At 71.0% G+C, this 43,064-nt stretch carries 23 protein-coding genes; 15 read left to right on the top strand and 8 right to left on the bottom strand.

The features are described from left to right. The 3 genes from ABT352_RS39545 to rfbC (ABT352_RS39535) all read left to right on the top strand — a co-directional run. The coding region (locus ABT352_RS39545; protein WP_350950196.1) for an SDR family NAD(P)-dependent oxidoreductase at nucleotides 1-10,376 on the top strand (10,376 nt) is incomplete at its 5' end. Nucleotides 10,377-10,577: 201 nt separating this feature from the next. Then, nucleotides 10,578-11,375 carry a 4'-phosphopantetheinyl transferase family protein gene (locus ABT352_RS39540; protein WP_350950195.1) on the top strand — a complete coding sequence of 266 codons (798 nt, stop codon included), beginning with the start codon at nucleotides 10,578-10,580 and terminating at the stop codon, nucleotides 11,373-11,375. A gap of 272 nt (nucleotides 11,376-11,647) precedes the next feature. Beyond that, a complete protein-coding gene (rfbC, locus tag ABT352_RS39535; RefSeq protein WP_350950194.1) occupies nucleotides 11,648-12,247 on the top strand; it encodes a dTDP-4-dehydrorhamnose 3,5-epimerase in 600 nt (199 codons plus the stop codon). A gap of 181 nt (nucleotides 12,248-12,428) precedes the next feature. Here rfbC (ABT352_RS39535) and rfbB read toward each other — a convergent pair whose 3' ends face one another. Then, nucleotides 12,429-13,403 (bottom strand): dTDP-glucose 4,6-dehydratase, encoded by a 975-nt coding sequence (gene rfbB / locus ABT352_RS39530; RefSeq protein ID WP_350950193.1) that lies wholly within the window; start codon nucleotides 13,401-13,403, stop codon nucleotides 12,429-12,431. Between the two features lie 353 nt (nucleotides 13,404-13,756). Between rfbB and rfbA the strand changes: the two genes are divergently transcribed. Beyond that, nucleotides 13,757-14,629, top strand: a complete 873-nt coding sequence (rfbA, locus tag ABT352_RS39525) for a glucose-1-phosphate thymidylyltransferase RfbA (RefSeq protein ID WP_350950192.1) — start codon at nucleotides 13,757-13,759, stop codon at nucleotides 14,627-14,629. An 87-nt stretch (nucleotides 14,630-14,716) separates the two neighbouring features. After that, complete coding sequence (locus ABT352_RS39520) at nucleotides 14,717-15,007, top strand: DUF5988 family protein (RefSeq protein ID WP_350950191.1); 291 nt, start codon at nucleotides 14,717-14,719, stop codon at nucleotides 15,005-15,007. Between the two features lie 128 nt (nucleotides 15,008-15,135). On the opposite strand, the gene ABT352_RS39515 is transcribed toward ABT352_RS39520, so the two are convergent. Further along, entirely contained in the window at nucleotides 15,136-15,825 is a 690-nt protein-coding gene (locus ABT352_RS39515) for a TetR/AcrR family transcriptional regulator (RefSeq protein ID WP_350950190.1), read from the bottom strand. Nucleotides 15,826-16,341: 516 nt separating this feature from the next. On the opposite strand from ABT352_RS39515, the gene ABT352_RS39510 reads away from it, so the two are divergent. After that, complete coding sequence (locus ABT352_RS39510) at nucleotides 16,342-17,880, top strand: MFS transporter (protein WP_350950189.1); 1,539 nt, start codon at nucleotides 16,342-16,344, stop codon at nucleotides 17,878-17,880. A 61-nt stretch (nucleotides 17,881-17,941) separates the two neighbouring features. Here ABT352_RS39510 and ABT352_RS39505 read toward each other — a convergent pair whose 3' ends face one another. Beyond that, nucleotides 17,942-20,707: a helix-turn-helix transcriptional regulator gene (locus ABT352_RS39505; protein WP_350950188.1), complete on the bottom strand. Its 2,766-nt coding sequence runs from the start codon at nucleotides 20,705-20,707 to the stop codon at nucleotides 17,942-17,944. 623 nt (nucleotides 20,708-21,330) lie between these two features. Between ABT352_RS39505 and ABT352_RS39500 the strand changes: the two genes are divergently transcribed. After that, a complete protein-coding gene (locus ABT352_RS39500) occupies nucleotides 21,331-22,128 on the top strand; it encodes a thioesterase II family protein (RefSeq protein ID WP_350950187.1) in 798 nt (265 codons plus the stop codon). Between the two features lie 361 nt (nucleotides 22,129-22,489). Here ABT352_RS39500 and ABT352_RS39495 read toward each other — a convergent pair whose 3' ends face one another. From ABT352_RS39495 to ABT352_RS39480, 4 genes are all read right to left on the bottom strand, one after another. After that, the gene (locus ABT352_RS39495) at nucleotides 22,490-23,350 is read right to left on the bottom strand and encodes a 3-hydroxybutyryl-CoA dehydrogenase (RefSeq protein WP_350950186.1); all 861 of its coding nucleotides are present in this window, start codon (nucleotides 23,348-23,350) and stop codon (nucleotides 22,490-22,492) included. Next, complete coding sequence (locus tag ABT352_RS39490) at nucleotides 23,347-24,360, bottom strand: 3-oxoacyl-ACP synthase III family protein (protein ID WP_350950185.1); 1,014 nt, start codon at nucleotides 24,358-24,360, stop codon at nucleotides 23,347-23,349. The genes ABT352_RS39495 and ABT352_RS39490 overlap by 4 nt, the downstream gene beginning before the upstream one ends. Nucleotides 24,361-24,366: 6 nt before the next feature. Then, nucleotides 24,367-25,728: a crotonyl-CoA carboxylase/reductase gene (gene ccrA / locus ABT352_RS39485; RefSeq protein ID WP_350950198.1), complete on the bottom strand. Its 1,362-nt coding sequence runs from the start codon at nucleotides 25,726-25,728 to the stop codon at nucleotides 24,367-24,369. A 203-nt stretch (nucleotides 25,729-25,931) separates the two neighbouring features. Further along, nucleotides 25,932-27,401, bottom strand: a complete 1,470-nt coding sequence (locus ABT352_RS39480; protein ID WP_350950184.1) for an acyl-CoA carboxylase subunit beta — start codon at nucleotides 27,399-27,401, stop codon at nucleotides 25,932-25,934. A gap of 811 nt (nucleotides 27,402-28,212) precedes the next feature. Here ABT352_RS39480 and rfbC (ABT352_RS39475) point away from each other — a divergent pair. The 4 genes from rfbC (ABT352_RS39475) (at nucleotide 28,213) to ABT352_RS39460 (ending at nucleotide 32,003) form a co-directional block, all read left to right on the top strand. Next, entirely contained in the window at nucleotides 28,213-28,842 is a 630-nt protein-coding gene (rfbC, locus tag ABT352_RS39475; protein WP_350950183.1) for a dTDP-4-dehydrorhamnose 3,5-epimerase, read from the top strand. Between the two features lie 25 nt (nucleotides 28,843-28,867). Next, a complete protein-coding gene (locus ABT352_RS39470; protein ID WP_350950182.1) occupies nucleotides 28,868-29,992 on the top strand; it encodes a DegT/DnrJ/EryC1/StrS family aminotransferase in 1,125 nt (374 codons plus the stop codon). 156 nt (nucleotides 29,993-30,148) lie between these two features. Then, on the top strand, nucleotides 30,149-31,048 hold the full coding sequence (locus ABT352_RS39465; protein WP_350950181.1) for a proline iminopeptidase-family hydrolase: 900 nt from the start codon (nucleotides 30,149-30,151) through the stop codon (nucleotides 31,046-31,048). Nucleotides 31,049-31,052: 4 nt separating this feature from the next. Beyond that, nucleotides 31,053-32,003, top strand: coding sequence for an ACP S-malonyltransferase (locus tag ABT352_RS39460; protein WP_350950180.1), 951 nt, complete (start codon nucleotides 31,053-31,055; stop codon nucleotides 32,001-32,003). A gap of 48 nt (nucleotides 32,004-32,051) precedes the next feature. Here the strand turns inward: ABT352_RS39460 and ABT352_RS39455 are convergent, their stop codons facing one another. Continuing rightward, the gene (locus ABT352_RS39455) at nucleotides 32,052-32,300 is read right to left on the bottom strand and encodes an acyl carrier protein (protein WP_350950179.1); all 249 of its coding nucleotides are present in this window, start codon (nucleotides 32,298-32,300) and stop codon (nucleotides 32,052-32,054) included. Between the two features lie 263 nt (nucleotides 32,301-32,563). On the opposite strand from ABT352_RS39455, the gene ABT352_RS39450 reads away from it, so the two are divergent. The 4 genes from ABT352_RS39450 to ABT352_RS39435 all read left to right on the top strand — a co-directional run. Further along, nucleotides 32,564-34,102, top strand: coding sequence for an AMP-binding protein (locus tag ABT352_RS39450; RefSeq protein WP_350950178.1), 1,539 nt, complete (start codon nucleotides 32,564-32,566; stop codon nucleotides 34,100-34,102). Nucleotides 34,103-34,393: 291 nt separating this feature from the next. Next, nucleotides 34,394-35,926, top strand: a complete 1,533-nt coding sequence (locus ABT352_RS39445) for an AMP-binding protein (protein ID WP_350950177.1) — start codon at nucleotides 34,394-34,396, stop codon at nucleotides 35,924-35,926. Next, a complete protein-coding gene (locus tag ABT352_RS39440) occupies nucleotides 35,923-37,146 on the top strand; it encodes a type III PLP-dependent enzyme domain-containing protein (RefSeq protein WP_350950176.1) in 1,224 nt (407 codons plus the stop codon). The genes ABT352_RS39445 and ABT352_RS39440 overlap by 4 nt, the downstream gene beginning before the upstream one ends. Before the next feature lie 210 nt (nucleotides 37,147-37,356). Beyond that, a partial coding sequence (locus ABT352_RS39435; RefSeq protein WP_350950175.1) for a beta-ketoacyl synthase N-terminal-like domain-containing protein occupies nucleotides 37,357-43,064 on the top strand: 5,708 nt, incomplete at its 3' end.

The following is a 43,064-nucleotide window of genomic DNA, read 5'->3' as shown; positions in this document are numbered from 1 at the left end:
GGTTCGCTCGGCAGCGGGGTTTGTCGGTGGATGGGCGGTGTCGGTCGTTCGCGGAGTCGGCCGATGGGGTGGGCTGGGCCGAGGGCGTGGGCATCTTGGTGTTGGAGCGGTTGTCGGATGCTCGGCGCAACGGCCACCAGGTGCTCGCGGTCGTTCGCGGATCTGCGGTGAATCAGGATGGTGCGTCGAACGGGTTGACGGCGCCGAACGGTCCGTCTCAGCAGCGGGTGATTCGTCAGGCGCTGGCGAGTGCGGGGTTGTCGGCGTCCGAGGTGGATGCGGTGGAGGCGCACGGCACCGGGACGACGCTGGGTGACCCGATCGAGGCGCAGGCGTTGCTGGCGACGTACGGCCAGGATCGGCCGGAGGACCGGCCGCTGCTGCTGGGGTCGATCAAGTCGAACATCGGTCACACCCAGGCGGCTGCCGGTGTGGCGGGTGTGATCAAGATGGTCATGGCGATGCGGCACGGGACACTGCCCAGGACGCTGCACGTGGACGCGCCCTCGTCGCATGTGGACTGGAGCGAGGGCGCGGTCGAGCTGCTGACCGAGCCGACGGAGTGGCCGGAGACCGACCGTCCGCGTCGGGCTGCGGTGTCGTCGTTCGGGATCAGCGGCACCAACGCGCACGTGCTCCTCGAACAGGAGCCGGCGGACGAGCGGGGCACGGCCGAAGAGCCCGTACGGGACCGGACGCCGGATGCCGAGACGGCGGATGTCGCGGTGGGATCGCCGGTGGTTCCGATGGTGGTGTCGGGTCGTACGGCGGAGGCGTTGCGGGCACAGGCCGGGCGGTTGGCGTCGTATGTGGGTGCCGATCCGGGGTTGGTGCTGGGTGATGCGGCGTTCTCGCTGGTGGCGACGCGGTCGGCGTTCGAGCATCGGGCGGTGGTGGTCGGTGATCGTGAGGGTGTGCTGGCCGGGCTGGGTGCGCTGGCCGGGGACCTGCCGGGCGCGGGTGTGGTGCGCGGGGTGGCCGTGGGTGAGCCGCAGCTGGCGTTCCTGTTCACCGGTCAGGGGTCGCAGCGGGCCGGGATGGGCCGGGAGTTGTACGACCGTTTCCCGGTGTTCGCGACCGCGTTGGACGAGGTGATCGCGGAGCTGGATCCGTTGCTTGAGGGGGTGGAGCGGGGATCGGCCGGAGGGTTGGGTGGCCGGTCGTTGCGTGAGGTGTTGTTCGCCGAGCCGGGGTCGGTGGAGGCGGGGTTGCTGGATCGGACCGGCTGGGCGCAGCCTGCGTTGTTCGCGGTGGAGACCGCGCTGTTCCGGCTGGTGTCCTCGTGGGGGGTGCGGCCGAACGTGCTGGCCGGTCATTCGATCGGGGAGATCACAGCGGCGCATGTGGCCGGTGTGCTGTCGTTGCAGGACGCGTGTGCGCTGGTGGCGGCGCGGGCGCGGTTGATGCAGGCGCTACCTGCGGGTGGGGCGATGGTGGCGGTCCAGGTCGCCGAGGAGCAGGTCGCCGAGCTGCTCGCCGGGCGCGAGGAGCAGGTGTCGGTCGCGGCGGTGAACGGCCCGTCCTCGGTGGTGATCTCCGGCGTCGAGGAGGCGGTGCTTGAGGTGGCCGCCGCCCTGGAGGAGCGGGGAGCGCGGACGAAGCGGTTGCGGGTGTCGCACGCCTTCCACTCCCCGCTGATGGACCCGATGCTGGAGGACTTCCGGGCGGTGGCCGGGTCGCTCTCCTTCAGCCCGCCGGAGATCCCGATCGTGTCCACGCTCACCGGGGAGCAGGCGACGGCCGAGCGACTGTGCTCGCTGGACTACTGGGTGGAGCAGGTCCGCGGCGCGGTCCGCTTCTCCGACGCCGTCCGCACCCTGCAGGCACAGGGCGTACGCGCCTACCTGGAACTCGGCCCCGACGGGGTGCTCACCGCGATGGCCGACGAGACCGTCACCGTGGCGGCCGAGACCGGTGCCGACGTGCCCGCGGATCCGGCGCGCGACGCCGAGGCGAGGTCGGCGGCCGATCCGGATGTGCTGGTACCGGCCCTGCGCAGGGGCCAGGACGAGCAAAAATCGATCATGATGGCGCTCGCCGCCCTGCACGTACGCGGGGTGCCGGTGGACTGGCGGGCGGCGTTCCCCGGCGCCCGTCGGGTGGAGTTGCCCACCTACGCCTTCCAGCGCCGACGTTTCTGGCCGGGACCCTCGCGCGGCCGCGTCGGCGATGTGACCGAGGCCGGGCTCGGAACGCCGGATCACCCCCTGCTGGGAGCCGCCGTCGAGCTGGCGGGTGGCGACGAGGTGCTCCTCACCGGCCGGTTGTCGGTGCGCTCCCAGCCGTGGCTGGCCGATCACGTGGTGTCGGGCCGGGTGGTGGTGCCTGCGACGGCGTTCCTGGAACTGGCGATCCGGGCGGGTGACGAGGTCGGCTGCGCCCGGGTGGACGAGCTGACCCTGGCCGCGCCGTTGCCCCTGCCCGAACAGGGCGGCGTCCGGGTACAGGTACGGCTGGGCGGACCCGACGAGAGGGGACAGCGGCCGTTGAGCGTGTACGCGCGGCCGGAAGGCGAGGAGGAGCGTCCCTGGACACGGCACGCGAACGGGCTTCTCGCGGTCGACGAGTCTCTCACCGTCCCCGACACCGCACCGGCGTTCGACACGACCGTGTGGCCGCCGGCCGGTACGACGCCGGTCTCGTTGGAGGGCTTCTACGAGGGACGGGCCGCGGACGGCTTCGACTACGGACCGGCTTTCCGCGGCCTCACCGCGGCCTGGCGCGGCGACTCGGACATGTACGCCGAAGTCAGCCTGCCCGAGCAGGACGTGGCCGAGGCGGGGGCGTTCGGCGTGCATCCGGCGCTGCTGGACGCGGTGCTGCACATGTGCCTGCTCCTCGACCTGAGCGAGGAGGCCCGGCGTAAGGTGCCCTTCGCGTGGGAGGGCGTGTCCCTGCACGCGGCGGGGGCGTCGACGGTCCGGGTGCGGATGTCCTGGGCCGGACCCGACGCGATGTCGATCGCGATCGCCGGCGTGGACGGTCCGGTGGCCTCGATCAGATCGCTGTCCCTGCGTCTCCTTTCCGAAGGACAGGCCGCCGGTCCGCGAGCGATCGGAAGGGACTCCCTGTTCAGGCTGGACTGGGTTCCGCAGGCAGCCCCGGCGTCGCCGGTGTCCGCGGTCTCGCCGGGCACCCTGGCGGTGGTGGGCACGGACGGCTGGGGGCTCACCGAGGCACTCGCCGCCTCGGTGGGTGGTCCCGTCGGGGTCGGTGCCGATCTGCGGTCGCTGGTAGAGGCGTACGACGGTGACGCTTCCGTGCCGCGTACGGTGCTGGTCCCGGTGGAGGCGGGCCAGGGTGACGAGGTGCCGACGGCCGCTCACGACCTGGCGTCGTCCGTGCTGGAGCTGGTGCGTTCCTGGCTCGCGGACGAGCGGTTCGCCGATTCGCGGTTGGTGTTCCTCACCCGGGGCGCGGTGGACGGCGACGACGTGGCGGCGGCGACGGTGTGGGGGCTCGTGCGTGCCGCCGAGGCCGAGCATCCGGGCCGGTTCGCGCTGATCGACCTCGACCTCCGGCTCGGCGACGCCCACGACCCGAGGGGAGTGCCGGCGACGTCGATCGCGGCACTGCCGTCGGCCCTGGCCGCCGCCGAGCCGCAACTGGTGATCAGGGACGGTGCCGTGCTGGCCGGTCGGCTTGCCCGCGTCTTCCCGCCCGCCGACCCGGCCGGTATGACCTGGGATCCGGAGGGCACGGTGCTGATCACCGGCGGCACCGGCGGCCTGGGTGGCATGCTGGCCCGCCACCTGGTGACCGAGCACGGCGTCGGCCACCTGACGCTGGCGAGCCGTCGCGGTGACCGGGCGGAGGGCGTCGAGGAACTGGTGGCGGAGCTCGCCGGACTCGGCGCCCGGACGAACGTCGTGGCATGCGACCTGGCGGACCGTGACGCCGTCGCCGCCCTGCTGGCCGGGATACCCGCCGAACACCCGCTGACCGCGGTGGTGCACGCCGCGGGCGTGCTGGACGACGGCGTGATCGGCACGCTGACGTCGCGGAGCCTGGAGAAGGTGTTCCGCCCCAAGGTGGACGCGGCCTGGCATCTCCACGAGCTGACCAGGGACGAGAATCTGGCGGGCTTCGTCCTGTTCTCGTCGGTGGCCGGGACGTTCGGGACGGCGGGGCAGGCCAACTACGCGGCGGCGAACGCCTTCCTGGACGCGCTCGCCCGGCACCGCCGGGCCGAAGGGCTACCGGCGGTCTCGCTGGGCTGGGGGCCGTGGGACCAGGTGAGTGGCATGACCGGCGCCCTGAGCGAGGCCGAGATGGGCAGGCTCGCCAGGCGCGGGACGCTCCCGCTCTCCCCTGAGCAGGGGCTGGCGCTGTTCGACGTGACAGTCACGGGCGAAGAGCCGGCCCTGTTGCCCGTACGTCTGGATCTGTCGGCGTTCCGCACCGGCGGGGACGTCCCGTTCCCGCTGCGAGGGCTGGTCAGGGCGCAGGCCCGCAGGCAGGCCACGACCGAGGTGGCGGCCACGCTCGTGGAACGCCTCGCGCCGCTCGGGGAGGGCGAGCGGATGGCTGTCCTGCTGGAGCTGGTGCGGGGCCAGGTGGCGCGGGCGCTGGGCCACGCGGACGGCGACTCGATCGAGCCGCTGGGCAGTTTCCAGAGCATGGGCTTCGACTCGCTGACGGCCGTCGAGGTGCGCAACAGGCTGGCCGCCGACACCGGGCTGAGGCTGCCGGCGACGCTCGTGTTCGACTACCCGAACGTCACGGCGCTGACGGAGTACCTCCTGGCGGAACTGCCGGGTGACCTCGGCGCCCCGGTGAGCGGGCGCGTGGTCGCGCGACCGGTCACACCGGTCGGCGACGACCCCGTGGTGATCGTGTCGATGGCGTGCCGCTACCCGGGTGGGGTGACCTCTCCCGAGGAACTGTGGCGGCTGGTCGAGGAGGGTGGGGACGCGATCTCGGCGTTCCCGACCTCTCGTGGCTGGGATCTGGAGTCGCTGTACGACCCCGGCCGCGAACGCCGGGGCACCAGCTACGTCCGCGAGGGCGGCTTCCTGCACGACGCGGGGGAGTTCGACCCCGGTTTCTTCGGGATCTCGCCCCGTGAGGCGCTCGCGATGGACCCGCAGCAGCGGCTCCTTCTTGAGGTGGCCTGGGAGGCGGTCGAGCGGGCCGGGATCGACCCGCTCTCGCTGCGCGGCAGTCACACGGGTGTGTTCGCCGGGGTGATGTACCACGACTACGCGACGAGCGCGGAGTTCCCGCCGGACGTGGTGAGCTTCATGGGCACCGGTACGGCCGGCAGCGTGCTGTCCGGGCGGCTGTCCTACATCCTCGGTCTGGAGGGGCCGGCGATGACGGTGGACACCGCGTGCTCCTCCTCGCTGGTGGCGTTGCACCTGGCGGCGCAGGCGCTGCGCGGCGGTGAGTGCTCGCTCGCACTGGTCGGTGGTGTGACGGTGATGGCGACTCCTGGGGCGTTCATCGACTTCAGCGCCCAGGACGGGCTCGCCGCCGACGGGCGGTGCAAGTCCTTCTCCGAGGCCGCCGACGGTGTCGGCTGGTCCGAGGGCGTCGGGACGCTGGTGCTGGAGCGCCTGTCCGACGCGCGGCGCAACGGCCACCAGGTGCTGGCCGTCGTCCGCGGTTCCGCGGTGAACCAGGACGGCGCCTCCAACGGGCTGACCGCGCCGAACGGCCCCTCACAGCAGCGGGTGATCCGCCAGGCACTGGCCGGCGCCGGACTGGCCACGGTGGACGTGGACGTGGTGGAGGGCCACGGAACGGGGACGAGCCTGGGCGACCCGATCGAGGCGCAGGCGTTGCTCGCCACCTACGGGCAGGACCGGCCGGCGGACCGGCCGCTGCTGCTGGGCTCGATCAAGTCGAACATCGGGCACACCCAGGCGGCGGCGGGCGTCGCCGGTGTGATCAAGATGGTGATGGCGATGCGCCACGAAGTGCTGCCGGGCACGCTGCACGTGGACGCGCCCTCGTCGCACGTGGACTGGGAGCAGGGGGCGGTGGAACTGCTGACCGAGCACCGCCCGTGGCCGGGGGGCGGATGGCCGCGCCGGGCCGGGGTGTCGTCGTTCGGCATCAGCGGGACCAACGCGCACGTCATCCTGGAGGAGGCGCCGCCGTCCGCGGACGCGACGGCCGGACGTCGCTCGCCGAACGGCTCACCGGGCAGGTCGCAGAACGGACCGCAGAACGGGGCGTCGGACGTATCACTGAACGGATCGTCGTCAGGCGTCCCGACCGGCCAGGCGCCGGACGTCGTGCCGGTGCCGGTGCCGGTGCCGGTGCCGGTGTCGGGGAAGACGGATGACGCGCTGCGGGCGCAGGCGGCACGCCTGCTGTCGCGGGTCCAGGACGATCCGGACGTCTCCTGTGCGGACATCGGCTTCTCGCTGGCGACGGGCCGTTCCGCGTTCGAGCACCGGGCGGTGGTGCTGGCCGGCGACCGGGACGGGTTGCTCGCGGGCCTGGCGGCGGTGGCCGACGGGCGCCCGGCACCGGGAACGGTGAGGGGACGTGGCGTGCGGCCGGGCAGGCTCGCGCTGCTGTTCACCGGACAGGGCGCCCAGCGGGCCGGAATGGGCAGGGAGCTGTACGAGCGGTTCCCGGTGTTCGCCGACGCCCTCGACGCCTTGCTCGCACACCTGGACCCCGAGCTGGACCGCCCGCTGCGCGAGGTGATGTTCGGCGGCGACACCGAGTCGCTGAACCGGACCGGATACACCCAGCCCGCGCTGTTCGCCCTGGAGGTGGCGCTGTTCCGGCTGGTGGAGTCCTGGGGCGTCAAGCCGGACTTCCTGGTGGGGCACTCGATCGGGGAGATCGCGGCCGCGCACGTGGCGGGCGTGCTCTCGCCTGCGGACGCGTGCCGGCTGGTGGCGGCACGTGCCCGGCTGATGCAGGCGCTGCCTGAGGGCGGCGCGATGATCGCCGTACAGGCTTCTGAGCGTGAGGTGCTGCCGCTTCTCGCCGGATGCGAGGACGAGGTCTCCGTCGCCGCGGTGAACGGTCCCGCCTCGGTGGTGATCGCCGGTGCCGAGGACGCGGTCGTCCGGATCTCCGACCTGCTGGAGGCGAGGGGACGCAGGACGAGGCGGCTGAGGGTGAGCCACGCGTTCCACTCGCCGCTGATGGAGCCGATGCTGGCGGAGTTCCGCGGGGTGGCCGAGGGCCTGGACTTCGCGGCACCGCGGATCCCGGTGGTCTCGACCGTGACGGGCGAGCTCGCGTCGGCGGAGGAGCTGTGCTCACCGGACCACTGGGTGGAGCAGGTGCGGCGCGAGGTCAGGTTCGCCGACGGCGTGGAGACGCTGCGGCGGCGCGGGGTCGGCGCGTACCTCGAACTGGGACCCGACGGGGTGCTGACCGCGATGGCCGAGGACACCGTCCAGGACGAGGCCGCGGTGCTGGTACCGGCGCTGCGCGGTGACCGCGGCGAGCAGGACGCGATCATGACCGCGGTGGCGACGTTGCACACGCATGGGCTCGCGGTGGACTGGCCGGCCGTGTTCGGGGCCGCGTTCGGCGACGCCCGCCGGGTCGACCTGCCGACGTACGCCTTCAGGCATCAGTGGTTCTGGCCGAGTGGGCGGCGGGTCGGGGACGTCAGGGATCTCGGGCTCGCGGCGGCGGCGCACCCGCTGCTGGGGGCCGCGGTGCGGCTCGCCGGGTCGGAGGGGGTCGTGCTCACCGGCCGCCTCTCACCGCGATCACACCCGTGGCTCGCCGACCACGCCGTCGGCGGGATGGTGATCCTGCCCGGCGCGGCACTGCTGGAACTCGCCGTCCGGGCCGGGGACCAGGTCGGCTGCGACCGGGTGGAGGAACTCACCATGGCCGCCCCGCTCGTGTTCGGCGAGGGGGAGGCGATGGACCTGCAGGTGTCTGTGGGCGCGCCCGACGCGTCGGACCACCGTGAGCTCGGCGTCTACGCGCGGCCCGCGGGCGCCGCCGACGACGAGACGTGGACACGGTACGCGACCGGTGTGCTCTCCGGCGGCGGACGCGAGGGCGCGGCCCTGGCCGAGGTCTTCGACACCGAGGTGTGGCCACCGAGGGGAGCGTCCGCCGTCGAACTGGACGGCCTCTACGAGCGGTTCGCCGAGGGCGGGTTCGTCTACGGCCCGCTCTTCCGGGGGTTGCGCGCGGCCTGGCGGCGTGACGACGAGGTGTTCGCGGAGATCGCCCTGCCCGAGCAGGCCGGCGACGCCGGCTCGTACGGCGTGCACCCGGCGCTGCTGGACGCCGCCCTGCACGCGGTGCCGTTCCTGGAGTCCGCCGAGCCGGAGGCGGGGCGCCTGCCGTTCGCGTGGGGCGGCGTGCACCTGCACGCGGCCGGCGCGACGACGCTGCGCGTGCGCGTGACCAGAACCGGCGAGGACACGGTGTCGGTGAGCGCGGTGGACACGGCGGGAGCGCCCGTGCTCACCGCCGAGTCGCTGGTGTCGCGTCCGGCGTCGCCCGGCGGCCTGGTCGCCGGCGGACGCCGGACATCGGGGGACGGGCTGTTCCGGCTGGAGTGGACGCCTCTGCCCCAGACGCCGGCCGACGCTCGGGAAGCGGAGGCGGAGGTGGTGTCGCTGGACGTGACGGCGGATCCCGGGGATCTCGTCACGCCGGGTGCCCCGCCGCGTGCCGCGGCCGTGTTCCTCGCCGCCGAGCCCACCGACCCCGCCGACCCCGCCGACCCCACTGACGTCATCACCGCGACCCGCGGGTCCACCGCTCGCGTACTCGGCCTTCTGCAGCGCTGGCTCGCGGAGGAGCGGCTCGGTGACAGCACCCTCGTCGTGATGACGTGTGGCGCGGTCGCCGTCCACGAGGACGACCGGGTGACCGACCTGCCGGGTGCCGCCGTGTGGGGACTGGTCCGCGCCGCGCAGGCGGAGAATCCGGGCCGGTTCGTGCTCGTCGATCTCGACGAACCGCGGGCGCCTTCGACGGCGCTGCTGCGGGCCGTCCTGGCCTGTGGCGAGCCGCAGGTCGCGGTGCGTGACGGGGGGCTGAGAGCGGCGCGCCTGGTGCCGGCCGCCATGGACGGGGACGGCGTACGGCGGTGGGATCCCGAGGGCACGGTTTTGATCACCGGTGGCACGGGTGGCCTCGGCGCCGAGGTGGCGCGGCACCTGGTGGGCGAGCACGGAGTGCGGCGGCTGCTGCTGGCCGGCCGCCGAGGTCTGGAGGCGCCCGGCGCCCCCGAGTTGCGGGCCGAGCTGGCCGCCCGCGGCGCCGAGGTCGTCGTCGCCGCGTGTGACGTCTCCGACCGGGGCGCGCTCGCGGACCTGCTGGCAGGCGTACCCGCCGATCATCCGCTGACGGCGGTCGTCCACGCGGCGGGGGTGCTGGACGACGCGACGATTCCCTCCCTGCGCCCCGAGCGGATGGACACCGCGCTGTGGCCCAAGGCGGGTGCCGCCTGGCATCTGCACGAGCTCACCCAGGGGGTGGAACTCGCCGCGTTCGTGCTCTTCTCGTCGATGGCCGGCGTGGCCGGCGGTGCGGGGCAGGGCAACTACGCCGCGGCCAACGCCTTCCTCGACGGACTGGCCCACCACCGCCGGGCCGCCGGGCTCGCCGCGTTGTCGCTGGCCTGGGGTCCCTGGGTGCGGGACGCCGGGGCGACCGGCGGAATGACCGGCGCCCTCGCCGACACCGACCGGCGGCGGATGGCGCGGGTGGGCATCCGTCCGCTGTCGGTGGAGCAGGGACTGCGACTGTTCGACGCCGCCGGAGGTGTGGACCGCCCGGTGCTGGTGCCGGTCAGGTTCGACCTGCCGGCGTTGCGGGCGCGTGAGGAGGTTCCGCCGCTGCTGAGAGGGCTGGTGCCCGCCGGAAGACGCCGGACGGCCGCGAGCGGGCGCCAGGAGCCGGACACCCTGGTGCACGGGCTGACCGCCCTCGGCGCCGCCGAGCGCGCCGAGGTGCTCCTGGATCTCGTACGGGGCCAGGTGGCGGCCGTACTCGGGCACAGCGGAACCGGCTCCGTCGAGCCGGACCGGGCGTTCAAGGAGCTGGGCTTCGACTCGCTCACCGCCGTCGAGCTGCGAAACAGGTTGACCGACGCCACCGGGCTGCGCCTGCCGGTCAGCCTGGTGTTCGACCACCCCACCTCGCTCGCCCTCGTCGACCACCTGCTCGACCGGCTCGGCCTGACCGAGCAGACGGGGTCCGCGGCGCTCCTCGCCGAACTCGCGAAGCTGGAGAGGGCGTTCAGCGGGATGGCCGTCGACCCCGAGGCGCACCGGCAGGTCGCGGCGCGCCTGGACGTTCTGAAGACGAAATGGGCGGCGCTCTCGCGTGATTCCGGTGATCCCGGCGATACGGAGCTCGACCTCGACTCGGTCTCGGACAGTGAGATGTTCGACATGCTCGACAACGAGCTCGGCCTGTCGTGACCCTGTCGTCGCTGTCGTCGCTGTCGTCGCCGTTTCGGTTCGTGCGTGAGCCGGCCACCTCATGAGGACACGAGGTCGGCTCGCGGCGGGCAGCCCGCACGCCGTCCCCGCGAGGGGTGGAAAACCCGCCGAGGGGGTCCGGCCGAGTGCCGGACGCTCTCGCCGGACCGGGCAGGTCCCGCCGACCTCCGAACGTGCCTCATGATCGAGGATCTACTGCCGGGAGAGGTCAGGTCATCGGAGGTGTTCGACGACTCGCGGCCCTGCGCCCTGTTCTTCGAGGAGGAGGCCGTGATCAGCAGGGCGGTGGAGAAGCGCCGCCGCGAGTTCACCACGGGACGCTGGTGCGCTCGCGATGCCCTGGGGCGTCTGGGCTACCCTCCGGTGCCGGTACCGCCCGGGGTGAAGGGCGCGCCGGTCTGGCCCTCGGGTGTCGTCGGCAGCATCACCCACTGTGCCGGATACCGGGCCGCCGCCGTCGCGCGGTCCGGTGACATCACGACCCTGGGCATCGACGCCGAGCCGAACAAGCCGCTGCCCTCCGGAGTGCTGGAGGTGATCACGGTCGGCGAGGAGCTGCGCCGTGTGACGTATCTCCTGCGGCGCGATCCGTCGGTGAGGTGGGACCGGCTGCTGTTCAGCGCGAAGGAGTCCGTCTACAAGGCGTGGTTCCCCCTCGCGCCGCTGCGGGAACCGCGCCTCGACTTCACGGAGGCGTCGATCACCTTCGATCCGGCCTGGGGCGGCTTCCACGCCCGGTTGCTGGCCGAGGGGCCGAGGCTGAGCGACGGTGTCGAGCTGAAGGAGTTCTTCGGCCGATGGCTGGTGGGCCGAGGGCTCATGATCACGGCCGTCGCGGTCGTGGCGGCACCTTCGGCCGCCAGGAACGCCGACGGGCACCGGCGGAGGCGGGGGAGCGCGCGGCCGGGCGGTGACGGCGCTGTCCGCCGCTCGGGCGAGGGGAACGAAGGGGACGTTCACGATTCTCCGGGTGCGTGAGTCCGGAGTAGGGGGAGGGGGAGTCCCGCCGAACGCCGGTGTCCTCCTGTCGCCGGACCCGGCGACGGGTCCTTTGACCTCATCCGACAGGGTGCCACCCCTGTCGATCTCCGTGAGGGAACCGGGCACGACCCGGTCGGCCTCGGCGAACGAACCGGGTGCCACCCCTGTCGGCCTCCGTGAATGAGGGGTTTCCAGGGTGAAGGGGCTCCTGAAGACTCCGCGGGAAAGGGGCTCACGCAGCCCGGGTCCTCCACGCTCAAGGAGATCTGATGAGCATGCGTCCGCTCGGTGTCGACGGTGCGTGGGTCTTCGAACCGAAGGTGTTCCCCGACAGCAGGGGCAGCTTTCACGAATGGTTCCACGACGCGCCCTTCCGTGAGGCCACCGGCCAGAGCCTGGCCCTGGCCCAGGCGAACTACTCGGTCTCGCGCCGGGGGACGCTGCGCGGTGTGCACTTCGCCGACGTCCCGCCCAGCCAGGCCAAGTACGTCAAGTGCGTCAGGGGAGCGGTCTTCGACGTACTCGTCGACATCCGCGTCGGATCGCCAACCTTCGGGAGGTGGGAGGCGGTGGTCCTCGACGACCGGGATCACCGCGCCGTCTACATCTCCGAGGGACTCGGCCACGCCTTCATGGCGCTGACCGACGACGCGACGGTGGTCTACCTCTGTTCCGAGGGGTACGCGCCCGGCCGTGAGCACGGCATCAACCCGCTCGACGCGGAGCTGGGGATCGAGTGGCCCGCCGGACTTGATCCCCTGCTGTCGGAGAAGGACGAGGCGGCCCCGACCCTCGCCGAGGCCCGGCGAAGGGGCATGCTCCCCACGTACGAGGAGTGCCGTGGCCTGTACGCCAAGCTTCGCGCGTGAGCGGCGCCGCCCTTCGTGTCCCGGCGTCGGCGCGTTCCCCCGCGCTCCGCGCCTCCGCCCCGGGCCGTCTCCGGGGCCCCGCACCATCCCCGGGCCGGTCTCCGGTGGCCCGAGGGCGGTGCGGGGCCCCGGTACGACCGTTGTGCGGGGACCCGCGCCGTACGGGGGCGGGAAGGACGGGTCAGCCGGTCCGCAGCCCCGCCTTGAGCGGCTCCCACCAGGCCCGGTTGTCGCGGTACCAGGCCACGGTCTCGGCCAGGCCCGTCGCGAAGTCCTTGCGCGGGCGGTAGCCCAGCTCCCGCTCGATCTTGGTCCAGTCGACGGAGTAGCGGCGGTCGTGGCCCTTACGGTCCTCCACGTAGGCGATGCTGCTCTCGTCCGCGCCCAGGGCCTCCAGGAGGAGGCCGGTGAGTTCCCTGTTGCTCAGCTCGGTGCCGCCGCCGATGTTGTAGACCTCACCGGGGCGGCCCGCCGTGCGGACCAGCTCGATGCCCCTGACGTGGTCGTCGACGTGCAGCCAGTCGCGGACGTTGAGGCCGTCGCCGTACAGCGGGACCTTCAGTCCGTCGAGCAGGTTGGTGATGAACAGCGGGATGACCTTCTCGGGGAAGTGGTGGGGCCCGTAGTTGTTGGAGCAGCGGGTCACCCGCACGTCCAGGCCGTGGGTGCGGTGGTAGGAGAGTGACAGCAGGTCGCCGGCCGCCTTGGAGGCCGCGTAGGGGGAGTTGGGGCTCAGCGGGTCGGTCTCCGGCCAGGACCCCTCTTCGATCGAGCCGTAGACCTCGTCGGTGGAGACGTACACGAAGGTCGCCGGCCCGCCGCGGAGTGCCGCGTCCAGGAGGGTCTGGGTGCCCACCACGTTGGTCCGCACGAACTCGCCGGCGCCGAGGATCGACCGGTCGACGTGGGACTCGGCGGCGAAGTGCACCACCTGGTCGTGCCGGGAGACGAGTTCGCCGACGAGTTCGGTGTCGCAGATGTCGCCCTGGACGAACGCGAAGCGGTCACTGTCGCGGACCGGGTCGAGGTTGGCCGGGTTGCCCGCGTAGGTGAGTTTGTCCAGCACGGTGACAGTCGCCGGGCCGTCCGTGCCGAGAAGGGTGCGTACGTAGTGGGAACCGATGAATCCGGCACCCCCGGTGACGAGAATTCTCAACGGAGATCCACCTCGCTGTGATCGCTGGACGGGAGACCCGCCCTCATGGCTGTGGGCGTCGCGGGGGCGGTGCCCTTCCGTGAATGCGCGGATGTTCGGAATTTCGGCACGCATGGTTTTTGGAGATGATTCGTCGGCGCGGAATTCCGGGGCCGCGGCTCCGACTGTAGGCGGTGAGATCCGGTGTGAGAAGCCCTGCCCACGGGCGATGAATTCGACCGGAGGAAATAGGGGGATTAAGGGAGACGGTAGGGGGTTGATGCCCCCTATGCGCCATGTGAGTCTTTTTGGTACCGGTCGGCTTCCTATCCGATTGACCACCGTTGGCCGACTTCGTCATGAAGGGCTTTTCCATGAAAGGCATCATTCTCGCGGGCGGCCACGGCACGAGGTTGTATCCGCTCACGCTCGCGGTCTCCAAGCAGCTTCTCCCCGTGAACGACAAGCCGATGATCTACTATCCGCTGTCGACGCTCATGCTCGCGGGCATCAGGGAGATCATGATCATCTCCACCCCCGCCGACCTGCCGCAGCTGACCCGCCTGTTGCGGGACGGGTCACACCTGGGGCTCGACATCAGCTACGCGCAGCAGGACGAGCCGAAGGGCCTGGCCGACGCCTTCGTCATCGGCGCAGACCACATCGGCGGCGATCCGGTCGCCCTCGTGCTCGGCGACAACATCTTCCACGGCAACTCCTTCTACGACATCCTCCAGGAGAACGTCGCGGACGTGGACGGCTGCGTGCTGTTCGGCTACCCGGTCAGCGACCCCCAGCGTTACGGCATCGGGGAGACCGATGCCGAAGGCCGGCTCGTCTCGATCGAGGAGAAGCCGGCGAATCCCCGGTCCAACAGGGCGATCGTCGGCCTCTACCTCTACGACAACGACGTGATCGACATCGCCAAGAACCTGCGGCCCTCCCCCCGGGGGGAGCTGGAGATCACCGATGTCAACCGCACCTACCTGCGAAGGGGCAAGGCGCGCCTGCGTGACCTGGGCAGGGGGTTCGCCTGGATCGACGCCGGCACGCCGGAGTCGATCCTGCAGGCCACCCAGTACGTGCAGGCGCTGGAGAACCGGCAGGGCGTACGCATCGCCTGCATCGAGGAGGTCGCGCTGCGCATGGGCTTCATCGACGCCGAGGCCTGCGACCGGCTGGGAGCCGAACTCTCCGCCTCCAGCTACGGCCGGTACGTACGCGGCGTCGCGGCCGAGTTCCGCTGAGCGTTCCAGGGGTCGGAGGCGCGGAAACGATCCGCGGCCACGGCGGCGGACCACATCCACCGAACACACAGACCGGAGGTATTCCAGATGAGCGTCTCCATCGACCAGGGCGGGCAGGAGAGCGGGGCGGAAGGGCAGGGCCATTCCGGATTCGCCGCATCGCAGCTCGAACGGACATATGTCGACGTCGTACTCGAAGGGGGTCCCGCTGATATCTCACGGACCTTTCGTGTCGACGACGCGACGGCGGCCTACGGAAAGATAAAGATTCCCCGGCACAATGGCTACGAGCACTTCGAGCGGCAGACGGAATCGGTTTCCGATGATTCCGGAGCGGCTGTCTTTCGTTGGACGACCCGGACCAGAATCGCCGAGTAGCGCAGTCCTCCGATGTTTTTCTTTCATACATGAACGACTTGCCGAAAAAAGGCTTTCCGGTGACGGTGAGTGATTCGCGTCCCGCGGGAGCCGTCGGGCTGGTCGCGGGGCGAATCCGGGTGCGTGCCCTACGCCCCCTTGTTCCGGCCCTCCACCAGGACGGCGACACCGTCGAGAAGGTGCCGCAGGCTGAACTCGAACCACTCGTCGATGTCGATCGGCTCGTCCTGTTGCGCGTACAGCCTGGACAGCATCGGGAACTGCCCGGACTCCAGGATCTCCAGGAGCATCGGCGTCTTCGACGCGCGCCACTGTCTCGTCGTGACGCCGGTGCGGCGCTCGGCCTCCAGCTCGTTCACCAGCAGCAGGGCCGCGCCCTGCACCTGGGCGCTCACCATCATGGCCACCCAGTGCATCGTCATCGGGTCGAGGCCGAGGCCGTCCATGGCGCGCATCGCCCACTCGACATCGGCGAGCACGTTCGGCCCGAGCGGCGGCTGGGGGGTGGCGATGACCCGCAGCGCCCAGGGGTGCCTGGAGTACATCCCCCACTCCCTTCGTGCCGCGATCTCCAGCCTGGTGCGCCAGCCTCCCGGTACGGAGACCGGATAGGAGGTCTCCCCGAAGACGACCTCGACCATCAACTCGACGAGCGCGTCCTTGCCCGACACGTAGCGGTACAGCGACATCGTGCCGGCGCCCAGCTCGGTCGCGACGCGGCGCATCGACAACGCGTCCAGTCCCTCGGTGTCGGCGATCCGGACCGCGGTGCGTACGATCCGCTCCGTGCTCAGGCCGCTCGGGGGTTCGTGGTGCATGGCCAGATCGTCGGCGCTCTGCCGGAGCGGGGCATGGTCCGCGGCGGGGGCGCATCCCGGCGCCACGGAGAGGGGGGCGTTGGGGGGAGCGACTCGCAGCGCGGAGGCCGGGGTCCGTCCGGCGGACTGCGCGGACCGCTCGGCGGTTCGGGCACGGTAGGCCCGCGCCTGACAGGCGCGGGAGCAGTACCGGGGGCGTCGTCCCCGAGGTGCGGCGTTCAAAGGCTTTCCACATTGTGTGCACGTCAACATGTGGTCCCCGTCCGATTCCAGATGCACAGCCGTGTGACGAAACTCTAGCACATGCTTTTTGTGACGTAATTGGCGATCCAAGCGTGATGAAATAACCAGTGGGAGCGAGGCGTCGTTAGGTGCTAACCCGCTGTTCTCTAGGGTTTATCTGGAACTTTTCAGAAGTCAAGGTCGATCTGAAGATGAGCCGTTGTGCTCTCCGAAGAGTTGTGCGTACGATGTATGCATCTATTTGATGTACGAAGTACCCAAGGAGTTGTAGTCATGACACAGGGCGTAGCCACAGCCGGGCGGAGGGAATGGCTCGGCCTCGCGGTGCTGGTCCTGCCCGTCCTGCTCATCTCCGTGACCGTGACGGTGCTGTACTTCGCGCTCCCCTTCCTGAGCGCGGACCTCGCGCCGACCGGTTCCCAGCTGCTGTGGATCGTCGACATCTACGCCTTCCTGCTGGCCGGTCTGCTGATTCCGATGGGCACCCTGGGTGACAGGATCGGCCGCAGGAAACTGCTGCTGATCGGTGCCACCGCGTTCTGTGTCACGTCGGCCGTCGCCGCCTACGCCCCCAGCGCCGAGCTGCTCGTCGTGGCCCGCGCCCTGCAGGGCGCGGCGGCGGCGAGCCTGATGCCGCCGACCCTCGCGCTGATCCGCAACATGTTCCATGACCCCGGACAGCGCCGGATGGCCATCGCCGTGTGGGCCGCGGGCTTCGCCGGAGGCAGCGTGCTGGGACCGATCGTCGGAGGCTGGCTGCTGGAGCGTTTCTGGTGGGGATCGGTGTTCCTGATCAATGTGCCGGTCATGGTCCTGCTCCTGCTGCTGGGACCGATCGTGCTGCCGGAGTACCGCGACCCCCGCCCCGGAAGGTTCGACCTGCTCAGCGCCCTGCTGTCGCTGGCGGCCCTGCTGCCGACGGTCTACGGGATCAAGCAGTTCGCCGCCGACGGCTTCGAACTCCAGGCCCTGACCGGCGTGATCGTCGGGCTGGCGTTCGGTGTCGTGTTCCTGCGCAGGCAGCGGTTGCTGCCCGACCCGATGCTCGACCTGAGACTGTTCTCCAGCCGGCCCTTCAGCATGTCGCTGATCACGAGCACACTCGCGATCTTCGCCCTGGTGGGGCTGTTCTACTTCATCGCCCAGTATCTGCAGATGGTGCTCGGACTGCGGCCGTTCACCGCGGGGTTGCTCACCCTGCCCGCGGCCGGTGCGGCCCTCGCCGGTTCCGTACTGGCCGCCGTGATCGCGAAGTGGGCGCGTCCGGGATTCATCATGGGCGGCGGCATGGCGCTCGCCGCCGGAGGCTTCGTCGTGATGAGCCTGATCGACGTGGACTCCGAGCGGTGGTTTCTCGTCAGCGGTCTGCTCCTGCTGGGATCCGGCATCGGAGCAGTGCAGGCGGTGGCATCCGACATGATCGTCGCTGCCGCCCCGCCGGAACGCGCCGGTTCGGCGTCCGCGGTCATGGAGGCCGCCACCGAACTCGGGGGCGCGCTCGGTATCGCGATCCTGGGCAGCGTCGGCCTGTCCGTCTACGGCGAGAGGTTCGCCGCCTCGGCGCCCGTCCTGCCCCCCGAAGACGCCGAGGCGGCGCGCGAGACCCTCGGCGGTGCGCTCGGGGTGGCCGCGAGGATGCCGGAGCAGACCGGGGCGGCCCTGCTCGACGCCGCCCGTTCGGCCTTCACCGGCGGCATGCAGGTGGCCGCCGTCCTCGGAGCCGTCATCATGGCGTTGACGGCGGTTCTCGCCACGATCCTTCTCCGATCGGTACGAGTGGACACCTCGCAGGTGGACGGTCGTACCGAGTGACCCTCGCCGCCCGTGCCCCCGGAAGCCCCGGCCGGACGGGCACGGGCGGCGAGCCGGTCATTCACATCTGCGAGAACTGCGCCGGCAGATCCCTGCGGCCTTTCACGTTGAGCTTGCGGTAGATGCGGGTCAGATGCTGCTCCACGGTGCTGACGGTGATGTAGATCTTTCTGGAGATCTCGCGGTTGGTGTAGCCGAGCGCGGCGAGCGAGGCGACGCGCTGCTCGGCGTCGCTGAGCACGTTCATGCTCTCCAGACCGTCGCCGCCGTCGTAGCCGTCGCTGTTGTGCCGTACGGCCTGCCGCAGCGGCTCGGCCCGGCACTCGCCGGCCACGCTGTCGGCACGGTAACCGATCATCCGTGCCTTGTTGGGCTCGCCGAGCTCGTTGAGGGTGTGGGTGAGGTCGACCAGCGCGTAGGCCATCTCCAGGCGGTCGCCCGCGCTCTGGAGCGTGTCGATCGCCTCCCGGAGCATGGACGGACGCTGCCTGAGGTCGCTGGTGGCGGCGAGGAGACGCTGTGAGATCCCCCGTGTCCTGAGCGAGTCGCCGCCGGACAGCTCGTAGGGCTGCTCCAGCAGGGTCCGTGCCTGTTCCCGCTGTTCCAGCTGGAGCAGGGCGGCCGCGGCGCCGTGACGCCACGGCACCAGCGCCGGGGTGTCCAGATTCCAGGCACGCATCAACCGCCCGCAGGTGGAGAAGTCGTTGAGCGCGGCGTGCGAGTGGTTCGTCGCCAGATAGTAGTGGGCACGGGCCTGCAGATAGTGGAGCCCGAAGTGGGTCTGGAAGATCGCGTTGGGCACCGGCCATCTGAGATGGCGCTCGGCGACGTCGTACTTACCCATCTCGGTGGTGGCGCGGATCAGTACGGCGAGTGGCAACGCGACGAGGACGCCCAGGCTCCGGGGCGGCAGGATGTCCAGTGCGGCACGCGCGTACTCCTCGGCGGTCAACAGGTCCCCCTGGCGGATGGCGATGCTCGCCCGCAGGGAGGCGAGCAGCGCCCGCCAGGTGGGGGAGCGGCGCCGCACGGCCTCCGAGTACAGGAGGTCGCACCAGAGCGCGGCCTTGTCGGGGCGGTCGGAGTAGACCAGGGCGAGGAGCGCCGCCCCCACGGTCTCCAGGTTCACGTCGTCCAGCGAGGTGGAGTGCAGCACGCGTTCGGCGGTCCTGAGCGTGTTCTCGTCCGGGCCGTCGCGCAGGACGCCCGCGAGCAGAGCCGCCGCCCGCGAGTGCGGACCGCTCTCGACCGTCGTCCACGTCGTCCACGCCGGCCTCGTCACGGAGTCGGCGCTCGCGACGACGCGGGCACGGGCGAGGACCGGGGGGTGGATGCACGACAGCCGGTGGCGGAGGACGTCGAGCCAGGCCGCCTCCTCGTCGGCGCAGGGTTCGCCTGCCAGCTCGGTCAGCCGTTCGAGCACCTCCACGGCCTCGTCGTGCTGCCCGTGCCAGAGCAGGAACCCCAGCAGGGTGTCCAGCTCGTCGAAGCCCAGCCTGTTCTCGCGGGCGTCCGCGACGAGCCGGTCGACGTACCGGTTGGCGGCGGCGGGGTTGAGGCGCCACTCCGCCCGGGCGAGCATCGCCGTGGTCGTCGTGCGCTGCCGGTCGTCGTCGCACAGCTGCAGGGCGAGCTTCAGGCACTGGACCGCGAACTCGTGCCGGTCGTTCGTGAGCGCCTGCTCGGCGGCCTCGCGGAGCTCGGCCAGTGCCCAGGACTCCCGGAAGCGGGGCGAGCCGATGAGATGTTCGGCGACCACGGTGGCCGCGGCCCCCTCCGCGTGGAGAAGCCGCGCGGCGAGCCGATGCATTTCCTGGCGCCGATGCGGGTCGAGGTCGTCGAGCACGGCGGACCTGGCCGCGGGGTGCCGAAAACGTAGCGAGTCAACAATGCCGATGACACCGAGACGGTTCAGCGCCTGGTTCACCATTGTCGTCGTGATGCCGAGTAACTCCGAGAGAAGAGTCGGCAGGGCGAGGTCCCCAAGTATCGCGAGCCCGTGGGCGACCAGCAACATGGTGGGATCGCTGCGGTGCAGGAGAGCCCGGACCGATCGGGAGAATGCGTCGGAGACGATGAGGTTATCCGGTTCGCCGGCACTCCTGTAGTCTTCCATTAATGCCTTGACCAGCAGCGGGTTGCCTCCACTCACATTGTGGGCCGCTGGGCCGAACTTGACCGCCGCAGTGTTGCCGACAAAAGCGGACAGTGTCTTGATGACGCCTCGCAGGGAAAGCGGTGCCAGTGTTATGCGCTCGTAGTGAGGATGGCGCATAAGGTTTATCTCGAGATGCGGATCCATTCCCTGAAGGCCCTCTGTGGCCGTCAGTAGAATAAGCACGTTGGCACTCTTCTGCCGATGGACGAAGTTGAGCAGAAGCTGCCAGGAAAGGGAGTCCGCGTATTCGATGTCGTCCACGGTGATGAGCACGGTATTCGACTTGGAGAGTTCGAGGACAATGGTCCACAGGCCCTGGGTGATACGGAGCCAATCGGACTCCTCGGGGCGCTCACCGGACGACTTCGCCCCGAGCACGGCGTCCTCGATGAGCTGTGCCGCTCGGAAGGCGTGGTCGATGGGGAGTGCCGCGTTGTGGAAGATCTGGCTCACCACGCCGAGGGGCACCTTCTGGTCCGCCCCTGAGCAGGTGGCGCTCAGCCAGGTGACCTTCGACTCGGCGGCACTGCGACCGAAGGCGTACACCAGCTCGGTCTTGCCGGTCGCGGTAGGGCTCGTGATCGTCGCCACCCGGCCACGGCCGCGCGCACAATCCGAAAGCAGGTTTGTGAGAAAAGTGGTTTCGTTGTCCCGCTCGATAAGTATCATAGGGCTCCCCGTCCACCCTAGATGAAAGCAGATGATGGAACGATAACACCCGGCTGGTAAGAGAAGGAAACCTATATTTGCCGGTAGGTGACGTCAACCTTTCCTCTTTTCCGACGGAACTGCCGACGGCGGTAGGATGCCATTTCAGAATTTCATCACGGCGCTGTCCATGATTTCGTCATTCTCTCGCACCTAATTTCATCACGGCATCCAGAATGCTTAACCGGGCGGTAACCCCGTATCCGCCCCAGCGGGATCATCTATGGCTCTCGGCGAAAATGCAAACCCCCTATTAACCCTTATCGATGGGGTTGATTTAGGGGGGCGCGAAGGGCTGCTTCCCTGGATCGTCGCAGGCGACCTTGGATATCCTTCCGCATGCCGACGGCCAGATGTTGCCGTAATGTGATTGGCGTATGACGGTGGGTGACGAATGCTTACGGGAGTGCAGGGCGAGATGGATTATATTCCTTCCGAGGTATTGATGTGAAAGAGGTCGGTGATTTTGGATCTATCGGAGACCTGATTCCGGCTGTCGGAAAGGACGCCGGTGACCGGTCGTCCTGGACGGCGGGATCGAGACGCGCCGGCCGGAACGCGATGGTCGAGACGGGGTGGGAGTCATGAGCGCGGTCAAGGACGGCGACGACATGTGGATCCGGCGCCTCCTTTTCGGGCAGGCGGGGGAGCGGGCCGAGCGGGCACCGGCCACGCTGGTCTGCTTCCCGCACGCCGGGGGCTCCGCGAGCTTCTACCTTCCGGTCGCGCGCCTCGCCCCGCCCACGGTCGAGGTGCTCGCGGTGCAGTATCCGGGCAGGCAGGATCGGCGCGCCGAGAGGTGTGTCGAGGACATCGACGAGCTGGCCGACCGGATCGTCGCGGCACTACCGGCCCGGGCCGTCACGCGCCCCCTGGCGCTCTTCGGGCACAGCATGGGGGCTCTCGTCGCCTTCGAGGTGGCCCGCAGGCTGGAGAGGCGCGGTACGGCGCCGCTGGAACTGTTCGTCTCGGGGCGGCGCGCCCCGTCGATCCACCGGGACGACCGGGCGCACCTGCGGCCGGACGACGGGCTCCTGGCCGAACTGCGCGCACTGGGCGGGACCGCCACGACGGTGCTCGGCGACGACGACTTCATGCGGGCGATGCTGCCCGTGGTGAGGAGCGACTACCGGGCCGTCGAGACCTACCGCCACCGGCCGGGGCCAGGGCTGTCGTGCCCGGTCACCGCACTGTCCGGCATCGACGACCCGAAGGCCCGCCCGGACGACGTGCGGGCGTGGCGCGACCATACGCGGTCGCGGTTCGAGGCGCGGTTCTTTCCCGGCGGCCATTTCTACCTCACCGACCACGTCGAGGAGATCGTCGCCCTCGTCGCCGGCCGCGTCTCGTCGGCCCTGCTCGCCGCGGACTCGCGCCGCTGAGGCCCTGCCCGGGGGCGTCACGCGCCCTCTCCGTGTTGAAATGACGTCTTTCGCTTTTCGTGTATCGCCCGCTCTGTGTTGAAATGGCCGCCCGCCGCGCGGAAACGACCGTGCCCTCGCGTCGAAACGCTTCGCCGCGCCCCCGTCCCGCGACCCTGTTTCGTGCCCTCGTCCCGCGCGCCCACCCGTGCTCGCGCACGGACACGCGCGGGCGTGGACGGGCATGGGCGGGCATGGACGGGCGACGTGCCCCGGCCACACGCCCCGACCATGTGCCCCGGCCACACGCCTCGTCCCCGCGCACAGACGCGAGAACGGCGCCGGACCGTGTCCAGGCGCCGTTCCAGGGAGCGGAAGGATATCAGGAGTAGACGTGGAATCCCCGGCCGGTCTTCTTGCCGAGGAGGCCGCCCTCGACCATGCGCAGCAGTATCGGCGGGGGCGCGTACTGCGGCTCCCTGAACTCCCCGTACAGCGCGCCGGCGATCGAGGCCACCGTGTCCAGCCCGATCAGGTCGGCGAGCCTCAGCGGACCCATCGGGTGCGAGCAGCCCAGCACCATCCCCTTGTCGATCACGTCGGCGGTGGCGAACCCCGTCTCCACCATCCGGATGGCCGACAGCAGGTACGGGATGATCAGGGCGTTGACCACGAAGCCCGCCCGGTCGGAGGAGCGGATCGCCTGCTTGCCGAGCGTTCCGGTGACGAACGCCTCCGCCCGTGCCAGGGGCTCGTCCTCGGTGAGCAGCGACCCGATCAGCTCCACCAGCGGCATGACGGGCACGGGATTGAAGAAGTGCACGCCGACCACCTGGCCGGGCCGCTCGGTGGCCCTCGCCATCCTGATGATCGGGATGGACGACGTGTTCGACGCCAGGATCGCGTCCGGATCCTCCACGATCTTGTCCAGGGCGCGGAACAGGTCGAGCTTGGTCGGCTCGTGCTCGGGGACGGCCTCGAAGACGATCTGCCGGTCGCCCAGATCGTAGAGGTCGCAGGTGAAGGAGACCCGTTCCAGCGCCTCGCTTCGCTCCGTCTCGGTGATCGTCGCCTTGCGCAGCCCGCCGTCGAGGGATCTCAGCAGCCGCTGCCGTCCCCGGTTCATCGAGGCGCCGCTGGAGGCCACGACCCGCACGTCCAGCCCCGCGCGGGCGCACACGTCGGCGATACCCGAGCCCATCAGCCCGCATCCGACGATACCGACCCTGTGGATGTCGCTCATCTCGTCTCCAGACGTGTGGTCGCCGACCAGCGAATCAGGCTCGTGCCCATCGACATGCCGCCGCCGAAACCGGCGAGCAGCACCAGGTCGCCGTCGCCGAGCATGCCCGCTCTGTTGGCCTCGTCGAGCGCCACCGGCACCGAGGCGCTTCCCATGTTCCCGTAGCACTCCACGGTGCGCGGGGTGTGCGCGCCGGTGAGCCCGCAGCGCTCCACCAGCTCGCCGAGCAGCGCCCCGTTGGCCTGGTGCGGCACGAAGGCGTCGACCTGGTCGAGGCCGTACCCGGCACCGACCACCAGCCTTTCCACCGCGGGCGGGACGTTCTCCATCACGAAGTCCCGCACCCCGCGGCCGTCCATCCTGAAGTAGTGCTCACCGGCCGCGACGGTCTCGTGCGAGGCCGGGAACCTGCTGCCCCCGGCCTTGACGCCGATGAGCCCGCTCGCCTCGCCCCGGCTGGACAGGTCACAGGCGATCATCCCGTACGGCTCGGGCACCATGCCGACCAGGGCGGCGCCGGCGCCGTCCCCGAAGAGCACCGAGGTGCGGCGATCGGTGAAGTCGAGACAACGCGAGTAGAGGTCCGCGCCCACCACGAGGGCGTAGGTGTCGGGCTGGAGCGAGAGCAGGGCCTTCGCCAGGGCGAGGCCGTACACGAACCCGCTGCACACGACGTTGATGTCGAAGCAGGCGGCGCCGTAGGCGCCGAGCGCGTTCTGCACGAGGTAGGAGGTGGGCGGTTGCGGGTGGTCACCCGTCGAGGTGGCGACGATGACGTAACCGATCCGGTCGACGTCGACGCCGGCCTGTTCGATCGCGCTCATCGCGGCCCGCGCCGCGAGGTCCGAGGTCGCCTCGTCCCGCGCGGCGTACCGCCGGAAGGAGATCCGGGTCTTGCGCAGTATCCATTCCGGGGTGACACCGGCTCGTTCCGCGATCTGCGCGTTGCCGACCTCCTCCTTCGGAAGGTACGAGCCGGTCGCCAGGATTCCGGCGGTTCGCCTGGTCACGGTCGCCTACACCTTTCCGGCGAGGAGGGGCGTGTCGCGCGAGGCCGACGGGTCTCGCAGCGGGTTCAGCCTCTCCTCGCCGAGCCTGGCCCGCAGTTCGGGATCGGTCACGCCGAGGCCGGGCTCGGGGGCCATGCACAGCACGCCCACCTTGCCCAGGTGGGTGTTGGTCTGCACCAGCCGGGCGGCCTCGGCGACCTCCGCGAGCGGGTACAACGACGACAGGGTCGGCACCAGCTTGCCGAGTTCGAACAGCCGCAGACACTCCCACAGCTCCTGCATGTTGGCCGCGTGGCTGCCGATGATGCGCTTGAGGTTCATCCAGAGATAGCGGTTGTCGAACCGGTGCTGGTAGCCCGTACTGGAGCCGCAGGTGACGACCGTGCCGCCGCGGCGGGCCACGAACACCGAGATCCCGAACGTGGCCCGGCCGATGTAGTCGAAGACGATGTGCGGGTCCCCGCCCGCCCGCTCCCGGATGATCTTTCCGAGGCGTTTGCCCAGCTCGATCGTCCGCTCCGGGCTGCCGGGGGCGTCGCCGCCCATTCCGATCTCGCCGCGGTTGATGACGATGTCGCAGCCGAGCCGTTCCAGGGCCGCGGCCTTCGACGCGGAGCCGACCACCCCGACCGGGATGCCGCCGCCGTTCTTCACCATCTGCACGGCGTATCCGCCGAGCCCGCCGGTCGCGCCCCAGATGAGGACAATGTCGCCCTGCTTCATGTCCGCCCCCTGGCGGCTGACCAGCATGCGGTAGGCCGTGCCGGCGCACAGCGTGATGCTGGCGGCCTCCTCCCAGGTGAGATGGGCGGGTTTGGGGATCAACTGGCTGGCGCGCACCACCGTGTAGTGGGCGAGCGCCCCGAAGTTCGTCTCGTAGCCCCAGGCGCGCTGCTCGGCGCCGAGCATGCCGTCGCCGTGCGTCGCCGGCTCCTGGTCGTCGACCTGGATCGGGCTCACCACGACGCGGTCGCCCACCCGCCAGCGGCGCACTCCGACGCCGGCCCGTACGATCACCCCGGCGCAGTCGGACCCCACGACGTGATAAGGAAGGTCGTGCCTGGTCGCGAACCCGCCGGTGGCGCCGAACCGCTTCAGGAAATTGAACGTCGGCAGCGGCTCGAAGATCGACGACCAGACCGTGTTGTAGTTGATGGAACTCGCCATCACCGCGATCAGGACCTCGTCGGGGGCGAGCTCGGGCATCGGCACCCGCCCGACGCGCATCGACTTGCGCACGTCCTTGTCCTCGATGCCGGTGAACATGTCGACGTCCTCGATCCGCAGGTGGGCGGCGAGGTAGTCCTCCGGCACCGGGGTCCGTGCCAGCTGGTCGGGGGACGCCCCGCCGAGCACGGCCTCGGCCATCGGATCCGCGGTGAGGGCCGCCGGAGTCGTCCGGCGTGGGAAGGGCAGGTCGGGGGAAACGGCGTTCATCGGAATCCACCGGCTCCTTTCGGTGTGGTGGGTCTGCCTGCGGCGACGGCCCTCTGCGGGCGGGCCCGCCTTCGGCCATGAAGTGGTCTTGCCGCGACGGTCACGGGACTCGAGGGAGAGATCGGGGGAGAGGTTCAGAGCGGGATGTTCCCGTGCCGGCCACGCCGGGCCGGGGCGGCGGCGAGGGCCTCGGCGATCCTGCGCCGGGTGTCCACCGGGTTGATCACCTCGTCGACGACACCGAGGGAGAGGGCGCGGTTCACCCCGCCCGCGGTACGGACGTGCTCGTCGACGAGCCGCAGCCGCAGCGCCTCGCGTTCGTCGTCAGGGGCGGCGGCGAGCCGCTTGCGGTGCAGCACGCCGACCGCGGCCTCCGCGCTCATCACCGCGACCTTCGCGTCAGGCCAGGCGAACACCGCGGTGGCGCCCAGGGACCGGGAGTTCATCGCGATGTACGCCCCGCCGTAGGACTGGCGGGTGACGAGGGTGACCCGTGGGACGACCGCCTCGGCGAAGGCGTGCAGGAGCTTGGCCCCGCGCCGGATCACTCCACCCCACTCCTGCCCGACACCCGGCAGGTAGCCCGGCACGTCCACGACGACCACCAGCGGCACCCCGAACGCGTCGCACATGCGAACGAACCTGGCCGCCTTCTCCGCGCTCAGCGAGTCGAGGCAGCCGCCCTTGCGCAGCGGGTTGTTGGCGACCACGCCGACCGACCCCCCGGCGAGCCGGCCCAGGCCGACGACCACGTTCGCCGCCCAGCGGGGCTGCATCTCCACGAAGGGGGCGCCGGGGTCGAGGATCTCGCGCAGCAGGGGGCGCACGTCGTAGGCCCGGCGAGGGTTGTCCGGCAGCAGTGCCCGAGGGTCCGTTCCCTCGCGCGCCGCGGCGACGTCGAAGACGGACCGGCGGGTGAGGAGATCGACGGTCCGGCGCGCCTGTTCGTAGGCCTCGGCCTCCGAGGCGACCACCACGTGCGCCACACCGGACTTGCCGCCGTGCGCGACGGTCCCGCCGAGGGATTCCATGTCGATCCGCTCACCGGTGACGGCGCGCACCACGTCGGGTCCGGTCACGAACATCCGGCCGGCCTCCGACATGATCACCACATCGGTGAGCGCGGGCCCGTACGCGGCGGCGCCCGCCGCCGGGCCGAGGACCACCGACACCTGGGGCACCCGGCCGGAGGCTCTGGTCATCGCGGCGAACATCCGGCCCACGCCGTCCATCGACTCGACGCCGTCGGCCAGCCTGGCGCCACCGGAGTGCCACAGGCCGATCACCGGTGCCCCCTCCAGCAGGGCCGTGTCGATGGCGTTCACGACCCTGGCGCTGCCCGCGGCGCCCATCGCGCCGCCCATGTCGGTGGCGTCGGTGCAGTAGGCGATCACATCGATGCCCGAGACGCGGCCCCGCACGGCGGACACACCGCTGGCGTCCGCCTCGTGCAGCGGGACCAGGGAGCCCGGGTCGAGCAGCCGTGCCAGGCGGACGGCCGGTGCGCGCTGGTCGAGCTCGGGCTCTCGGTGGGCGAGCTCGGGCTCTCGGTGGTCGAGTTCCGGTCCCCGCTGAGTGCTCGGATAGCCGACGGTCAGTGCCATAATCCATTCCCAAGAAAAGTCGACACGGTGAAGGGCGTTTTTCCTTGCACGTGGGGCACCCCCATCGAAATCAGGTACGGGCGCGATCGGCGGCCGGCGGCCAGGAGGGTTTCGCAGTCACCGCCACAGGGGTTCGCAGTTTTTACCCGTCATGTGGGGGAAACGCTATATGTCGTCCAGGTGAGCACCAACCCTTATCTCACCCCTAACGGATTGTCCATCCGAATGGCCGCGCCGCGCCGGTCGCGCGGCGCCGGATCCTCCCGCGGTGCCGGTCGGGGCCGGCCGGGGCCGGTCGGGGAGACCGAGCCCTCCGCCGGTGCACGTCAGCGGCCCCGGGCGGAGATGCCGGCACCTGTTCGCAGATCAGGAGCGTGCGGAGCCTCCGCCGCTGGCCGGCCCGTCGCGGACGCCGTGAGCTGAACGGTCCCGCGTGCCTCGTTAAGGGGCAGGTAGGGGTTGTCCCGCGCGGTGCCGCTGACAACCATGAACGGTGTCAACGAGAAACGGCGCCGGACGTGTGATCCAGTTCGCCGAGCCTCTGTGAAACACGTCCATCCCCTTCCGAAGGCAGGCGGCGGAAAGGCGGGGCACGAGAGGGGCCGGCGCGGAACACGTTTCCGGGAATGCCGATTCGCGATGAATTCGCATTCGACCGGGCGTGATTCGACGATGCGCGTTCCGATGGTGCGAGGAAAATCTCCGGTGACATCCGGAGAGACCGAGTGCGGTTTTTCTGCGTGTGGTCAGAGGCTTCGCGGGCCCGCGCGTGTTCCCCGGCACATGGCAGGCTCCCAGAAAGGTTCCGGACATGGAGATCCACCAGCTTGAGGTGGACGGCTCGTTCCTGATCAACCCTCAGATCTTCACGGACGACCGAGGGCTGTTCCTGGAGGTCTTCAACCAGCCCGCGTTCCACAAGGCCATCGGTCATCCGCTCTCGGTCGCCCAGGTCAACTGCTCGCTGTCCCGGCGCGGGACGATCCGCGGGTTGCACGCGACGGCCCTTCCCGGCCAGGCCCGCTACGTGACCTGCGCCCAGGGGGCCATCGTCGACATTCTCGTCGACATCCGGGTCGGCTCGCCCACGTACGGCAAGCACGTCGCGGTCACGCTGAGCGCCGAGAACCGCCACGCCCTCTACCTGGCGGAGGGCCTGGCGCACGGATTCGCCCCGCTGACCGAGCACGCCACGGTCGTCTACCTGTGCTCCAGCACCTGGTCACCCGAAGGTCAGATCCAGATCGACCCGCTGGACGAGGAACTGGCCCTGCCCTGGCCGCGGGGGCAGCGGCTGCTGCTGTCGGAGAAGGACCGGGTGGCTCCCTCGCTGCGGGAGGCCGCCGAGCAGGGCATGTTGCCGACGTACGCCGACTGCAAGGCGAGGTACGCGGAACTCGACGGCCTCGGCGCCCACGGCGAATACGCCTTCACCGGATGAAACACCGCGAAGTCTGGAGCCAGCGATGATCCCACTGTTCAGTGTGTCGATGTCCGCCGACGCCCCGGCCGCGGTCGCCCAGGTCCTGGGCAGCGGCAGGATCGGCCAGGGGGCCAAGGTCGAGGAGTTCGAGAGCGCCCTGGGCGCGGCCATCGGCAACCCCAGGGTGGCCACCCTCAACAGCGCCACGGCCGGCCTGCACCTGGCACTGCGCCTGGTCGCCGGCGACGGCCGGCCCGGTGGCGACCCCGAGGGCGAGGTGCTGTCCACGCCGCTGACCATGGAGGCCACCAACTGGGCGATCCTGGCCAACGGGCTGCGCATCCGCTGGGTCGACATCGATCCGGCCACCCTCAACGTCGACCTGGACGACCTGGCCCGCAAGATCTCGCCCAGGACGCGCGCCATCATGGTCGTGCACTTCGCCGGCTACCCGGTCGACCTCGACAGGCTGGGGGAGATCCTCGACGAGGCCGAGGCCAGGTTCGGGTTCCGGCCGGCGGTGATCGAGGACTCCGCGCACGCCTGGGGTGCCACCTACCGGGGCAGGCCGCTCGGCAACCACGGCAACATCTCCGTCTTCAGCTTCCAGGCCATCAAACACCTCACCTCGGGCGACGGCGGCGCGATCGTGCTGCCCACCGACGAGGCGCACGAGCGCGCCCGGCTGCTGCGCTGGTTCGGCATCGACCGCACCGCCGACCGGCTCCGCAACCCGCCCGACGTCCTGGAGTGGGGCTTCAAGTTCCACATGAACGACATCAACGCCTCGATCGGCCTGGCCAACCTCGCGGGCGTGGACCGGGTCCTGGCCAGGCACAGGGAGAACGCCGCCTTCTACGACCGTGAGCTCGCCGGGATCCCCGGGCTGGAGCTGACCGAACGGGCGGGCGACCGGGAGTCCTCCTTCTGGATCTACCCGATGAAGGTCGAGGACCGGGAGTCGTTCATGAAGCGCATGGACGATGCCGGGATCATGGTCAGCAACGTGCACGAGCGCAACGACCTGCACACCTGCGTACGCGAGTACTCGGCGCTGCTGCCCAACCTCGAACGCGTCGCCCCGCGCGTCGTGTGCGTCCCCGTCGGCTCGTGGGTCACCGACGAGCAGCGCGGCCACGTCGTCGACACGATCAGGAAGGGGTGGTGACGCCCCCGTCACCCGGGCGGCCGGGTGCCCCTCCGCCCGCGGAGCCGGATGCGCGAGGGCACCGGGCTCCCGGAGACCGCCGGGAGCGGGGAGGCGCCCGTCGCGCCCCGGCCCTGAGTCCGTTCCCGGCACGCCGATCCGGTGAGGGAGGTTCACATGTCCACAGCCCCCAGCGCCAAGGGAACCGTGCCGTTCGGTGAGCACCGGACCTGGTACCGGGTGACCGGCACTCCCAACTCGGGGCGGCCGACCGTGGTCGCCCTGCACGGCGGCCCCGGCAGCACCCACGACTACCTGGTCGGCATGGCGGTGCTCGCCGAGTCGGGATGGCCCGTCGTCCACTACGACCAGCTGGGCAACGGCGGCTCCACCCACCTGCCCGACGCGAGCACGGACTTCTGGACGCCGCGGCTCTTCCTCGACGAGCTGGACAACCTGCTGCGACGACTGGGCGTGGACGGCGACTACGTGCTGTTCGGCCAGTCGTGGGGCGGCCTGCTCGCGGCGAAGCACGCCTCCGCCCGGCCTGCGGGCCTGCGCGGTCTGGTGGTCGCCAACGCCCCCGCCTCGTATCCGCTGTGGCTGAGCGAGATGCGGGTCCTGCGCGACAGGCTGCCGCCCGGCGTCGACGACACGCTGCGTAAGCACGAGGCCGCGGGCACGACGGACTCCAAGGAGTACTTCGACGCCATGATGGTCTTCTACAACAGGCACGTCTGCACGCTCCGGCCATGGCCGCGCGAGTTCGTCGCCACGTTCATGGAGATCTACAACGATCCCACCGTCTACTACGCGATGAACGGGCCCAGCGAGTTCCACGTGATCGGCTCGCTGCGCGACTGGGGGGTCGTCGACTGCCTGCCCGACATCGAGGTGCCCACGCTGGTGATCTCCGGGCGGCACGACGAGGCCACTCCCGCCACGGTCCGGCCGTACGCCGAGCTCGTCCCCGGCGCGCGCTGGGAGATCTTCGAGGACTCCAGCCACACTCCGCACCTGGAGGAGCCGGAGCGTTTCATCGCGGTCATGATCGAGTTTCTCAAGAGTTTGGAATAGCCATATGGAGACCGGCGCCAAGGCCGTCACGGCGATCGTCTTTCCCGGCATGGGCCCCACCAGGTTCGCCGACGTCGCCGGGTTCATGCTCGACAACCCCTCGGCGCGGCGGCTGGTCGCCCTCGCCGACGACGCGCTCGGCTACTCGCTGGTCGACCGCTTCCGCGACTCGGGAGACGACTACACGGAGGCGGCCCAGGTCGCGTTCATGGTGAACTGCCTCGCCCTGGCCGACTGGGCGGAGCGGGAACTCGGCGTCGAGCCCGAGGTGTGCGCGGGCCCCAGCTTCGGAGGCAAGGCGGCCGCGGCCTACTCGGGCGCGCTTTCCTTCGAGGACGCCGTGCGCATGACCGCGGGGCTGGCCCGCGTCACCGAGGACTACTTCGGCCGCGAGCACACCGACGTCGTCACCCACTCCTTCGTCCGCGTCCCCGAGCCCGCGCTGAAGGAGGTGCTGGCGGAGCTGGACGCGGGGAACGAGTGGTACGACCTCTCCTGCCGTGTCGACCACGACTTCCACATGCTGTCCCTGCGTGAGCGGCGGGTCGAGTGGCTGCAGGGGCGGGTGCGCTCCCTCGGAGGTCTCTCCCTCTACACCATGCGGCCCCCGATGCACTCGGCCGCGTTCGAGCCGCTGCGGCGCAGGGCCGCGGAGGAGGTCCTCGACGGCCTGCGTTTCGCCGATCCGCGCCTGCCGGTCGTCGACGACCACGACGGGACCGTGCTGAGGACGGGGGAGGCGGTGCGGACGATGCTGCTGGACGGCTTCGTCCGGGCGCTGTGCTGGCCGGAGGTGGTGGCCACCCTCCGGGAACTCGGCGTGACCAGGGTCTGCGTCGCCGGGCAGGACAGCCTGTTCGGGCGGGTGCCGGTCACGACGAGGAACTTCACGGTGGTCCCGGTGAATCCCCGGGTGGCGACGATGTCGCAGCCGGTACGGCGCTCAGGTGCGTGAGAGGGCCCGCGGATCCGCCGGGAGGTGTCCCGCGGGCACCCTCACCGGTCAGGCGACGGGCCTGAACATCCCGGACAGCGCCTTCCAGAGGGTCCCCGGCGTCTCGAAGGTCTCCATGGTCAGCGCCTCGTCCCTGAACCTCACCCCGTACTCCTCCTCCAGGGTGGCCAGCAACTCGACGATGCCGAGGGAGTCCAGCCCGAAGTCGGCCAGGCCGGTGTCCTCCCGGATCCTCTCGTCGGCGGGCAGAAAGGGGAGCTGCCTGCGCAGGGTTTCCTCGAAACGATCGTCCCACATGGCAATCGATTTCCCTTCTCAAGGAGAGTCGCGATGAGCGGGCGTACGAAAAGGAGGGGAGCGGGGCCGTGGTTCGCGGAATTCGCCGTCGAAGCCGGTGCCCGTATCGGGAGACGCTGTGGAATCAGCCCTTCCGGTTTTGAATCTAGCGCGCGTGCGCTTCGATGTCCACCGGGCCGGCCGGAATCAATTGAATTATCTCCGCACTTTCCGTAAAGCGTATCCGAATAGCTACAGATACTCGTCGAGATCTTAGGATGGAAATGAACGGAGAAAGCTCGCACGCCCTCTACGCGCGTTTCCTGCGCGGCCTGGAGGCGTCTCCGGGACGGGCGGCCTTCCGTGTCGACGGTGCCGTCGCCACCTACGCCGAGGTCCACCGTTCGGCGCTGCTGTGGGCCGGCGCGCTGTCACTCCTGGCCCCCTCCCGGCCCGGGGCCGTCGGGGTGCTCGCCGCCAAGGGGGCCACCTCCTACACCGGCGTCCTCGCCGGACTGTTCGCCGGGGCGACCGTCGTGCCGCTGCAGCCGGACTTCCCCGCGGCCCGCACCCGGCAGATGATCGAGGCCGCGGGGGTCTCCACGCTGATCGTCGACGGTCGTGGCAGGGCGCGAGCCGCCGAGCTGCGCGAGGCGGGGCTGGACGTCGCGGTCCTCGAACCGGCGATCACCTCCTTCGACCCGGAGTGCGCGCTCGCGCGCCCGCGTCCGGTCGCCCCCTCCGACGTCGCGTACGTGCTGTTCACCTCCGGATCCACCGGGCGCCCCAAGGGGGTGCCGATCACCCACGGCAACACCGCCCACTACTTCGCCCTCCTTGACGCGCGCTACGACTTCACCCCGGACGACGTCTTCTCGCAGACCTTCGACCTGACCTTCGACTGCGCGATGTTCGACCTGTTCTGCGCCTGGGGCGCCGGGGCCACGGCGGTCGCCGTACCGCCGCACGCCTACCGCGACCTGCCGGCCTTCCTGCGGCAGCAGGGCGTCACGGTGTGGTTCTCCACGCCGAGCGCCATCTCCATGGTCCGCAGGACGGGTCGTCTGGAGCCGGGCGCGCTGCCCGGCCTGCGCTGGAGCTTCTTCGCCGGCGAGGCGCTGAAGTGCGCCGACGCCGCCGACTGGCAACGGGCGGCGGACGCCTGCGCGCTGGAGAACCTCTACGGGCCGACCGAGCTCACCATCACCATCGCCGGTCATCGCTGGGACCAGGAGACCTCCCCGGCTCTGGGCGTGAACGGCATGTCGCCGATCGGGACCGTCAACGACGGGCACGACCACGTGCTCCTGGACGACGAGGGCCGGCCCGCCGAGGTCGAGGGCGAACTGTGGATCACCGGGCCGCAGACCACCCCCGGCTACCTCGACCCCGCCGACGACGACGGCCGGTTCGTCGAGCGCGACGGGCGCACCTGGTACAACACCGGCGACCGGATCCGCCGGGCGGCCAACGGCGAGCTGGTCTACCTGGGCAGGGCCGACGCGCAGGTGCAGGTGCAGGGCTGGCGGGTGGAGCTCGCCGAGATCGACCACGCCATGTGCGGCTGCGAGGGGGTCGACGACGCGGTGACCGTGAGCAGCACCATCAACGGCGTCACCGAGCTCGTCGTGTTCTACACCGGGACGCCCTCGCGCCCGGCCGACCTCGCCGCCGGGCTCCGCCGGGTCCTGCCGCCGGGCATCGTCCCCCGCCACTACCGGCACATGGACGAGCTGCCGCTGAACCCCAATCGCAAGGTCGACCGCGCGGGCCTGCGCGACCGGGCCACCACCGTGCTCGCCGGTGCCGGCCGGTCCGTGTGACGGTCGCCGGAAACGGTGTGACCCATGGATACGGAATTTCACGCGCCAGGTCCCGCGACGCCGCACCCAATGGCGCACAGGACGGTGAATGTGTTCTCCTGAAAGCCGTCCCGGAAAAGGGGTCCGAGCATGCGTGGATGGTCTCGGAATCCTTTAGGGGGGCCGTAGGGGTGTGGGGTCAGGGGAGTGCCGGGGTAACGTTTCCATGTATTTGTTCGGCTCCTACTTATTGAGTAAGCGGTATGAGAGCCGGAGTGAATTCTTTTTTCATTCAGGAACGGGAGAGTCGCGTTGGAAGGCTTGGTACCCGGGACACCGCCGCTGCGGTCGGATCTCCTGCACCACCTGCTGGACGACGCCGCGGCCGCGGGCCCGGCCGATCCCGCGGTCCGCGACTCGCGGGGCGCGTGGAGCTATCAGCGGGTCGTCGAACTCAGCCACGCCTTCGACGGCTGGCTGGCGGACCGGGGGGTGATCCCCGGCGACCGGGTGATCGTCCAACTCCCCAACCGGCGTGAGGTGGCCCCCATCGTCTACGGCGTCTCCAGGCGCGGCGCCGTCCTCGTGCCGCTGAACCCCGGCATGAAGCCCTTCCACCTGGGATCGGTCCTGAAGGACTCCGAACCCGCGCTGGTCATCGGGACCGGGAACTCCGCGGAGACCGTGCGGGAGACCGCCGCCGAGGTGCCCGTACACGACATCGACGAGATCTGGGCCGAGATCGAGGAGCGGGCCGGCCGTCCCGCCGAGCACGAACCCGTCAAGATCTTCCCGGAGGACGTGGCGATCCTCATCTACACCTCGGGCAGCACCGCCGCACCCAAGGCCGTGGTGTGCCCGCACGCCAGGGTCACCTACGCCGCCTCCGCCATCAACGCGGTGCTCGGCTACCGGCGAGGCGACGTGGTCTTCTGCCGCCCGCCGATGTCCTTCGACTACGGCCTGTACCAGATCTTCCTGTCCGCCCTCGGCCACGCGGAGCTGGTGCTGGCCGGTGACGAGCCGGACCTGGTGCTGCTCCGGCAGATCCGCGAGTGCGGAGCCACGATCGTCCCGGTCGTCCCCTCCCTGGGCGCGATGATCGCGACGCTGGCCAGACGCGCCCCCGGCTCCGCGCCCACCGTGCGGATGTTCACCAACACCGGGGCGGCGCTGCCGGCCGCGACCATCGACAGCCTGCACGAGTCGTTCCCCGGCGCGCGGGTGGTCCGGATGTACGGCATCACCGAGTGCAAGCGCGTCACCATCATGGAACCGGAGCTCGACGCCGAGCGCCCCGGCGCGTCCGGCAGGCCGCTGCCGGGCACCCGGGTGCTCATCCTGGACGGCGAGGGCCGCCCGGTGCCCCCGGGGGAGGTCGGGGAGATCGTCGTGGCCGGGCCGAACGTGATGGCCGGCTACTGGCGCGACCCCGTCCTGACCGCGCGTGCCTACCGCCCCGACCCCGACACCGGCGAGGTGCGCCTGCACACCGGCGACTACGGACGGCTCGACGAGGACGGCTACCTCTACTTCCAGGGGCGGCGTGACGACATGTTCAAACGCAAGGGCACCCGGATGAGCACGGTGGAGATCGAGGCCGCCGCGATGGACATCCCCGGCGTCACGGCGGCGGTCGCGCTGCCCCCTGACGAGCACCGCGACCTCGTCGTGTTCGTGGAGGGCGACCTGCCCTCCCACGTGGTGCTGCGCGAGCTGGCCAGGCGGCTGGAACCGCCGAAGGTGCCCGCCGCCTGCCACGTGCTCGACAGGTTCCCCCTCACCCTCAACGGCAAGAACGAGCGCAAGCGGCTGGCGTCGCTGCTGGAGGAGAGCGCGCGATGACGCGGAACGCGGACCTTGTCGCCAGGTACGGCTCCCCGCTGTACGTCTACGACCTCGACCGTGTCACGGCCGCCCGTGACTCCCTGCTGTCCTCGCTTCCCGAGGGCTTCGAACTCTTCTTCTCCTTCAAGGCCAACCCGCACCCGCAGATCGCGCGGGCGCTGCGCGGGACCGGTGAGCGCGGCTGCCTGGCCGAGATCAGCTCGACCGGCGAGCTCACCGCCGCGCTGGAGGCCGGTTTCACCGGCCCCGAGATGCTCTACACCGGGCCGGGCAAGACCCACGAGGAGCTGCGGGTCGCGATCGGCGCCGGGGTCACCTCGTTCTCCGTGGAGTCGCCGAGCGACCTGCGGCATGTCGGAGAGGTCGCGACCGGGTACGGCGTGGTCGCCGACTGCCTGCTGCGCGTCAACAGCGCCACCTCCAGCGCCGCCACCAGCATCAGGATGACCGGCACGCCGTCGCAGTTCGGCATCGACAGCGAGACGCTGCCGGAGCTGATGCCCGAGCTGCGCGCGGTGCCCGGCACCCGGCTGTTCGGGGCCCACCTGTTCTCACTGAGCAACGCCAAGGACGAGGAGAGCCTCGTCGGCGAGTTCCGCCACACCATCTCCGTCGCCGCGCGACTCCGGCGGGAGGTGGGCCTGCCCGTCCACCTCCTGGACATCGGCGGGGGATTCGCCGCCCCCTACCTCTCGCCGGGAGAGCGGCCCGCCTACCCCAACCTCCGCGCGGAGCTGGAGGACGTCCTCGACGAGGAGTTCCCCGACTGGCGCCGCGGCGTCCCCCGGATCGCCTGCGAGTCCGGCCGTCACCTGGTCGGCGACTGCGGGGAGCTGCTGTGCACCGTGGTCAACATCAAGGAGAGCCGGGGCCGCAAGTTCGTCATCCTCGACGCGGGCATCAACACCCTCGGCGGCATGTCAGGACTGGGCCGGCTGTTGCCGGTGTCGGTGCGGCTGGAGGAGGCCGACCCCGCCGAGCGGGAGGTCGCGACCCTGGCGGGGCCGCTGTGCACGCCGGGCGACGTGCTCGGCAAGAACGTGCCGCTACCGGTGCTCGAGGTCGGCGACGTGGTGAGCATCCCCAACGCCGGCGCGTACGGGATGACCGCGAGCCTGCTGATGTTCCTCGGGCGCCCCGCGCCCACCGAGGTCGTCGTACGCGGCGGCGAGGTCGTGTCCGCCTCGCGCGTCGAGTTCACCAGGAAATACGACTGAGATCCCACCGGCCCCGACCTCGGTGGGCCGAGCCCCTGCTGAGCCCCTGCTGAGCCCCTGCTGAGCCCCTGCTGAGCCCCCGCCGGGCCCTGACCTCGGCGGCCCGAGTCCCGGCAGGGCGGAGCGGCGGGGCCGTCCGGCGCGGACCCGCGGTGGTCTCCGCCGACTTCGAAGATCTATACGGCTTTTCACACGACGTGGAGTGGACCGATGAGCGAGTCCGAGCAGTTCGTTTCCAGCACCTCCGACGCGGCGGGCGGCAGGCGGGGAGAACCTTCGGCGTTCGCGACATCCCTCGCGGACCTGCCCGTCGAGCGGCGGCTCGGCTTCCTGGTCGGGCTCGTGCACGACCTGACCGTCGAGATCCTGGGGAACATGCTCCCGTACGCGCCCGAGGAGGTGAACCCCGACCAGGCGTTCAGGGAGATGGGCTTCGACTCGCTCGCCGCCGTCGAACTGCACGACCGGCTGGCCGAGCGGATCGGCGCGGAGCTGCCGATGACGATCGCCTTCGACCACCCCACCCCGGCGGCCGTCGCCGCCTACCTGTTCACCGAGGTCCTCGACCTGGCAGGGGAGAGGATCTCCGAGGTCCACGCGGCCGCCGGCTCCGACGAGCCGATCGCGATCGTCGGCATCGGCTGCCGCTACCCGGGCGGCGTCGCCACTCCCGAGGAGCTGTGGCGGCTCGTCGCCGAAGGGCGCGAGACGGTCACCGGGTTCCCCACGGACCGAGGGTGGGACCTGGGCCGGCTGTTCGACGACGACCCGGCGAAGTCCAACACCAGCTACGCGCGCGTCGGGCACTTCCTGCACGACGCCGCGGAGTTCGACCCCGACTTCTTCGGGATCAACCCGCGTGAGGCCGAGGCGATGGACCCGCAGCAGCGCCTCGTCCTGGAGACCGCCTGGGAGGCCTTCGAACGAGCCGGTATCGACCCGCGTTCGCTGAAGGGCAGCCAGACCGGCGTGTTCATCGGCGCGGAGCCGCAGGACTACGGTCCCCGGCTGGACAAGGCGCCCAGGGAGGTCGAGGGATATCTCGTCACCGGCAACGCCACCAGCGTGGTGTCGGGCCGCATCGCCTACGCCCTCGGCCTGGAAGGCCCGACCCTCACCGTCGACACCGCCTGCTCCGCCTCCCTGGTCGCGATCCACCTCGCCTGCCAGTCGCTGCGGACGGGCGAGACCTCGCTCGCCCTCGCCGGCGGCGTGACCGTGATGTCCACCCCCGGTACCTACACCGCGTTCAGCCGGCAGGGCGTGATCGCCGCCGACGGCCGCTGCAAGGCGTTCTCCGCCTCCGCCAACGGCACCGGCTTCTCCGAGGGCGTCGGCGTCATCGTGGTCGAGCGGCTCTCGGACGCGGTGCGCGCCGGGCACCCGGTGCTGGCGGTCATCCGTGGCTCGGCGATCAACCAGGACGGTGCCAGCAGCGGGCTGACCGCGCCGAACGGCCCCTCGCAGGAGCGGGTCATCCGCCAGGCGATGGCGAACGCCGGACTGTCCAGCGGGGACGTCGACGTGGTCGAGGCGCACGGCACCGGCACCAAGCTGGGTGACCCGATCGAGGCGCACGCCCTGCTGGCGACGTACGGGCGCGACCGCGGCGACGCCCGGCCGCTCAAACTGGGCTCGATCAAGTCGAACATCGGCCACACCCAGGCGGCCGCCGGTTCAGCCGGTGTGATCAAGATGGTGATGGCGATGCGGCACCGCGTGCTGCCCCGCACCCTGCACGTCGACGAGCCCTCCCCGTACGTCAACTGGTCCGTCGGCGCCGTCGAAGTGCTGACCGAGGACCTGCCCTGGGACAAGTCCGGCGCCCCGCGCCGGGCCGCGGTGTCCTCCTTCGGCGTCAGCGGCACCAACGCGCACGTGATCCTGGAGGAGCCCCCGACCGCCGAGCTCGTCCCGGACGGCGTGGACGGCGAAGACGGCAAGGACGGCGTGGACGGCGAGATCACAGCGCCGGCCGCCGTCGCGCAGGAGCGGATCGAGCCCGCCGTGGTGCCCGCCGCGGTGCCGGTGGCGCTGTCGGCCAGGGGAGGAAAGGCGCTGCGCGACCAGGCCGCGCGCCTCGCCGCCCACGTGGCGGCCCACGAGGACCTGGGACTGGTCGACATCGGACACTCCCTGCTGACCACACGGTCGGTGTGGGACCACCGCGCCGTGGTCGTCGCCGGGGACAGGCAGGAACTGCTCGCCGCCCTCGCCGCCCTCGCCGAGGGCGAGTCGGCCCCCGGCGTGGTCGAGGGCGTCGCCTCCACCGGGGAAGGCCCGATCTTCGTCTTCCCCGGCCAGGGGTCCCAGTGGGCGGGAATGGCCGCAGAGTTGCTCGACTCCTTCCCCGTCTTCGCGCGGAGCATGGCGGAATGCGCGGCGGAGATCGAGACCCACGTGGACTGGAGACTGCTCGACGTGCTGCGCGGCGCACCGGACGCGCCCTCCCTGGACCGGCTGGACGTGGTCCAGCCGGTGCTGTTCGCGGTGATGGTCTCGCTCGCCGCGCTCTGGGAGTCCTACGGGGTGAGGCCCGCCGCCGTCGTCGGCCACTCGCAGGGCGAGGTGGCCGCCGCGTACGTGGCCGGAGGACTGTCGCTGGCCGACGCGGTACGCGTGATCGTGCTGCGCAGCCGGCTGTTCACCGAGACCCTGCTGGGCAAGGGCGGAGTCGCCGCGGTCGCGCTGCCCGCCAACGAGGTCGAGCGGCGGCTCGCCCGCTGGCACGGCAAACTGTCCGTCGGAGGCAAGAACGGCCCCTTCTCCTCGACCGTGGTCGGCGACGCCGGCTCCCTGGCCGAGCTGGTCGCCGAGTGCGAGGCCGAGGGCGTGCGCGCCCGCGTGATTGCCTCCTCGGTCGCCTCACACTGCGCCCAGGTCGATCCGCTGCGCGAGCGGCTGCTGGAACTGCTCGCCCCGGTCTCCCCGAAGACCGGCCACACCCCGTTCTACTCGACGGTGACCGGCGGCCTGCTCGACACCGCCGAGCTGACCGCCGAATACTGGTTCGGCAACGCCCGCTACCCGGTGGAGTTCCACCAGGTGGTCCGGACGCTGCTGGCCGAGGGACACCGCGTGTTCCTGGAGTCGAGCCCGCACCCGGTGCTCGTGATGAGCGTCCAGGACACGATCGACGAGGCCGGCGTCGACGCCTCCGCCTTCGGCTCGCTGCGCCGCGACGAGGGCGGCCCGCGCCGTTTCCTCGCCTCGGCGGCCGAGGCCCACGTCCGCGGCCTGAGCGTCGACTGGGAGCAGGCGTTCGCCCCGTACGGCCCGCGGCGGGTCGACCTGCCCACCTACGCCTTCCAGCACCGACGCTTCTGGCTGGACGCCGGCGTGTCCGGAGGCGACGTCACCTCGGCGGGGCTGGTCGCCGCCGAGCACCCGCTGCTGGGCGCGGCCGTGATGCTCGCCGACTCCGACGGGGTGCTGTTCGCCGGCCGTCTCTCGCTGCAGACCCACCCCTGGCTCGCCGACCACGCCGCCTCGGGCACCGTGCTGCTGCCGGGTACGGCGTTCGTGGAGCTGGCGGTGCGCGCCGGTGACCAGGTGGGGTGTGGGACGGTGGACGAGCTGGCCCTGGAGGCGCCGCTGCCGCTGGGGGACGACGGCGTGCAGGTACAGGTGTCGGTGGGGGCGCCCGACGGGTCGGGCCGCCGTCCGGTCGCCGTCCACTCGCGCTCGGAGAGCGCCCCGGTCGACGCCCCGTGGACCCGTCACGCGACCGGTTTCGTGATCCCGGCCGGATCTCCGGAGGTGTTCGATCTCGTCGAGTGGCCTCCGGCGGGTGCGACGCCGGTGGAGGTGGACGGCCTGTACGAGCGGCTCGCGGGCCAGGGGTACGGGTACGGCCCGGTGTTCCAGGGGGTGCGGGCGGCCTGGCGGCGCGGTGAGGAGATCTTCGCGGAGGTGGACCTGCCCCAGGGGGTGGCCGCCGACGCCGGGAGGTTCGGCCTGCACCCGGCGCTGCTGGACGCCGCCCTGCACGCGGAGTCGCTGCTGGAGGGCGAGCAGGAGGCCGCGGGGCGTGGCGTGAGCCTGCCGTTCGCCTGGAGCGGGGTCTCCCTCTACGCCACAGGCGCCTCCACCGTGCGGGTGCGGCTGTGGTCGGAAGGCCCGGACACCGTGTCGCTGCGGCTGGCCGACACCTCGGGGGCCGCCGTCGCCTCCGTACGCTCGCTGGTCTCGCGCCCCGTCTCCGCCGAGTCGCTCTCCGCGGCCGCCGCCTCGCACCACGACTCCCTGTTCCGCCTCGACTGGGCGGTGCTGCCGGTGGTGGAGACGTCGGGGGCGACCGGGGCCGCCCTGCTCGGCCCCGACACGCACGGCCTGCGGACGGCGGGCGTGGTGAGCGGGGAGTTCGCCGACCTGGCCTCGCTCGCGGGCACGGACGCGGTTCCCGACCTGGTGTTCACCTCCTTCCCGGGAACCGGGACCGACGCGGATGTGGCGGGCGAGGCACGACAGGCCACCCGCCGGGCGCTGGGGCTGGTGCGGAAGTGGCTCGCCGAGGAGCGGTTCGGGTCGGCGCGGCTGGTGGTGGTGACCAGGGGCGCCGTCGCGACCGGGCCCGGTGAGGACGTGCGCGACCTGGCGAACGCACCGGTGTGGGGCCTGCTGCGGTCGGCGCAGTCGGAGAACCCGGATCGCATCGTGCTGGTGGACCTCGACGAGCACGACGTGCCGGGCGCGGCCCTGCTCGCGGCCGCGGGCTCCGGCGAGCCGCAGCTGGCCGTACGGTCCGGCACGGTGCTCGTCCCCCGCCTGGCGCGGGCGGCGGGTGGGGACGGGCTCGCGGTGCCGGCGGGGGTGGCCGAGTGGCGGCTGGACGCGCCGGTCAAGGGGAGCCTGTCGGACCTGGCGCTGGTCCCGGCACCCGAGGCGGCGAGGGCACTGGAGGCCGGCGAGGTGCGGGTCTCCATCCGCGCGGCCGGGCTCAACTTCCGGGACCTGGTCGTCACCCTGGGCATGGTGCCCGAGAACGACGAGCCCATCGGCGGAGAGATCGCCGGCGTGGTGCTTGAGGTCGGTGCCGGGGTGGACGACCTGGCGCCGGGTGACCGGGTCTTCGGTCTGCTGGACGGCGCGTTCGGCCCGGTGGGGGTGACCGACCGGCGGCTGCTCGCGCCGATTCCCGAGGGCTGGACCTTCGAGCGGGCCGCGTCCGTCCCGGTGGTCTACCTCACCGCCTACTACGGGCTCGTCCAGCTCGGCGGCCTGAGCTCCGGGGAGTCGGTGCTGGTGCACGCGGGTGCCGGTGGGGTGGGTATGGCGGCGGTGCAGTTGGCGCGGTATCTGGGGGCGGAGGTGTTCGCGACGGCGAGTCCTGCCAAGTGGGGGGTGTTGCGGTCGTTGGGGCTGGATGAGGAGCACATCTCCTCGTCGCGGGATCTGGACTTCGAGGAGCGTTTCCTGGGGGTGACGGGTGGTCGCGGGGTGGATGTGGTGCTGAACTCGCTGGCGCGTGAGTTCGTGGACGCCTCCTTGCGCCTGCTGCCCCGAGGCGGCCGCTTCCTGGAGATCGGCAAGACCGACCTGCGCGCCCCCGAGGAGGTCGCCGCCGCCTGTCCCGGAGTCGACTACATCCCGTACTCGCTGATGGAGGCGGGGCTCGACGGCCTGCGCGACATGTTGGCGGAGGTGCTCGATCTGTTCGGGCGGGGGGTGTTGCGGCCGTTGCCGGTGCGGTCGTGGGATGTGCGGCGGGCGGCGGAGGCGTTTCGGTTCCTGGCGGGGGCGCGGCATGTGGGCAAGGTGGTGTTGCGGATGCCGCAGGTGTTCGGTCCGGGGGGGACGGTGTTGGTGACGGGTGGTACGGGGTTGTTGGGGGGGTTGGTGGCGCGGTATCTGGTGGGGGTGTGTGGGGTGGGTCATGTGGTGTTGGTGAGTCGGCGGGGGCGTGGGGCGGAGGGGGT

The organism is Streptosporangium sp. NPDC000563 (genome assembly GCF_040299985.1).
GTDB lineage: Bacteria > Actinomycetota > Actinomycetes > Streptosporangiales > Streptosporangiaceae > Streptosporangium.
Note: the sequence above shows the minus strand (reverse complement) of the source record. Positions and strands in the feature narration are given on the sequence as shown.

Bases quoted from the DNA above. Each gene is read 5' to 3' on its own strand.
- ABT352_RS39540 (WP_350950195.1), top strand. From the start codon at position 10,578: ATGATCGAGGATCTACTGCCGGGAGAGGTCAGGTCATCGGAGGTGTTC.
- rfbC (WP_350950194.1), top strand. From the start codon at position 11,648: ATGAGCATGCGTCCGCTCGGTGTCGACGGTGCGTGGGTCTTCGAACCG.
- rfbA (WP_350950192.1), top strand. From the start codon at position 13,757: ATGAAAGGCATCATTCTCGCGGGCGGCCACGGCACGAGGTTGTATCCG.
- ABT352_RS39520 (WP_350950191.1), top strand. From the start codon at position 14,717: ATGAGCGTCTCCATCGACCAGGGCGGGCAGGAGAGCGGGGCGGAAGGG.
- ABT352_RS39515 (WP_350950190.1), bottom strand. From the start codon at position 15,825: ATGCACCACGAACCCCCGAGCGGCCTGAGCACGGAGCGGATCGTACGC.
- ABT352_RS39510 (WP_350950189.1), top strand. From the start codon at position 16,342: ATGACACAGGGCGTAGCCACAGCCGGGCGGAGGGAATGGCTCGGCCTC.
- ABT352_RS39505 (WP_350950188.1), bottom strand. From the start codon at position 20,707: ATGATACTTATCGAGCGGGACAACGAAACCACTTTTCTCACAAACCTG.
- ABT352_RS39500 (WP_350950187.1), top strand. From the start codon at position 21,331: ATGAGCGCGGTCAAGGACGGCGACGACATGTGGATCCGGCGCCTCCTT.
- ABT352_RS39495 (WP_350950186.1), bottom strand. From the start codon at position 23,350: ATGAGCGACATCCACAGGGTCGGTATCGTCGGATGCGGGCTGATGGGC.
- ccrA (WP_350950198.1), bottom strand. From the start codon at position 25,728: ATGGCCGAGGCCGTGCTCGGCGGGGCGTCCCCCGACCAGCTGGCACGG.
- ABT352_RS39480 (WP_350950184.1), bottom strand. From the start codon at position 27,401: ATGGCACTGACCGTCGGCTATCCGAGCACTCAGCGGGGACCGGAACTC.
- rfbC (WP_350950183.1), top strand. From the start codon at position 28,213: ATGGAGATCCACCAGCTTGAGGTGGACGGCTCGTTCCTGATCAACCCT.
- ABT352_RS39470 (WP_350950182.1), top strand. From the start codon at position 28,868: ATGATCCCACTGTTCAGTGTGTCGATGTCCGCCGACGCCCCGGCCGCG.
- ABT352_RS39465 (WP_350950181.1), top strand. From the start codon at position 30,149: ATGTCCACAGCCCCCAGCGCCAAGGGAACCGTGCCGTTCGGTGAGCAC.
- ABT352_RS39460 (WP_350950180.1), top strand. From the start codon at position 31,053: ATGGAGACCGGCGCCAAGGCCGTCACGGCGATCGTCTTTCCCGGCATG.
- ABT352_RS39455 (WP_350950179.1), bottom strand. From the start codon at position 32,300: ATGTGGGACGATCGTTTCGAGGAAACCCTGCGCAGGCAGCTCCCCTTT.
- ABT352_RS39450 (WP_350950178.1), top strand. From the start codon at position 32,564: ATGAACGGAGAAAGCTCGCACGCCCTCTACGCGCGTTTCCTGCGCGGC.
- ABT352_RS39440 (WP_350950176.1), top strand. From the start codon at position 35,923: ATGACGCGGAACGCGGACCTTGTCGCCAGGTACGGCTCCCCGCTGTAC.